The organism is Rhizobium sp. ARZ01 (assembly GCF_014851675.1).
In the GTDB taxonomy this organism is placed as follows: Bacteria; Pseudomonadota; Alphaproteobacteria; order Rhizobiales; family Rhizobiaceae; genus Mycoplana.
This window is the reverse complement of sequence record NZ_JACVAE010000003.1, coordinates 1-57,671: the sequence shown is the minus strand read 5'-3', so window position 1 is coordinate 57,671 and position 57,671 is coordinate 1. Positions and strand designations below refer to the sequence as shown.

Sequence of the window (57,671 nt, the reverse complement as noted above, 5' to 3'; positions counted from 1 at the left end):
CGGCGCTCGGGCGGCAGGCAAGGATCTCGGTGTGAACGTGCCGGAACTGGGCGCGCAGTCGGAAGCCGACATCAACGGCCAGATCAGCATTCTCGAAAACGCCGTCGCCGGCAAGCCGGCTGCGGTCGTGATCGCACCGACCGAGTTCAAGGCGCTCGGCAAGCCGATCGACGAAGCGGCAAAGGCCGTGCCAATCATCGGCATCGACTCGGCCGCAGATTCCAAGGCATTCACGTCGTTCCTGACGACCGACAACGTTCAGGGCGGCCGCATCGCTGCCGATGGCCTGGCAGCGGCAATCAAGGAAATGACCGGCAAGGAAGAGGGCGAGGTCGTGATCCTGACCAATCTTCCGGGCGTCGGCTCGCTCGAGCAGCGCCGCGAGGGCTTCCTGGACCAGGTCAAGACGAAGTACCCCGGCCTCAAGGTCATTGCCGACAAGTACGGGGATGGCCAGGCGACGACCGGGCTTAACATGATGACGGACCTGATCACCGCCAATCCGAATCTCGTCGGTGTCTTCGCCTCGAACCTGATCCTGGGGCAGGGCGTTGGTCAGGCGATTGCGGAAAACAAGCTCGGCGACAAGATCAAGGTCATTGCCTTTGACAGCGACGACAAGACGGTCGGCTTCCTGAAGGAAGGCTCGCTGGCAGGCCTCGTCGTGCAGGACCCCTACCGTATGGGCTATGACGGCGTGAAGACCGCCCTTGCCGTTTCCAAGGGCGAGAAGGTGGAGGCCAATGTCGACACGGGTGCAAATCTCGTAACGAAGGCCAACATGAGCGAGCCGAAGATCGAAGCGCTCATCAATCCGAAGGTCAACTAAGCATCTTGCGATCGCGCCGGCCTCTAAGCAGGCGCGATCGTTTCTTTGGAAGCAGCGCGGTCGGTGCGAGCGCGAGATCGCATCGGTTCGCAAAAGGGAGGAGTGGTCCATGAGTGGGCTGGAAGAGATCGCGCATCGCCACGATGACGCGCTGTTGACCGAAGGAAACCGCGTTCCCGCGGGCACTCCGATCCTCGAATTGAAGGGCTTGCAAAAGAACTACGGCTACGTGCAGGCGCTGAAGCCGGCGACGATGACGTTTCTGGCGGGCGAAATCCACGCAATCGTCGGCGAGAACGGTGCGGGTAAATCGACCCTCATCAAGCTCCTGACTGGGGTCATCACCCGCACCGCCGGCGAGGTGCTCTGGTGTGGTCACCCGGTTGCCCTCGCCACGCCCAACGAGGCAATCGCTCGCGGCATCAATGCGGTGCATCAGGAAGTCGTCCTCTGCCCGCACCTGACCGTGGCGGCAAATCTCTTTCTCGGCGACGAGGTAAACCGGAACGGGCTGATGCGGAAGAAGCAGATGGAGAAGATGGCCCAGGCCGTCCTCGACGATCTCGGCTTCGGCCTGCCGGCTGCCGTGCCGCTCGGTTCGTTGACCATCGGCCAGCAGCAACTCGTCGCCACGGCACGTGCGGCCATGCGCGGCACGCAGTTCCTCATCTTTGACGAGCCGACCGCCTATCTGACGCGCCAGGAGTCCGCCCAACTCTTCAAGTTGATCCGCCGCCTCCAGAGCGAGGGTGTGACGATCGTCTACATCAGCCATCGCATGGAAGAAGTTTTCGAATTGGCCGACCGGGTCTCGGTTCTGCGGGATGGCACGCACGTCGGCACGCGGAATATCGGTGAAACCAATGAGAACGAGCTGATTGCGCTGATGATCAACCGCACGATCGAGCAGATCTACCACAAGGAGGAGATCCCGTTCGGCGAAACGATCCTCGAAACGCGTAGTCTCTCCGGTCCGGGTTTCGAGGACATTTCGCTGTCGGTGCGGGCGGGCGAGATCGTCGGCCTATATGGCCTGATTGGCGCCGGCCGCAGCGAGTTTGCACTCGGCCTCTACGGGCGCCATCCGATTTCCACCGGCGAGATTCACTGGATGGGCAGGAAGGTGGACATCAAGAACGAGCGGACGGCGATGGAGCTGGGCATCGCACTTGCCCCGGAAAGCCGGCGCGATCAGGGGCTTTGCCTCAACCTGCCGATCGGTCTCAACATCAATCTTCCCGTATTCAGAAAACTGAGCCACGGCCCGGTGATCGGCCGCGCCGAGGAGGCCGCAAATGCTGACAAGCAGATCCGCGACCTCAGCGTCAAGACCCCGAGCCGACGCGTGCTCGTCTCGTCGATGTCGGGCGGCAACCAGCAGAAAATTGTTATCGGCAAGTGGCTGAGCCACGGCGCTCGGCTCTTCATCTTCGATGAGCCGACCGTCGGGGTGGACGTCGGTACGAAAGCGGAGATCTACCGGCTCTTTGCCAAGCTCCTGAAGGAGGGGGCCGGCATCATCCTGATCTCCTCCTATCTGCCGGAGGTCTACGAACTCGCGGATCGGCTGCATGTGTTCCGTGGCGGCAGGCTCGTCGGCAGCCACGAATTCCATGGTGCGACCCACGAAGACGTGCTCGGCGAAGCGATTGGCGTCTGAGCAAAGACAAGAATGAAGAGGGAGAAGCAAGAATGACCATCACTTCAACGGAAGCCGCGGCCGCCGCCCCGCGGCGCGGGATGAACGTCCTCTTCAGCCTGACGCTAATCGGTCTGTTGCTCCTCCTCTGGATCGCGCTCGGGTTCGTCACCGCAAGCTTCTGGACGCCTCTGAACATCTCGAACCTGTTGCGCCAGGGAGCGATGACGGCGATCCTGGCCGTTGGCCAGACCTTCGTCATCATCACCGCCGGCATCGACCTGTCGGTCGGTGCGATCGTCGGCTTTTCCAGCGTCATCCTCGCCTGGCTGCTGCAGGCAGGCGTGCCGCTCTGGATGGCGATCGTGGCCACGCTGCTGCTGGGCGTCGCCATCGGCGCCTTCCATGGCTTCGGCATCGTGCGCATGGGCCTTCCACCGTTCATCATCACGCTCGCGACGCTGACCTCCCTGCGCGGCATCGGCCTTCTGATCACCAACGGCTCGACGATCTCGATCACCAACGAGACGTTCACCAATTTTGCCCGCGCCGATTTTCTCGGCATCCCGAGCCTGTTCTGGATGGTGATCCTGATTGCCGTGCCGGCCTATGTTTTCCTGCACCTGAGCCGCTGGGGCCGCTATCTGTTCGCCGTCGGCTCCAACAGCGAGGCTGCTCGCCTTTCCGGCGTCAACGTCAACCGCACGATCTATATGGCTTACATCCTGTCCGCGACCTGCGCGGCCTTCGTCGGCGTTTTGCTCGCCTCGCGTATCGGCATCGGCAATGCGACGCAGGCGGAAGGATGGGAACTGCAAGCGATCGCGTCCTCGGTGATCGGCGGCACCAGTCTTTTCGGCGCGGTCGGCTCGGTTCATGGGCCGCTGATCGGCGCTTTCATTCTGGCCACGATCAACAACGGCGCGAATCTCCTGAACGTCAATTCGTTCTGGCAGCGCATCATCACCGGCCTGCTGATCATCGTCATCGTCTATTTCGACCAGCTTCGCCGCCGCGGAAGCCGCTGAAGCTGAAGCGAAGACACCCGCTCGAGAACCACCTGACCGGCGCCCATCACGCGTCGGCCCGCCGGGAGATTTTGCCATGCGCGCCATCGTGTGCCAGGAGCCGGGCCGGCTCGAAATCATCGAGCGACCGAAACCGTCGGCCATGCCGGAGGGGTGGGCGCGGATTGCCGTCAGCCACGTTGGAATCTGTGGCACCGACTACCACATCTTCGAGGGCAAGCACCCCTTCCTCGAATACCCCCGCATCATGGGACACGAGATATCTGCGACCGTGCTTGAAGCGCCGGCGGAGAGCGGGTTGGTGAGGGGCCAGCCGGTGATCGTCAACCCTTACATTTCCTGCGGAACCTGCATTGCCTGCCGCAAAGGCAAGCCGAATTGCTGCGTGGCGATCAAGGTGCTCGGCGTCCACACGGACGGTGCCTTCTGCGAGGAGATCGTGGTGGCGGCGGGGAACCTGTACCCGGCCGGCGGGCTGTCGCTGGAGGCGGCCGCGACGGTCGAGTTTTTGGCGATCGGTGCGCATGCGGTCCGTCGCGCGCAGGCGCCAATGGCGTCGCGTTCCCTCGTGATCGGTGCCGGCCCGATCGGACTCGGCACGGCACTTTTTTCCCGCATCGCCGGTCATGATGTGACCCTGCTCGACACGTCTGCCGAACGCCTGGCGATGGCCAGCGAACGCCTCGGCTTACGTGGCGTGGTGGCGGATGCGAATGCGCCCGAGGTTCTCGTAGACCTTACGCAAGGCGAGGGATTTGATGTCGTCTTCGACGCGACTGGATACGTTCAGTCGATGGAGACCGCCTTTTCCTATGTCGCACATGGCGGTGCGCTGGTGTTTGTCAGTGTCGTGAAGGACGAGATCCGTTTTGCCGATCCAGAGTTCCACAAGCGGGAAATGACGCTGGTCGGCAGCCGCAACGCGACGGCCGAGGACTTCAGGCATGTCGTGGCCTCGATCGAAACGGGCCATGTGCCGGTCGAAGCTCTGGTGACGCACCGGACGACTCTCGACGCGGTCCCCCACGATCTTGCGCGCTGGGCGACCCGAAAGGACGGCTTGATCAAGGCAGTGGTGAACGTCGCTGGCTGACCATCAGCCGTGCTACTAGCAGTCAACGAACGAATTTCAAATGCGAGGATGGGAACATGAGCGATAGCCTGGCGGGAAAAACAGCGCTGGTAACGGCTGCAGGGCAGGGGATCGGCCGCGCCTCGGCGCTGGCTTACAAGCGTGCCGGCGCAAGCGTGATCGCAACGGACATCAATGCCGCGGCGATCCAGACGCTTGGGGCGGAAGGTATTTCGACGCGCCTTCTCGACGTTCGTGACGAGTCTGCGGTGAAGACAGCCGTTGCCGAGATTGGCGCGATCGACATCCTGTTCAACTGTGCCGGCGTCGTCCATGGCGGAACCATCCTCGACGCCAAGGATGAGGAACTGGAGTTTGCCTGGGATCTGAATGTCCGTTCGATGGTACGTACGCTCCGGGCCGTTCTGCCGGGTATGCTGGCGCGGGGCGGCGGCGCGATCGTCAACATGTCTTCGGTCGCAAGCAGTATCAAGGGTGTCTCGAACCGCTTTGCTTATTCGGTAACGAAGGCAGCGGTGATCGGCCTGACGAAGTCTGTCGCCGCCGACTATGTTGGCCAGAACATCCGTTGCAATGCCATCTGTCCGGGCACGGTCGAGAGCCCGTCCCTGCAGGAGCGCATGCGCGCCGGCGGCGACTATGAGGCGGCGCGCGCCGCCTTCATAGCGCGCCAGCCGATGGGCCGGATCGGAACGCCTGACGAGATCGCCGATCTTGCGGTCTATCTCTCCGGAGCCACCTACACCACCGGCCAGGCCTATGTGATTGATGGCGGCTGGACGGGCTGAATCCAGCCGTCTCGCCGTAATCACTACTTGCGTATGTTGGGTTGAGCGCCGCCGCGGTTCTGTTGCGCTGCAGCGAAAACCTGATAATGTGTAAACAATCGCGACCAGCGGTATGCAACGAGCGCAACGCGCCCGAAGGGAACCATGGTTTCCAAAAGTTCACGGGGTGATGCCTCCCAATGTACTACCAGCTCTACGAATTGAATCACGCCATGATGGCGCCCTGGCGCGCCGTCGCCGATCAGATGCGGCTGGCCTACAGCAACCCGCTCAACCCGCTCTCGCACACTCACTTCGGAAGGTCTATGGCTGCCGGGCTTGAGGTTCTGGAGCGCGCGACGCGACGCTACGGCAAGCCGGCGTTCGGTCTCGATGAAATCGTGATCGATGGCCAGACCGTCTCCGTCCACGAGAAAATCGTCTGGCAGCGCCCCTTCTGCAATCTCGTTCATTTCGAGCGCTGCCTGCCGGCCGGCCATCGCCGCGATCCGAAAGTCCTGATGGTGGCGCCGATGTCGGGCCACTACGCGACGCTCCTGCGCGGCACGGTCGAAACCCTGCTTCCGAACGCCGAAATCTACATCACGGACTGGGTAGATGCCAGGATGGTGCCGCTGTCGGAAGGCAGCTTCGATCTCGACGATTTTATCGACTACATCATCCAGATGCTGCACGCGCTGGGACCGGACACGCACGTGATGGCGGTCTGTCAGCCATCCGTGCCCGTACTCGCTGCTGTCGCCCGCATGGAAGAGGAGGGCGACCCGCTCTCGCCCTCGACGATGACGCTGATGGGCGGGCCGATCGATACGCGCGTCAACCCGACCGCGGTGAACCGGCTTGCCGAGGAACGCCCGATCGACTGGTTCCGCGATAACGTCATCATGCCGGTGCCGTGGCCGCAGCCCGGCTTCATGCGCATGGTCTATCCCGGCTTCCTGCAGCTTTCCGGCTTCATGTCGATGAACCTCGACAAGCACCTGATCGCTCACAAGGAGTTTTTCGCGCACCTCGTCAAGAACGACGGCGATGCTGCTGAGAAGCACCGCGATTTCTACGACGAATACCTGGCAGTGATGGATATGACCGCCGAGTTCTACCTGCAGACGGTCGAGACCGTGTTCATGAAACACGCCCTTCCGAAGGGGGAGATGCTACATCGCGGCCGGCGCGTCGACACGGCGGCGATCCGCAACGTGGCGCTGCTGACGGTAGAGGGCGAGAACGACGATATCTCCGGCGTCGGCCAGACCAAGGCCGCGCAGACGATCTGCACCAACATCCCCGAAAATATGCGCATGCACTATATGCAGCCGGATGTCGGTCATTATGGCGTGTTCAACGGGTCGCGCTTCCGTCGCGAGATCGCCCCGCGCATCCTCTCCTTCATCGCTGCCCATGGCCGCGGTGAAAAGCCGGTCCCGCGCGTCATCAAGGGCGGTAAGTCTGCCGCCGGGAAATAACCCATAGTTGATTTTGCGTGGGGCTTTCAGGCGCTTGTCCGATTCCGCCGGACGGCGTCTTGAAGCGTGATCGCGGTCTTACCACATCGAAATCACCGGGCGCCACGGTGGCGATCGGCCGAATGTGAGGAAGATTGCAAATGAACCAGTCAGCAATGCTGCGTCCCGACTGGACGCCTGCGACCATCGCGCTGATGGTGCTGGGCTTTATGGTCTTCTGGCCCCTGGGCCCGGCCATGCTTGCCTACATCATTTTTGGCGAGCGGCTGAAAAGCTTCAAGAAGGATGCCAACGAGGCTACGGATGGCTTTTTCGCCTCCTGCCGCGGGCGTCATCGCGGGTTTCGCGGCCATGGTTTCGGATCGGGTAACGTTGCCTTCGATGAATGGCGTGATGCCGAGCTGAAGCGCATCGAGGAAGAGCGCCGCAAGCTTGACGAGATGCGCGAGGAATTCGACGCCTATATGCGCGAACTGCGCATGGCCAAGGACAAAGAGGAGTTCGACCGCTTCATGCGGGAGCGCCGCTCCGGCAATGGCGGCTCGGTTCCGGCCGCCCCGAGCGCCTGACGGCCAAGTTGTTCGAAGTGATTGCCGGCGCCCTCGCGGCGCCGGCTTTGTGAGGTTTAAAGGCGGTGCGAATCGGCTAATAAGGACGCAATGTTCTCCTCTCTGCTGAAACCCCGCCGGACACTGAGGACGCCGCCACCGCCCGAGATCAGGCAGGTCGAGGTGAATGGCAGGAGTGTGCCGCTGACGATCCGCCACAATGCCCAAGCCACGAGGCTGACATTGCGCATCGAACCCGGCGGACGGGCGCTGAAAATGACAGTGCCGACTGGCCTTCCCGAACGCGAGATCCGGGATTTTCTTGACCGGCACCAGGCGTGGCTGATGACCAAGCTTGCGCGCTTTTCGACGCGCAGCGCGCTGTCGGACGGTCATCACATCTTCATTCGCGGCGTCGCCCATCGCATCGAGGAGACAGGCAAGCTGCGCGGCCTGACGGAGGCCGTCTTTGTCGATGGCGAGCCGGTCCTGCGTGTCAGTGGCCTGAGCGAGCATGTGCCGCGGCGGATCTGCGATTTCCTGAAGAAGGAGGCCCGGAGGGATCTGGAGGAGCGGGTTGCGATCCACGCGCCGAAGGTCGGCCGCAAGGTCCGTTCGCTGACGCTGCGGGACACGCGTAGCCGCTGGGGGTCGTGCTCCGCCGATGGTGCACTCAGCTTTTCCTGGCGCATCGTCATGGCGCCGCCCTTCGTGACAGATTATCTGGCGGCACACGAGGTGGCACATCTGCGCGAAATGAACCACGGCCCCGCGTTCTGGAACCTGTGCGCAAAACTGTGCCCGCGCGTCGAGGAGGCCAAGCGCTGGCTGAAGCGCAACGGCACGATGTTGCACGCCCTCGACTTCGACTGACCGAAGGCCTGCAGCGCGGCGAATGTCCTCGACTCTTCGGCGATTTCATGCGAGGTCCATGACCCATGAAAAGCAATGCCATGACAAACTTCGACATCAAGATTTGCGGGTTGCGGACGCCCGAGGCGGTGCTGCGCGCCGTAGACCTCGGTGCCAGTCATATCGGCTTCATCTTCTTCGGAAAAAGCCCGAGAAACATTGAGCCTGCCGACGCTGGCGAGCTTGCCGAACCGGTGCGCGGTCGGGCTAAGATCGTTGCTGTCACGGTGAACGCTGAAAACGACGACTTGGACGAGATCGTCGCGCTTCTGAGGCCGGACATCCTGCAATTGCACGGCGGCGAAAGTCCGGAGCGCGTGCTGACGATCAAGGCGGTCTATGGCCTGCCGGTGATGAAGGCCTTTTCCGTGCGTGAGGCGGCAGATCTTGAGAAGATCGATGCCTACGTCGGTATCGCCGACCGCTTCCTGTTCGACGCAAAACCGCCAGTGGGCTCCGATCTGCCCGGCGGCAACGGCGTTTCCTTCGACTGGACGCTCATGCATGCGCTTGACGACAATGTCGATTACATGCTTTCCGGTGGCTTGAATAAAGACAATGTCGGCGAAGCCATCGCGGTGACGCGTGCGCCAGGCATCGATGTCTCGTCCGGGGTCGAAAGCGCACCGGGCGTCAAGGATATCGGCAGGATGGAAGAGTTTTTCGCAGCGGTGCGGCGGGCGACCGGTCCGGCTGCGGCCGTAGGGAGTAGGATGTGAGTCAGTCACCCAATCTGAATTCGTTTCGCGGCGGTCCCGACGAGGACGGTCGTTTCGGCATCTACGGCGGCCGTTTCGTCGCCGAGACGCTCATGCCGTTGATCCTCGATCTGCAGGAGAAGTGGGACGAGGCGAAGACGGATCCGGAATTCCAAAGGGAACTGGCCCATCTGGGTGCCCATTACATCGGCCGGCCTTCGCCATTGTATTTCGCCGAGCGCCTCACAGAGCATCTCGGCGGCGCGAAGATCTATTTCAAGCGCGAGGAACTGAACCACACCGGTTCGCACAAGATCAACAACTGCATCGGCCAGATCCTGCTTGCCAAGCGCATGGGCAAGACGCGGATTATCGCCGAGACCGGCGCCGGCCAGCACGGCGTGGCCTCCGCCACGGTCGCCGCGCGCTTCGGTCTGCCCTGCGTCGTCTATATGGGCGCCACCGACGTAGAACGTCAGGCGCCGAATGTTTTCCGCATGAAGCTGCTCGGTGCCGAGGTGAAGCCGGTCACGGCTGGCCACGGTACGCTGAAGGACGCAATGAACGAGGCCCTGCGCGACTGGGTCACCAACGTTGATGATACGTACTACCTGATCGGCACCGCCGCAGGCCCGCATCCCTACCCGGAAATGGTCCGCGATTTCCAGGCCGTGATCGGCCGCGAGGCACGCGAACAGATTCTTGCGGCCGAAGGGCGGCTGCCGGACGTCGTCATCGCGGCCGTTGGCGGCGGATCGAACGCCATCGGCATCTTCCATCCCTTCCTCGACGACAAGGACGTGAAGATTGTCGGCGTCGAGGCCGGCGGCAAAGGGCTGGACGGCGAAGAGCACTGCGCCTCGATCACGGCCGGATCACCTGGCGTGCTCCACGGCAACCGCACCTATCTGCTCCAGGATGGGGACGGCCAGATCAAGGAAGGCCATTCGATTTCCGCGGGCCTCGACTATCCGGGCATCGGCCCGGAACATTCCTGGCTGAACGATGTCGGCCGCGCCGAATATGTGCCGATCATGGACCACGAGGCGCTCGAAGCTTTCCAGCTTCTCACCCGAGTGGAAGGTATCATCCCGGCGCTCGAGCCTAGCCACGCGCTGGCCGAGGTCGTCAAGCGCGCTCCGAAGATGGGCAAGGACGAGATCATCCTGATGAATCTCTCCGGCCGCGGAGACAAGGACATCTTCACTGTCGGCAAAATCCTCGGCATGGAGCTCTAAGATGACTGCGCGCATGGACAAACGTTTTGCCGATCTCGCAGCCGAGGGCCGCCCGGCGCTCGTGACCTATTTCATGGGCGGCGATCCGGATTACGCCTCATCGCTTGCCATCATGAAGGCGCTGCCGAAGGCCGGCGCCGACGTGATCGAACTCGGCATGCCCTTCTCCGATCCCATGGCCGATGGACCGGCGATCCAGCTTGCCGGCCAGCGTTCGCTGAAAGGCGGGCAGACACTGGCAAAAACCCTGCAGATGGCGCGCGACTTCCGCCTTGAGGATGCCGACACGCCGATCGTGCTGATGGGATACTACAATCCGATCTACATCTACGGCGTCGACCGTTTTCTGGACGATGCACTGGAAGCCGGCATTGACGGGTTGATCGTCGTCGATCTTCCGCCGGAAATGGACGACGAGCTTTGCATTCCCGCCCTCCAGCGCGGCATCAACTTCATTCGTCTCGCAACGCCGACGACGAACGCCAAGCGCCTTCCGAAGGTACTCGAGAACACGTCCGGCTTCGTCTACTACGTATCGATGAACGGCATCACCGGATCGGCGCTGCCGGATCCGTCCTTGATTGGCGGTGCTGTCCGCAAGATCAAGGAACACACCAAACTTCCCGTCTGCGTCGGCTTCGGCGTCAAGACGGCAGAGCACGCGCGCGCCATCGGCGCATCTGCGGACGGCGTCGTCGTCGGCAGCGCTATCGTCAACCAGATCGCCTCCAGCCTTACGGCCGAGGGTGCTGCCACCGAAGCAACCGTCGCCGGCGTCGAGGCGCTGGTGCGCAACCTGGCTTCGGGCGTGCGTAGCGCCCGGCTTGCGGCAGCGGAATAAATCCCCACATAGGGGCGAAAAATTCAGGAGTAACTTCAGTGAACTGGATCACAAACTACGTTCGGCCGAAAATCAATTCGATGCTGGGCCGCAGGGAAGTTCCGGAGAACCTCTGGATCAAGTGCCCGGAAACGGGCGAGATGGTGTTCCATCGCGATCTCGAAGAGAACAAGTGGGTCATTCCGGCCTCCGGCTATCACATGAAGATGCCGGCCAAGGCCAGGCTGAAGGACCTTTTCGACGACGGTGCCTTCGAGGCTCTGCAACAGCCGAAGGTGGCGCAGGATCCGCTCAAGTTCCGCGATTCCAAGAAATACGTCGACCGCATCAAGGACAGCCGGGCCAAGACCGAGCAGGAGGATACGATCCTTGCTGGCGTCGGCCGCGTTCGAGGACTGAAGCTTGTCGCCGTCGTGCACGAGTTCAACTTCATGGGCGGTTCGCTCGGCATTGCCGCGGGCGAGGCGATCATCAAGGCCTTCGAACGGGCGATTTCGGAGAAGTGCCCGCTCGTGATGTTCCCGGCCTCCGGCGGTGCTCGCATGCAGGAAGGCATCCTATCGCTGATGCAGCTCCCGCGTACGACGGTCGCGGTCGAGATGCTGAAGGAAGCCGGGCTGCCCTATATCGTCGTTATGACCAACCCGACCACCGGTGGTGTCACCGCGTCCTATGCCATGCTCGGCGACATTCACATGGCCGAACCCGGTGCGGAAATCTGCTTTGCCGGTAAGCGCGTGATCGAGCAGACGATCCGCGAGAAGCTGCCGGAAGGCTTCCAGACCTCGGAATACCTGCTGGAGCATGGCATGGTCGACATGGTCGTCAAGCGCCATGACATTCCCGACACCCTAGCCCGCGTACTGAAGATCCTGACGAAAAAGCCGGTTGCTGAGGCCACCAAGACGGCTGGCGTAGTCGCCATCGCCGCAAGCGCCTGATCGAACCGGGCCGAGGCAGCGAGATGGAAACGGCCGATATGACCGAGGCTGGCCGGGAGATAGAGAAGCTCCTGGCCCTGCATCCCAAGGGTTTCGACCTGTCGCTGGACCGCATCACGCGGCTGCTTTCGGCGCTCGGTGATCCGCACAAGCGCCTGCCGCCCGTCATCCACGTCGCTGGTACGAACGGCAAGGGGTCGGTTACGGCCTTCAGTCGTTCCATCCTGGAAGCGGCGGGCCTTTCCGTTCACGTCCACACCTCTCCCCACCTGGTCAACTGGCACGAGCGCTATCGGCTCGGCCGCAAGGGGGGGCGGGGTGCTTTCGTCTCAGACCCGGTGCTCGCCGATGCCGTCCGCCGCGTCGCCGAAGCCAATGGCGGCGAAAAGATCACAGTTTTCGAGATCCTGACGGCTGTCACGTTCCTACTCTTTGCCGAGCACCCGGCCGATGTCGCGATCATCGAGGTGGGGCTCGGTGGCCGGTTCGATGCCACCAATGTCATAGAGAAGCCGGCAGTGTCGGTGATCATGCCGATCGCGCTCGATCACCAGGCATATCTCGGTGATCGTGTAGAACTGATCGCGGCCGAGAAGGCAGGGATCATGAAGAAGGGCGCGCCCGTGGTCATTGGCCACCAGAGGGAAGATGCGGCTCGTGACGTGCTCGTCGCCACAGCCGAACGTCTCTCCTGCCCGCACGCGGTCTACGGTCAGGATTTCCTTGCCTACGAGGAATTCGGCCGGATGGTTTACCAGGACGAATTCGGCCTGTTCGACCTGCCACCGCCGAAGCTCCCGGGGCGACATCAATTCGCAAACGCCGCCGCTGCGATCCGCGCGGTGAAGGCGACGGGGTTGCCGGTGACGGAGCGGGCCATCGAACGCGGCCTCATTTCGGTCGAATGGCCTGGTCGCTTACAGCGACTGACTGTGGGCGTGCTGGCAAAGGCTGCGCCGGAGTCGTCGGAAATCTGGGTGGATGGCGGGCACAATCCCGGAGCCGGAGTGGTGATTGCCGAGACGATGGCGACCTTCGAGGAGCGTGATCCGCGGCCTCTGTTCCTCGTCATCGGCATGATCAACACCAAGGATCCGGTCGGCTACTTCGATGCTTTTCGAGGGATTGCCGAACGCGTCTTCACCGTACCGATCCGCGCATCGGACGCGGGCATCGACCCGGTCGTGTTGGCGAGCGATGCCATGGATGCGGGGCTGGAGGCAGAGCCTGTCTCGTCAGTCGCCGAAGCTTTGCACGCAATCGGTCGCATCGTTGAGGACGACGCGGTTGCACCGCGCATCCTCATCGGCGGTTCGCTTTATCTGGTCGGGGATGTGCTTGCAGACAACGGCACTCCACCGACCTGACCCAACTGCCGTGGCGGGACGGAAAAGGCCCCGCGCGACCCCACCTACCGAAAGTGGAGTCCAATGCCTAGCCCCCTTGTTGCACGGCCGTTTTGGGCGGTTCACCCTGTCGTGAAGCATTCTGCGCGCTTAACTGTTGCAGAATGTCCGTTTTTGCGACTTTGCAAACACAACCACAGCGGCCATCGCTTTGAGGCAAGGCGAGCGTTCCGCCTCATCTTAGAGGGAGGCCATCGAGTAGGAAACCGAGGCCCGTCCTGAACGCGCCATCCCAGTCGTTATCCAACAGCAGACGAGAGCGCTCGATGGTCGGGTAGCATTCGCTGAGATGGGTAAGGCGCTGTTGTGCAGCGGCTCTATCTTCGTCCGAGAGGTCGAAGCTCGCCCGGGTGATGGTGGCACCCATCACATAGTTCCAGAGCGACCATATCGCGACGTTCAACTCAGCGTCGGCGACCCCGGCTCTAGACAAGGTCTTGCTCAGCAGTTCCAGGCTGCGGAGGATGTTCGGGCCGAGCGCCCGGCGCGGCAATAGCGATGCAGACCAAGGATGGCGCAGCATGCTGGCGCGCCAGTCTTCGAGTATCAGAACGACTTCTCCGCGCCAGTCTTGAGGCTCAACCAATTGCGACGGCCCGCGATATTCGAGCACCGCGTCGAGCGCCAGATCAAAGACATCCTCTTTGTTGTTGACGTGCCAATATAGGCTCATCACGCCCGCGCCGAGGTGATCGGCCAGCCGACGCATCGTCAATCCGTCGACACCCTGGGCATCGAGAAGTTCTACCGCGGTCGCCACGATGCGTTCCCGGGAGAGAGGCGGTTCACCACGCCGCTCTTGCGCGCGCTGACGCCGCTCATCTTTCTGTTGCGGCCGTTTGCTCCGGGCATCTCCGCGTTCGTCTGCCATCCGTCTTCCTTGCTGTTCGGAAATGTCGATCTTGGCCGGCAATCTCATGATTGTCGATCCCGTAGGATTGACTCGTACGGTGTACCAGCCCTAAATGTCGTACATCGTACGATTACTATCGCGATATAGGTTTAAAGTTCGATCATGCCGGCGGCGAGGGTACGTTGCTCGAACTCCGCCGAACCGAGAGGCCATTTGAGAACATCATGTTACGCACAATCAAACATCTGCTCATCGGAGGACTATTCATCATGGCCATTGGAATTCCCGCTGTGACGACAGCGAATGAGAATGAGCTCAAGCTAACCATCGTGAATCCGAAGGATCTCCACGACCCGTCGCAGAACGGATATAGCACGGCTGTGATCGCGCCCAGCGGATGCCGGGTGGCCTACATCTCGGGGCAGGGCGGCCAAGACCGCACGGGAGCCTTATCGCCCGACTTCGCTGCCCAGGTTGAACAGGCCTACGCAAATTTGCGCACGGCACTCGATGCGCTGGGTGCGAGGCCAGATCAGGTCGCCAAGCTTACGGTCTTCGTGGTCGATCACGATATGTCCAAGCTTGAGGTGTTGACCAAGAACGTCAAGGAAATGTTTGGCGAGGCGCTGCCCGCGCAGACCCTGATACCCGTTCCCAAGCTTGCGATTGACCCCATGCTCTTCGAGGTGGAGGCCGTGGTCGTGCTTGACTAGACGGGTGGGCAAGGCTCTTGGCATGTTTGCTCGCGAGCGTCGCCTGTGCCTATCCATTGGCTCTGTTGTTTCGCAAAAATCGCCAGCGTAGAGCTTTTCGAACTCCTGTCGCAAGAACCACTCGCAATAGTCGAGGTTCTGCGACAGGAGGTAGTCTACATTTCAGTTAAGGGCTGGGGAGCAGGCTTTTGTGGAGCAGGACGAGCTCAAGCCGCAGCCGACGAAATCCAGGACGACAGCGCCGTCTTCGGGGCCGCGCCAACCTTGATATCGGCAACCTGGCCGCCCTTGAACACGGCGAGCGTCGGAATCGAGCGCACACCGAACTGCGCTGCAAGTTCCGGATTCTCGTCGATGTTGAGCTTGGCGACCTTCACCTTGCCGGCGAGTTCGGCGGAGATTTCCTCCAACGCAGGGGCGATCATCTTGCACGGGCCGCACCATTCTGCCCAGAAATCAACGACCACCGGCTCGGCGGAATTGAGGACTTCGGCCTGGAAGTTGGAATTGTCGACTTTCACTGTAGCCATGAGGGGCTGCTCCTTGGGAGATTGAGGTTGCACTTCATGTGATGCGGGGCCGGAGCCATTTCAATGCCGGTATCTCACTTTGTCGCAAGCTCGGCAAGGCTTGCGGTCATGACTTCGTCGCCAAGCCAATAGACGAGGGGCGCCTCCGTGTAGACCAGGCCGCAGCGGATCGTCCGGCCGGGATAGAGCGGCGCTAGAATCGCACGATAGATCGCAAGCTGGGCAACATGTTCGAAGGGAAGATCGCTCTTTGACATCGGCGGCTGTCGATTTGTCTTGAAATCGACGATCTCGACCGTGTCCTCCATTACGACCATCCGGTCGATGCGCCCGGAAACGGCATAGTCCGTCCGTCCGAGCCTCAGCGTGCCCATAAGGGAGACTTCGGCGCGCGCAGCTGGCGAAAAGATCGCGCCGAGGGAAGTCTCCTGCATGATTGAAATGGCTGCATCGACCAGGTGGTCTCGCTCACGACCCGGCCAGTGGCGCGTGGCACGGTCGAGGTAGCGTTGTGCCGCCACGCGGCGATCCGCGAGCGGGATATCGGGCAATATTTGCAGGAAGCGATGCAGGATCCGGCCGCGCTCGAGCGAGCGACCGGCGCCTGTTCCTGCTTTTGGTGCGAAAAGCGCGGAGCCAACGATTAGATCGGACTGCGAGGTGTCGATGACCGCTGCGGCGCCCGAGGGGCTCAAGGGGCGCGGGAGATGGCGCTGTGGCGGCAGTGGGCGGCCAAGCGCCGGCGGCAGCTGTGCGGTGCTTTCCTGTGCCGCCTGCTCGATCGTCTCGGTTTTGGCGTGCTGAGCGTCCGCTTCGCGCCATGTGTAGCCGGACCATTGGTCCGACGTCGTCGAGAATTCAACTTCGCTGCAGCGCTCGTCACCAGAAAGTGCGAGTCGCACCATTTCATGCCAGGTGCCTTGGCTTTCCTTCTTGCCGCGATAGCCGCACACGATCAGCCGGTCGGCGGCGCGGGTCATGGCGACATAGAGCAGGCGTCGGTATTCTTCTTCCGCCTGGGTGCGTAAGCGCAGCGCATCCGTCTCCGTCAAGGCATTGCCCAAGGTCGTTGCCGGCAGCCACGCCGGCAGGTCGCGACCGATGTCGCCCGCTCCGGCCAGGAAGCGCAGTTTCGGCATGTGCGTGTGGGTAAAGGGTGCACCGCCACCGTCGACGAGGAAGACGACAGGCGCCTCGAGGCCCTTGGCCGCGTGCACCGTCATGATGCGCACTTCGTCGCGACCCTTGTCCTGCTCGCGCTTGACGCTCGGCGCCTCCAGTTCCAGCGTGGAGATGAACGCCTGTAGGCCCGGGAGGCCGTTTTCTTCCTGGTCCAGGGCGAAGGAGAGAAACTCGTCGATGATTTCGCCGGCTTCCTGCCCGAGGCGGGCAAGGAAGGCCGCCCGGCCGCCGAGCGCACCGATCACGCGGGCGTAGAAATCATGGACGGGAAGACTGAGCGCCAGCGCCGAGAAGTTCTCCAGCCGGCTTACGAGGGCCGCGACAACCTCGTCTGCCTCGGACTGCCCTCGAAGGTGCAGCCACAAGCTCGACCGTTCGGGCCGGCGGGCCGCAAGTTCGAACAGTGTATCTTCAGATAGCCCGATCAAAGGGCTTTTCAGCAGTGCCGCCAGCGACAGGTCGTCCTCCGGCAGAAGTGCGAAACGGCCGAGCGCGAGAAGATCCTGCACGGCGATGTGCCCCGTCAGGACGAGCCGGTCGGCGCCGGCGACGGGGATACGGTGCGGCTGCTTCAGGGCACGGGTCAGGGCGTTGACGAAAGCGTCGCGCTTGCGCACGAGAACGATGACGTCTCCGGGCCGCATCGGCCGGGCGATGCCCTTTTCGGTCACCGTCTCCCGGCCGATCCAGTCGGCAAGCGTATCGGCAATGCGTCGGGCAAGGATGTTGACCGGCGCCTTTTCCGGCACCGCATCGAAGGGGGCGGTCCAGTCCGCCTCGTCGATTGTTTCGGCAGGCGCAATCACCTCCCAGATGTCGACGATGCCCGGCTCGCGTCCCCGGTTCGAGGCGTGGACGATGTCGGAGTTGTCGGGCGAAAGCCCCCGCGCATGATCGGGAACGGAGAAGACACGGTCGACGGCTGAGAGCACGTCTCGGGTCGATCGGAAGGAGAGCAGAAGTCGAATCGGCTGGAAGGATGCGTTCGCGTCATTGGCCCGATGCGCTGTCCTCCGCCCTTCCTCGGCGAAGCGTTCCGGGCGCGCCCCCTGGAAGGAATAGATCGACTGCTTCTCGTCGCCCACGGCAAAGACGGTGCGCGCTGTGATGCGTGCCGATGCGCCGGAAAAAAACTCACCGGTCAGCGCGCCGATGATCGCCCATTGCCGGGGGCTCGTGTCCTGCGCCTCGTCGACCAGCACGTGGTCGATGCCCTGGTCGAGTTTGTAGTGGACCCAGGCGCCGACGTCGCTGCGCGTCAGAAGCGCGGCCGCGCGGTCGATCAGGTCATCGAAGTCGAGCAGGCTGCGACCGCGCTTGAGGTCCTCGTAGTCGCCGATCAGCCGCTCGGCGATGACGAGGGCCGCGCAGGTGGCCTTGAACATGTGGAACCGGCGCAGCCGGTCCTGACAGGCAACAATGTGGCTTTGGAAGTCGGCGAAGAAGGCTTCGAAATCTGCCGACGCGTCCTTGATTTTCTTCGACAGGAGCGCGCGGTCGAGGCTGGCGGACGCCCCGCTGCCGGTGAAGAAGATCTCGCAAAGGGTCATCCGCCGCTGTTCTGCGTCCCGCAGTTCGGGAACAGATGCAAGAACGGCGACATTGCCCTTGACCGTGTCGCTGCCGACCGAGAGCGCTGTCTCGACGTACCGGCGGAACAGGTTTGCGTCGAAGTTGCCGGGTGGCCAGAAGACTTCGGTGAGGCTTGCCGCATCTTCCTGCGGCCCGAAGCCGAGCTGTTCGCGCAGGAATGCCTGCGGCCCGCCATGGGCCGCAGCCTCCTCGATGAAGTTGCGAATGGCGCTCCTGTTGGCGATGATGTCGCCGATTAACCGTTCAAGCCCGGTGTCGTCGGCAATGTCGAGGACTGTGTTGAACGCTTCCGCAAGTTCGCGGTCGTCCTCCGTCGCGGTGGCAGTCAGCAGCGATCTGCGGGCATCGGCGAGAAGCACGGTCGCGGCCCGATCGTCGAGCACCGAGAAATGGCCGGCGACATTGGCCTCGAGCGGAAACTGATGCAACAGCGCCTCGCAGAAGGCGTGAATGGTCTGGATCTTCAGGCCGCCTGGCGTTTCCAGCGCGCGGGCAAAAAGGCGGCGTGCTTCTTCAAGCTTCGGTCCGTCCGGATGCACGCCCTCGATCGCTTCCACGCGCGTGGCCAACGCCTCATCCGGCAGCACCGCCCATTCGGCGAGACGATCGAAAACGCGGTTCGACATTTCCGAGGCCGCCGCCTTGGTGTAGGTCAGGCAGAGGATGGCCGAGGGGCGGCAGCCGGCGAGCAGTAGCCGGATCACCCGTTGCGTCAGCACATGCGTCTTGCCGGAGCCGGCATTGGCCGAAACCCATGCCGACCCGGAGGGATCGGAGGCTGCGGCCTGCTTGCGGCTGGTCCAGTTCAGCCAGGCGCCGGGATCGTCGGCGTGCGGCCGATCGTCCTTAAGCATCGTCCTCTCCTTCGCCGCCCTCGGCCGTCGACCATTCCGCAACGCGGGCGAGATGGTCGTACTCGCCGCCAAAATCACGTTCCGCTTCCGGAATGACGCGCGAGGCAAAACCGTAGCGTCCGGAAAGCAATTGCGTCAGGAGTTTTTCAAGCTCGCCGAGCGCATCGTCCGCGAGATCTGCGGCCGATTTTGGCTGGCGGTCCTTAGTCGGCTTCGAATGTTCGTTATTGACATTCTCGTCACTGAAGCGATCACCGGGTTTCAGCCGGACATAGATAAGATCGGCCGGTGCCGTCGCCGGCACACCCCGGAAGCCACCCTGCTTGAGAGCGGCGGCCTCAAGCGCGAGCTGCGGATCGAGCAGCGCGCGGGCGATCTTCAGCGACGGCGAGCTGCCGGTCTTGTAGTCGATCAGGTCCGCACGGCCATCGGCGTGCAGGTCGATCCGGTCGGCGACGCCGGTCAGGCGCAACCCGGGAATGCCGAGTTCGAGCGAGGCGGGCGCTTCCGTCAGACTTTTGACGACCGACACGCGCCGCCTGGTGTCCCAGTCAAGGAAGGCGCGGGCGACCGCCTGAAAGCGGGGGCGCCATACGGCGTCGATGTGGAGGGGCAGAGCGATGCGGTCGAACTCTTCTGCCGTGATGCGGTTCATCAGCACGGTATCCGCACCGTCGCCCGACCGCTCGCGCACGTAGCGATCGACGATCCGGTGGTAGAGCGTCCCGCGCTCGGCAGCACCCGGATCGACATTGAACTGAGCGACGGGATGCAGCCGCAGGATCCGGCGCGCGTAGATCGAGTAGGGGTCACGGCGCAGCCGCCCGACCTCGCTGAAGGAATAGCTGCGCGGCTGAAGCTCGGCCGGCGGGCGTGGCTCGGGCCGTGTCGCCGGCGGTTGCGGCGGCCGCTGGTCCAGCAGGTCCACCCATTGCAGAAGGTCTCTGCCGCGCTTACGCAGATCGCGGCCGAGTGTCTCGCCGCCGACCGCGAGCAGTCGCTGCAGCCAGCGCGAGGCGACAGTCGGGGAGGTACCGCTGCGCATTGCCCGGGTAAGCACCAGGTTCTTTGCCGCACAGGCCATCTGGAAATCATGCGCCAGCTGGCCGATCCGGCGTTCGGGCGGTTCCAGCCCGATGTTCGATTTCATGACGCGCGACAGGAAGGCGTCATTGGTCGTCTGCCCCGGCCAGGTTCCTTCGTTCAGGCCGCCGATGACGATTGTGTCGACGTTCTGCAGGCGCGATTCGAGCGCCCCGAAGATAAACACCCGCGGATGGCGCATGGAGCGTGGCTTGACGGTTTCGCTTGCGCCGAGCGCTTCTAGGGCGTCACACCATTGCGGCCCATCCGCTTCGAGCTGGCCCTCTGCCTCCATCACGCCCTTGAGAAGTGATGCGAGGCCGTCGCCAGCTTCGCCCGACCAGAGGCCTGCGAGATTTCCACGCTCGTCGATCGCAACGGCTTCCAGAGCCCGTCCGGTACGTTCGGCCCAATCCGACATGGGGAGCGCGGTGGTGTAGCGCCGTCCGCTGCGGCTGTGGCGCACCAGCACCCCGGCCAATGGCTCGAGCGCGGCAGCGATCCGGCGTGCCAGGTCGCGGGCCAGCGGCACGGCATCGTCGCTGATCGCTTCGCGCCAGACCGGCGGCTTGCGGTCGGCGGCGTGGCGGGCGAGGGCTTCGTCCAAGAGGGGTTCGAGCGCGGAAATGTCGACCTCCGCCGTTCCACCGCGAAGCGCATAGAGCTCCAATGCAGTTGCCGCCGCGCGCATCGTCTCGGCGGGCAGGCCGAAGCGCGCGAGCGGATGCTTTAGGAGGGCGACAAGGGCGACCGGATCGCCGGGCCGCAGTGTCGCTTCCAGCAGCAGCCGGACGAGTTCGCCCTGCGGCGTCGAAAGCAGCGGCGTGCCGGCGGAATCATCGGCCTCGATACCGAAACGAGCAAGTTCGATCGCGACGCGTCTCGCCAGCTTGCGGTCCGGTGTGATCAAAGCGGCCTGGCTTTCTTCGCCGGCTTCGAGCGCCAAGCGAAGGGCGATGGCGATGGCGGTCGCCTCGGCGCGCTCGTTGGCCGCCTCGACCAGCGCGACATCGGCGAACGCATCCCGCAGCTCGCTTTCCGTTGTCTTTCGGCGCTGCTCTTCCCAGCCCGCGGTGGCGTGAACCGGCAAGAGCGCGCGCGACAGCACGCCGGCGCGTGTTTCGAGGTCGGATTGCGCTTGTCCAAGAGGAACGACCATTGCGCGGTCGAGGCCAAGGCGCTCGAGCAGGCGGCTGAGACCGTATTGCGGGTGGCTGCGGTTCGATGCCTCGCGCGAAGGTTCGCCCGACAGGGGATCGTGCGCGATGAGGCGCCACTCCTCAAAGGACATCGAAAAGTCGAGGCCGGGCAGCACGACGGCGCCGTTCGGCATCGCGGCAACCGCGTCGATCAGGCGTGCGGTGGCGGGAATGGAACCGGTGGAACCGGCGATGATCACGGGACCCGCGGGCGGCAAGGATCGATAGTGCTCGGCTTCCGCATGCAGCGTCGCATTTCGGCGGACCGAGGGAGAGGAGCGGTTAAGCTCTTCGAGCCGTTGCGGCCAGAACACACTGGCGATCTGCAAGAATGCCAGGGTCAGCTGCCACCACTGCGCATGCTCATTGGCATCGATCGTCTCAAGCGCCTGCCAATCGCGCTCTTCCGTCTCCATCGCGTCTATGAGTTCGGCTAGCTCGCGGGCAAGCCAGATCGCGTCGGCCGGGCTTGCCGGGGCAACGAGCGGGCTTTCGGCATGGACGGCGGTGATCGCCGCCGGCAGGCTGTTGCGCCAGGCGAGGACGAGCCGGGCGAGTTCGAGAAGGCGCGCGGGGCCAGACAGCGGCTCGGCCATGTCGAGCGCTGCCGGGGCGGTTTCGTCGAAGAATCCGCTGTCGTCGTCGGTTTCGCCGAGCGGGCGGATGACGGGCAGGATCGCCGAACGGCCGCCAAGCAGGTCGACGAACTCGGATCGCAAGGTTCGCGCCGATCGCCGAGTCGGCACGTAGATCGTCAGGTCGGCGAGCGAAAGCGGGTCTTCCGGATCGTAGCGAAAGCCGGAAATGATCGCGCCGTCGCAGATCTTTTGCGCGAGCGTTCGCAGAAACGGCAGGCCGGGATGGATCGAATAGACATTGCCCGCCTGCTGCGCCCGCCCGCTCATGCCGCGCCAGCCTTCTTGCCGACAGCCGCCTCGGCCTCGGTGATCGCCTCCGGGGTGCCGACGGTGATCCAGTGCCCATCGAGCATCAGACCATGGAGGCGGCCGGCGGCAATGGCGCGATCGAAGTAGATGTTGAGATTGAAGGGTTCCTCCGGCGCATCGGCGAGAAGCGCTGGCATCATCGCGATAGCACCGGCATAAACCACCGGTTCGCCATGATCCGCGCAGTAACGTGACAGCCGACGCTCCGCATCCATCGAAAAGTCGTTCTTGCCATTGTGCCCGGTGGTGTTTTCCAGGCGGACGCAGAGCATTGCCATGTCCATCCGGGCCGGATCGAAGAAGGAGGCGAGCCGGCGCAGGTTGGTCTCCTCGCCCTGGCGCTCACCGACCCAGAAGAGGTCCGCATTCAAGACGAAGACTGGCTCCGGTCCGAGCAGCCGCAGCCCCTTGGCAAGTCCGCCGCCGGAATTCATCAGCGCATCCGTTTCGTCGGAGATCAGGATTTCAGGGCGCTGACGGTGCGAGAGGTGATCGATCATCTGGCCGGCGAAGTGATGCATGTTGACGACGGCGCGGCGCACGCCAGCTGCTGCAAGCGCGTCCAGGCCATAGTCGATCATTGGCTTTCCCGCGATCGGCACGAGCGGCTTCGGCATCGTATCCGTCACGGGGCGCAGGCGGGTACCGAGGCCCGCCGCCAGCACCATGGCATTTTCGATTTTCATCGCCGGCATCCGTCCTTATGATTCGTCGGACAGGATTCCAGCCTTTCTGCACCAGTCGCGCAAGGGGGAGAGGCATGGATGACCGAGCGCAATACGCAGGTTTTCCAGGGTTCGTGGCATATGTCTCATATAGGCCGGCTTGCCGTCGCGCTGCATGAGCCGGACCCAGATGCCGACGAGCTTGCAGTTTCGTTGCGCGGCCATGATGTGCCAGGCCTCGAGAAAGGCGTCGCGGTCGAAGTTTTCCGACAGCGCCCGGAGCTTCAGATACCGCTCCATCAGCCGTTGGGCAAGCTCGGCAGGCACATCGACGCGCGCGTCCTGTACCAGCGAGGCGACGTCATAGGCGGTCGGCCCGATCATCGCGTCCTGGAAGTCGATGATCCCGACGCGGTCGATACCCTGCGCCTGCGGCCGCCAGATGATGTTGGGCGAATGAAAGTCGCGCAGGAGCAGTTTTTTTTCCGCCGAGGCCAACCGGTTGACCAGGCCGGTCCAGATCGCCCGGTATTCCGCCCGCAGGGTATCACTGGCGTTGTGTCCCGTCCGCCAGGGCAAATACCAGTCGGTCAGAAGGCTGACCTCGATCTGCATCGCATCGTGATCGAAATCGGGGACGCGGTAGTCCGTTCCATCGCCGATCGGGATCGTTGCTGTCGCCGGTTGTCGGTGCAGTTCGGCGAGCAACGCCACGCTTTCCAGGTAGCGTTCGGCGATCGGCCGACCCTCCTCATCGAGGACGCCGTCGGTTCCGAGATCCTCGAGCAACAGAATGCCGCGGTCCAGGTCCCGGTGGAACACCGCAGGCGCGGCGAGGCCGCGATTGCCGAGATAGGCGGCGATCGCCACGAAGGGGCGCACATCCTCGGCGATATGGGCGATCTGCTGGTAGTATTTGCCGTTCTCGAGGATCGGGCCCGGTATGTGGCGCGGCGAGTCCATAAGGACGAAGCGCTGGCCATCCACGTAGGCGTGCTCATAGGCTCGGACGGATGCATCGCCCGTCAGGTGCCGCCGGCGCGCATCCGGGTAACCGGCGTCGGTAAGGAATGCGCGGAGGTCCAGCGTGCGGCGCACGCGGGCCGCAATGGCGTCCGGGGCCTCGATCTCCACGCGCCGGCCGCTTCCTTCGTGCAGGAACCGCAGGGTGAGGCGCTCGGCGGGCAGGGCGTCCTCCGCACGTTCCGGCCATTCCACGAGGCAGACGCCATCCTCAAGCGCCTCCTCCAGCCCGAGTTCATCCAGTTCCGCTGCCTCGGCGATGCGGTAGAGGTCGAAATGAGCAATCGGAATGCGCAGCGCATAGCTCTGTACCAGCGTGAATGTCGGGCTTGGTACTTCGAGAAATTCGTCGTCGGCCACGGCGCGGATCAGTGCGCGGGCAAAAGTCGACTTCCCGGCCCCTAGATCGCCGGAAAGGGCAATCAGGTCGCCGGGCCGCAGCGCGCGGGCAATGTCCTCGCCGAAGCGGATCGTTTCCGCTTCGTCCGCGAGGTGGATGATATCGACGCGCATGGTCCTATTCCGCCGCCACGACCGTTGGCAGCGTGGCGGGGGGGATGCGGCAGGTGACGCGCGTGCCTTCACCCTCACGGCTGTCGATCGTTACAGTACCATGGTGCAGACTGACAAAGCTCTCCACGATGGAAAGGCCCAGACCCGCGCCGCCGCGACGGCCATGGCTCTCGAAGCGGCTGAAGACGGTGCGGAGTACGTCCTGCGGGATACCTGGACCGCTATCGGAGACAGTGAAGGCAAGGTCCTCGCCCTCACGCCGGCATTTCAGTTCGATCGCCGTCCCCTCGGGCGCAAAGTTTGCGGCGTTCGCCAGCAGCTTGATGAGGATCTGCTTCAATCGCTGATGGTCGGCGACGATTGTGCCGAGTGTGTCCGAGACGCTGATATCCAGCGTGACCTGACTTTCCTGCAGCCGATCGGCGAATACCGCCGCGACATCGTCGATCAGGCTCGACAGGTTGATCTCGGAGAGGTCGAGCTCCATGATTCCAGCATCGACGGTCGCCAGGTCGAGAATGTCGTTTACGATCGTCAGCAGAACGGCAGACGATGTGGCGATATGGTCGACATACTCGGCCTGCCGTTCGCTGAGCGTGCCGATCGACGGCGTCTTCAAGAGATCGGCGAAGCCGATGATGTTCGTCAGAGGTGAGCGCAGTTCGTAGGAGACGTGCTGGACGAAATCGTTCTTCAGCGCGTCGGCCTTGCGCAAGGCCTCGTTCTTCTCCGTAAGCGCGCGCTCCACGCGGACGCTGTCGGTGATGTTGACGAACGTCAGCATCGTCTGGGCGTTGGAAAGTGGGGTTACGGCAAAGTCGAGCACCAAGCCCGTGGAAAGCTCGAGTACGCCCCGGTCGGAGGGGCGCTCGTCGTCGAAGCTGGTGATGATCTGGCCGAACCGCCTCCACCCGTCGGTACCGTCATACGACGGCGCGCAGACCTGCTCAATGGCACGAATGTGCGTTCCCGGCTGCGCCTGTGCCTCGGTGATGCCCCAGAGCGCGCGGAATGCCGGGTTGGACAGCCGAATGCGCCCGTCCGGCCCGAACACTGCGACACCTTCCGAAAGGTGGTCGATCGTCTCGTCCTGAACCTGCACCAGCGTGTTGTAGCGTGTTTCGAGGTCGACCTTCTCCGTCAGGTTCTCGAAAACCCAGGTTGCCCCGCCCTGCGGGCGCGCGGTAGCAAAAACCCGCAACGTCTGACCGTTGGGCAGGTGCCAAAGGTCGCTCTGGGTGTCGATGGCCCGATAGACGGCCAAGGCGCTTTCCTTCCACTGCCGCCAGTTGAGTTGCTCGGGCAGCTTCGCCGCCGCACGAAGCCGGTCCAGCATCTCACCGTGGTCGGGGTGGCTCTCGAGGAAGGCCGTGTCCAGATCCCAGAGGCGCTGGAAGGCCTGATTGTAGAATTGTAGCCGCTGTGCACCATCAAAAATCGCCACCGGCGTTGCCAAATGGTCGAGCGTTTCGGCATGGCTCTTGAGGGTACGTTGCAACTCTTCGCGTACGGCTTCAGTCTCCGACACGTTTAGAGCGATGCCAGCAGATCCGCCAATGCAGGAAGCGTCGACCACGTCGAAGAAACCACGCGTCCCATGCACGACAGTGGAAATCTTGTCGCGGAAGGGTGCGTCGAACGTGCTTGTGGCGCGAATTTTTTCGCGTGCAATCGCCGGCAGAAGCTCGCGGCCTTGGCGCACGGCTTCCTGCGCATCGCGAGCCTCCACGGCCTCGCCGTAGGCCGCGTTCGCCCAGACCAGTGTCCCTTCCTTCGAACGCTGCCAGACCGGCAGGTCGAGCGAATCCAGCAGGTTCTGGAACACGGTCAGTGATTGCTCCAGCCGATCGCGCTCGAGCTGCAATTCCGCCGCCTCCCGGCGAAGATTGTTGAGCGCGACGAAGCGGACGAACGCTTGCCCACCCGAAACGCGTCCCTGGACTTCGATGATTTCGTTGCGATTGGTCTCGACAACCAGGTCAAAGCTTTGCGCTTGCGATCGCAGCGTTTCGATCGCCCGTTCCGCTTCCGCCGCTGAACTTGGCTTCAACCAGCGGCCAAGCGCGAGGAATTCGCCATCGGCGGCAGGTGCGCCAGTTTCCGGAGGCAGATGCCCGAGCAGTTCCGGCTTCTGTGAAAGGCCGTCCCAGACAATGATGCGCCTATTCTTGTCGCTGATCAGCGCCTGAAGACGGGCATTGCGATGTTTGGCGTCGGAAACCGAAGCGCGAAGGGATCGGTTATCTTCTTCCAGCCTGCTGCGCTGGCGGATCATCCAGATCGCGGAGAAAAGTGCTGCGGATACGACGCCCAGAAGAACGGCAAAGGTAATTACTTCAGAGGATCCGAGGAGACGGGTGCTCGCCTCGCCCTCCGCCGCAGCGTATGCCGGGCTGGTCAAGCTGGAAAGTGCCGATCCGAACGCAAGAAGCCGCAGCCTGCCGGCATGGCGGCGTGCGCCCGAAAGCGCAGCGAGGCATAGCGCGCCAAATTGGCTGGCATGTTTCCTGCCCGCAAGGTCGCCCGGCCGAAAACGGCCTCGTTTCAATTCCGACTTCATCCCCGGTATGTCTCCGTCCATTTGCCGCCTGATCGACAAGACATCCCAGACCCGACGCCCACGCATGACCACCTCATCAGATCGAACGAGGCGATTTACGGGGATGCGTGACCCTGGAGCGACCCTTGTACGTCCCTGATGGACGTGCGGCGCTCCAGGTCCGCATCTCGGCGTCGAATCAACGACATAACCATACTTGCTTAACGAATCGTCGGGAAGCCGGCCGGGCAAAAAAGAAGCCGCAGCCCTGTCAAGGCTGCGGCCAACCACATGTTGTGGATAAGTCGGGTAAGGATCAGTACCGGTAGTGTTCGGCCTTGAATGGACCCTGTGGCGTGACGCCGATGTAGGCGGCCTGCTCCTGGGAAAGCTCGGTCAGCTTCGCCCCGAGCTTGGCGAGGTGCAGCCGGGCGACCTTCTCGTCGAGGTGCTTCGGCAGGATATAGACCTCATTCTTGTACTTGCCGGTATTCGCGAAGAGCTCGATCTGGGCCAGCACCTGGTTCGAGAACGAGGCGGACATGACGAAGGACGGATGGCCGGTGGCATTGCCGAGGTTCAGGAGGCGACCCTCCGACAGGAGGATCATCCGGTTGCCCTTCGGGAACTCGATCATGTCGACCTGCGGCTTGATGTTCGTCCACTTGAGGTTGCGCAGACCGGCGACCTGAATCTCGTTGTCGAAATGGCCGATGTTGCCGACGATCGCCATGTCCTTCATCGCGCGCATGTGTTCGACGCGGATGACGTCCTTGTTGCCGGTCGTGGTGATGAAGATGTCGGCCGAACTGACGACGTCTTCGAGCTGGACAACCTCGAAGCCGTCCATGGCGGCCTGAAGGGCGCAGATCGGGTCGATCTCGGTAACCTTTACGCGGGCGCCGGCGCCTTGAAGGGAGGCGGCCGAACCCTTGCCGACGTCGCCATAGCCGCAGACGACGGCGACCTTGCCGGCCATCATCACGTCGGTACCGCGGCGGATACCGTCGACCAGCGATTCCTTGCAGCCGTACTTGTTGTCGAACTTCGACTTGGTGACGGAGTCGTTGACGTTGATCGCCGGGAAGGGCAGCAGGCCCTTCTGCTGAAGCTGGTACAGACGGTTTACGCCGGTCGTGGTTTCCTCGGTGACGCCCTTGATCGCATCACGCTGCTTGGTGAACCAGCCGGGCGAAGCCTTCAGCCGCTTCTTGATCTGGGCGAACAGGATCTCTTCCTCTTCCGAGCCCGGAAGGGAGAGCACGTCCTCGCCGGCTTCGGCGCGGGCGCCAAGCAGGATATACATCGTGGCGTCGCCGCCATCGTCGAGGATCATGTTGGAGAGGCCGCCATCGGCCCACTGGAAGATCTGGTCGGTGTAGGTCCAGTATTCCTCCAGCGTCTCGCCCTTGACGGCGAAGACCGGAATGCCCGCAGCGGCGATTGCGGCTGCCGCATGATCCTGGGTGGAGAAGATGTTGCACGAGGCCCAGCGCACTTCGGCGCCGAGCGCAACCAGCGTTTCGATCAGCACGGCCGTCTGGATGGTCATGTGCAGCGAGCCGGTGATGCGGGCGCCCTTGAGTGGCTTGGCCGCGCCGAATTCCTCGCGGCAAGCCATCAGGCCCGGCATTTCCGTTTCGGCGATCGCGATTTCCTTGCGGCCGAAGTCGGCAAGACCGATGTCGGCGACGTGATAGTCCTTGGTATTGCTCATGCGTTTCTCCAGACTGAATTGGTCATGCTGCGGTGTATGATGGCACCGAAGTCGCGGCCGACCGGCCGCCGATGGAAGCGGACGTTGGGCCGCTCACAGGTGGGCGCATGCTTATCAGGAAATATTGGGGGTAGCAATCAAGATATAAAGACGTCTTTATGTCTTTATATAGTGCCGAGCTACATTTCTTCGCCGAAGCGGTTTGCGACCAGTGTCTCAAGGGCGGCGAGCACTTCCATCGCCTGCGCACCGATGGCGGTGACATGAACCGAGCAGCCCGGGCTCGCTGCAAGCATCATCAAACCCATGATGGAAGTTCCGCCGACGGTCATTCCGTCCTTGGAAACGGTCACCTCGGCGTCAAAGCCGTCGACCGTCTGCACGAACTTGGCCGAGGCGCGTGCGTGCAGACCGCGCTTGTTGATGATCAGAAGATCCTTGGAGTGAGACATTGTCGAACCGTGCATGGGATTGGGCGCATCCATCTATTTGCCGCTAAGAACACGGCTGGCGACGTTGATATATTTTCGGCCCGCTTCCGATGCCTCGACCAGCGATCGCTCCATGTCGCCGTCGTTACGTACACCCGCAAGCTTGATCAACATCGGCAGGTTCACGCCGGCGATGACCTCGATCGTGCCGCTGCTCATGACCGAAATGGCAAGATTGGAGGGCGTGCCGCCGAACATATCGGTGAGGATGATGACCCCTTGGCCGCGATCAGCCCGGTGGGCAGCTTCCAGCACGTCCTGCCGCCGCTGATCCATGTCGTCTTCAGGGCCGATGCAAACGGTTTCGATCGCCTCTTGCGGCCCCACGACGTGCTCAAGCGCGAGGCGAAACTCTTCCGCCAGCTTGCCGTGGGTGACAAGCACCAGTCCGATCATATGCACCGCTCCAATTGCCCAAAAAGCCGGTAACCGGTCATATCGCACTGCAAAATGGACGTCCACCGTTGGGGAGGCCATCTTGTCGATGAAAAGGCCGAGTGCAAGTTAAAAATGCCGCGCAGGAGCCAATTCGCCCGGTATCCGGGTCACTTCCAGACCAGAAACGGCAAGATGAGTGTCAATCGATCGAAGAAATCGAAGCCATCTCCGATCGGCAGGCGTGTTACCGGGAGCCGTTGGCCCGGCAGGATTTCGCAGTCCTCCGCCTCTGGCGCGATCCTTTCGGCGAAGGGGGGGGGGATTGGCCGGATGACTCGCGCGAGGATAGCGCATGGCACGGTCTCTACGGAAACGATGCCGGACCCGCGCACTTCCGCCAACCCCGCGATCGCTGCCGGGGCGCGCGCCACGATGGCGGCCCCGGCCACCCTGAGCAGGACCTGGTCGTCGGCGACGAGAGCCGAAAAGAGACCGCGTTCCCGGGCGCGCCCCATGCAATGAAGCGCAGCCGCGGTCTTGCCCGAGCCGGAAGGGCCCATGAAGATCAGCCCAGTCGTGCCGATGACGATCGCGGTGCCATGCACGTTGACGTCGTGGCTCATTGCGCGCGTCCCGCCGGCAACGAGAGGATGAAGCGCGCGCCTTTGATTTCGCCGGTGCTGCGATCGATGATGTTTTCGGCCTTCAGCGTGCCGCCATGTGCCTCGGCGATCTGCCGCGAGATCGACAGGCCGAGACCCGAATTCTGACCGAAGTCTTCGCTCGCCGGCCGATCAGTGTAGAAACGCTCGAAGATGCGATCGATGTCTTCCGCCTGAATGCCGGGGCCGTTGTCCTCGACCTTGACGATTCGTCGGCCGTTGCGGCTGTTCGAGAGGCGCACGACGATCCGGCCACCCTGTTCCGGCACGAAGGAACGGGCGTTCTCGATCAGATTGGTGATGATCTGACCGATACGAAGCTCGTAACCGCTGATGTTGAAGCGCGCCTTCGGGTTGTCGCTGCGGTCGACGACAAAATCCAGAGTGACCGGCTTCTTGTTGCTGCGGACCTGACGCGAGATGTCGACGAGATCACCGAGGACCCTCTCCAGATCCACCGTCTTGGCATCGCTACGGGCCAGTTCCGCATCGAGGCGGGAGGCGTCCGAGATGTCACTGATGAGCCGGTCGAGGCGGCGCACATCGTGCTGGATGATGTCCATCAGGCGCTTCTTCGACTCGTCCGTGCGCGCCAGTGGCAGCGTCTCGACGGCGCTGCGCAGCGATGTGAGTGGGTTCTTCAATTCATGGCTGACGTCCGCGGCGAAGCTCTCGATCGCGTCGATGCGGTCGTAGAGCGCCGTCGTCATTTCGCGCAAGGCGACCGAGAGGTTGCCGATCTCGTCCTGGCGGGCCGAGAAATCGGGGATCTCTTCACGCTCCTTCGCGCCGCCCCGTCGCACACGGATTGCGGCGGCCGACAAGCGACGCAGCGGGTTGGCGATCGTGCTCGAAAGGAGTAGCGACAGAAACACGTTGCCCAGCGCTGCGACGCCGAACACGCGCATGATGGCGAGACGCTCCGCGTGGACGATCTTGTCGATGTCGCCGGCCTGGGTGGAAAGCAACAGCACGCCGAGCACAGCGCGGAAGCGCTGCACCGGGACGGCGACCGATACGATCAGCTCGCCCTTGTCGGTGACGCGCACGACCGCGCCGCGGACGCCCGTCAGCGCATTCATCACTTCCGGATAGATCGATCCGTCGCCGCCGGGTGCTTCCTTGTAGTGCGGCAGGTTGCTCGGCTGCAGAATGCGATTGAACCAGACGAGCAGTCGATCGATCATGGAGGATTCCTCCGGCTCAACCGGGGGAAGGTCAAAGCGGAGAACCTGGCCCTGCGTGTAGAGGTGCCGCGAGTCGAGCAGCAGGTTGGCGTCGGTGTCGTAGATGCGCGCGCGGACCCGGGTCGGCGAGATCAGGCGCCGAAGGACCGGTGCGACACGCTCCGGGTTGATCGGAAATTCGAGATCCTCGTCATTGGGCAGCGGGGTGATGCTCTGGCCGGCCTGAAGTTCCAGCAGCTTTTCCGGATCGATCGTAATGGAGTTTGTGTCGACGGAGGCGGACGCCGAGATCGCGCCGGCGATGATCTCGCCTTGCGTCAACAGGCTTTCGACGCGCGCGTCAATCAGGCCCTCTCGAAACTGGTTGAGATACAAGATCCCGGCGACCAGAACGACCAGCGCGACGAGATTGAAGAACAGGATACGGCGCGTCAGGCTGGAGAAGACGGCATTGCCGAAAATGCGCCGGATCAGCTTGAAGGGATAGGTCCAGTACCAGCGTGCCGTGCGGGTGGCCGGGCGACCCTCCTGATCGTCCAGTTCCCTGTCCAGTGCGTTCTGTGGCAAAGCGGTCAAATGTCTTGAACGGCTCGCTCGCCGCCTCCGTTCCGGCCGAAATGCCATCGTCGCCCATGGTGATGCAAGCAAAATCGCATGGAATCGGCCGCTAGCAGGCGTTCAGGTCCCGTCAGGCCACGATTCAGGCCGATTCGCGGAACCGGTAGCCGACGCCGTAGAGCGTTTCGATCATGTCGAAGTCGGTGTCGACCATCTTGAATTTCTTGCGCAGCCGCTTGATGTGGCTGTCGATCGTGCGGTCGTCCACATAGACCTGCTCGTCATACGCCGCATCCATCAGCGAGTCGCGGCTTTTGACGACGCCCGGACGTTGCGCCAGCGCGTGCAGGATGAGGAACTCGGTCACGGTCAGCGTGACGGGCTCGCCCTTCCAAGTGCAGGTGTGGCGTTCCTGGTCCATGGCAAGCTGGCCGCGCTCCAGCGAACGGGACTGGACATCGCCGGTCTTTACGGTCGCAGCTGCTCCAGCAGCTGCCGCCTCGCGGCTGGAGGCGCGGCGCAGGACCGCCTTGACGCGCTCCACGAGGAGGCGCTGGGAGAAGGGCTTGGTGATGAAGTCGTCGGCGCCCATCTTCAGACCGAACAGTTCGTCGATCTCCTCGTCCTTGGAGGTCAGGAAGATCACCGGAATGTCTGACTTCTGCCGCAGCCGGCGCAGAAGCTCCATACCGTCCATGCGCGGCATCTTGATGTCGAAGATCGCAAGTTGTGGCGGCCGAGCGAGAAGGCCATCGAGGGCGGACGCCCCGTCAGTGTAGGTCTCGACACGGTAGCCTTCGGCTTCGAGCGCGATTGACACCGACGTCAGAATATTCCTGTCGTCGTCCACCAGCGCGATCGTCTGCATCCTGCTTGTCTCCGTCGTCATGTGCGCCTCACTGATTTCCTAGGACGTGTTTCCGGCTGGATATTTGGTGCGCTTCCTTTGAGTATAAAGGTGGAACAAATTGTGGCAAAGCGAAAGCCGCGACAATCAGCGCGCAATTTGCGATCGGTCAAGATACCCTTTAAATCGATTTTCGAACCGATTTAAAAAATAAAAAGAAATGCTAAATCGATTAATATACTGATATCATTGACATATTTTGAGTGCCCCCATTGTCATTTTTTCGCGCTGATATTAGTTTCCAGAGAGATTCACTTTCTCCCTACAACGCGAAGGAAAACTGGGCCATGAAGGAACTGGGCATTCGCAACCCATCGAACGGGCTCGAAGCGATCGGCTTCAAGGACACTGGAACGGTCCGCTACAATCTGACGGAAGTCGATCTCTACGAGGAAGCCCTCGGTCGAGGCGAAGCCGTCAAGACGGCGCACGGCGCGCTGCGTGCCCTGACCGGTCAGCATACGGGGCGCTCGCCCAAGGACAAGTTCGTCGTCCGCGACGAAAACACCACGGATCAGATCTGGTGGGACAACAACAAGGAACTGTCGCCGGCGCATTTCGAAGCATTGCGTCAGGACATGCTGGCGCATGCTGCCGGCAAGGACCTCTTCGTTCAGGACCTGGTCGGAGGTGCGGACGCGGAGAACGCATTGCCGACCCGCGTTGTGACCGAGCTTGCGTGGCACTCCCTTTTCATCCGCAACCTTCTGATCCGTCCGGCGCGTGAAGCACTCGAAGGCTTCCTGCCGAAGCTGACGATCATCGACCTTCCGACCTTCAAGGCTGATCCGGTCCGCCACGGTGCCCGCACCGAGACGATGATCGCCTGCGACCTGACCAACGGCCTCATCCTGATCGCCGGCACTTACTATGCTGGTGAGATGAAGAAGTCCGTGTTCACCGCGCTGAACTACATCCTTCCGGCCAAGAACGTCATGCCGATGCACTGCTCGGCCAATGTCGGCCCGGATGGGGACGCAGCAGTCTTCTTCGGCCTGTCGGGCACGGGCAAGACGACGCTTTCGGCCGATCCGAAGCGTACGCTGATCGGCGACGACGAGCACGGCTGGGGCGAGAACGGCATCTTCAATTTCGAAGGCGGCTGCTACGCCAAGACGATCCGCCTCTCCGCCGAGGCCGAGCCGGAAATCTACGCCACCACGCAGCGTTTCGGGACCGTCCTGGAGAACGTGATCCTCGACGCCAATGGCGTACCGGACTTCAACGATGGTTCGCTCACGGAAAACACCCGCTGCGCCTATCCGCTGCACTTCATTCCGAACGCGAGCGAGACCGGCGTTGCCGGGCACCCGAAGACGATCATCATGCTGACGGCCGATGCCTTCGGCGTCATGCCGCCGATCGCGCGCCTGACCCCTGATCAGGCGATGTACCACTTCCTCTCCGGCTACACCGCCAAGGTTGCCGGCACGGAGCGTGGCGTCACCGAGCCTGAAGCGACCTTCTCCACCTGCTTCGGCGCGCCGTTCATGCCGCGGCATCCGGCGGAATACGGCAACCTGCTGAAGAAGCTGATCGCCGAGCATGGCGTTACTTGCTGGCTGGTCAACACCGGCTGGACGGGCGGCGCCTATGGCGAAGGCAAGCGCATGCCGATCAAGGCGACGCGCGCCCTGCTGACGGCTGCACTCGACGGCTCGCTGAACGGTGCGTTGTTCCGCCGCGACGACAATTTCGGCTTCGAGGTCCCGGTTTCCGTACCGGACGTCGACACCAAGATTCTCGACCCGCGCTCGACCTGGTCTGATGGCGCCGCCTACGACAAGCAGGCGCGCAAGCTGGTCGAGATGTTCGTGACCAACTTTACGAAGTTCGAGGACCATGTGGACGGAGGTGTACGCGACGCGGCGCCTGGCTTTCGGGCCGCGGCCGAGTAGCGCTCCTGAAACCACACGATGATTCACGTGAAACCCGGCTTCGGCCGGGTTTTTCGTGTCGTGATGATGCTGCGCGTGGCGATGGCGGATGCGGCAAACCGAAAACGGTTTCCGCTTTCGTGTTCCTGGGCTATGCAGGAAACCCACCTTAGGAAAAATCCATGGCCAGCGATCCACTCCCCATCAAGAGCTCCATCGTCATTGCCGGTTGGGAGCTGACAGAACAGTTCGTGCTGGCGGGAGGGCCTGGCGGTCAGAACGTCAACAAGGTGTCGTCGGCCGTGCAGCTCTTCTTCAACCTGAAGAACTCCCCCTCCTTAGGCGATCGCATCAAGACCAATGCAGCCAAAATTGCTGGCCGCCGCCTCTCCAAGGACGGCGTTCTGATGATCGAGGCCAATCGCTTCCGCAGCCAGGAGCGCAATCGCGAAGACGCACGGGAACGACTCAAGGAACTGTTGATAGAGGCGGCCGAACCGCCACCGCCACTGCGCAAGAAGACACGGCCGTCGAAAGGCGCGATCGAGCGGCGATTGAAGGAGAAGGCAGGCCGGTCCGACGTCAAGAGAATGCGCGGCAAGCCCTCGGGTGATTGAAGCGCAGCCCTGCTGACTGGCTTGAACATCACTGGCACAATCCTAGTTCTTCTTTCCATTGCCGCTGGTTGTGGCTAACTAGGTCGTGCAAATTGTGGAGGCGATGATGGGTCTGTTCAGTTTTATCAAGAACGCGGGTAAGAAGCTCGGCATTGGCGGCGACGACGAGGCGCCGCAGGCCGAGGTGATCAAGAAGGAACTCGATTCCTTCGACCTGGGGACGGGCAAGGTCGAGGTGTCCGTCGACGGCGACAAGTGCGTGCTCAAGGGCGTCGTTGCCGACCAGAACGCCTTCGAAAAGGCGGTTGTGGCCGTCGGCAATACGCTCGGCATCTCGAAGGTAGAGGCGGCCGATCTGAAGATCGTCGCACCGGAATCCGGCTTGAAGCTCGCCGAAGCCGACATGACGGCGCTGGTCCAGGCCGCAACGCGGGCAAAGGAACCGGTGTTCCATACCGTCAAGAAGGGCGAAAACCTCTGGAAGATTGCGGAGGCTGCCTATGGCAAGGGGAAGGGTGCGAAACATACGCTGATCTTCGACGCCAACCGGCCGATGCTGTCCCATCCGGACAAGATCTACCCGGGTCAGGTCCTCCGCATTCCCGACCTCGGCGAAGCCTGAGCCGCGCTCACGCAGCCAGCGAGTGGATGCATGGCCGAACACGAACTTCCTACGGGCTTCCGCTATCTGCCGGCCTATCTCGATAGGCCGGCGCAGGAGGCGCTGGTCGAGGAGGTTCGCGCCGTCGTCGCGGCAGCGCCGCTCTATGTTCCGCAAATGCCGAAGACCGGCAGACCGATGTCGGTTCGCATGACAAATTGCGGATCGCTCGGCTGGGTTACCGACCGCGAGGGCGGATACCGCTATCAGGAAACGCACCCGCTGACGGGCCAACCTTGGCCGGCGATCCCGGCGGCATTGCTGCGGATCTGGGAGGAGGTTTACGGCTATCCCAAGCCGCCACAGGCCTGCCTTGTCAATTTCTATGACGGCGAAGCGAAGATGGGCCTTCACCAGGATCGCGACGAACGTGATTTCGAGGCCCCGGTCGTCTCGGTATCGCTCGGCGACCAGTGCCTGTTTCGTATCGGGGGAACGGTGCGTGGAGCACAGACTCGTTCGTTCCGTCTCTCAAGCGGCGACGTGGTGGTGCTTGGCGGGGAAAGCCGGCTAAGCTTTCACGGTGTCGACCGCATTTTCCCCGGAACGTCGACATTGCTCAGGAATGGCGGCCGGATCAATCTGACGCTTCGCCGCGTGGACCCGTGAGTTTGCGGTCGACTGGAAGCACCTAGGATTTGCGAGGTCAGATTTTCCGGAGCGCGACCGTTTCGATCAGATGGTTCTCACCTTTCTGCAGAATGAGATCGGCACGCGGCCGGGTCGGCAGAATGTTTTGACGCAGGTTCTTCAGGTTGATGTTTCGCCAGAGCCCCTCGGCGATCGACAGCGCTTCCTCCTCGCTGACGGCGGCGTAGCGATTGAAGTAGGATTCCGGGCTCTTGAAGGCGGTGTCGCGCAGGCGCATGAAACGCTCGACGTACCACTTGTGGATCAGGTCTTCGTCGGCATCGATGTAGATCGAGAAGTCGAAGAAGTCCGACACCATCGGCACGATCTTGCCGTCTGCCGGCAGGCTGCGCGATTGCAGCACATTGATCCCTTCGAAGATCAGGATGTCCGGCCGGTCGACGACCTGGAAATTGCTTGGCAGGACATCGTAGGTGAGGTGCGAGTAGGTCGGCGCCTTGACGTTCGGCTGGCCGGCCTTGATGGCGGAAAGGAAGCGCAGCAGCGCGCCCGTATCGTAGCTCTCCGGAAAACCCTTGCGGTCCATCAGCTTTTCGCGGGTCAGGACGGCGTTCGGGTAGAGGAAACCGTCCGTGGTGACGAGATCGACCTTCGGGCTCGACGGCCAACGCGCCAGCAGTTCGGCGAGGATACGGGCGGTCGTCGACTTGCCGACTGCGACCGAGCCGGCGATGCCGATGACAAACGGGGTCTTTGCCTCGTCCGACAGGCTGAGGAAGTGCTTGCGTTGCTCGAACAGCAGCTGGGACGATTCGACATGTGCTGAAAGCAGCCGCGACAAGGACAGGTAGATGCGCCGCACCTCGTCGAGGTCGACGGGGTCGTTGAGCGAACGCAGACGCCGCACCTCGTCCGCCGTCAGAGTCAGCGGCGTATCGGCCCGAAACTGGGCCCATTCCTCGGCCGAGAAGAAGCGGTACGGCGAATAGCGCGTGTTTCCGTACCCGTCCGGAATATCCGCTTGCTCCTTATCGCGCATGAGCTGTGTCGTCATTGCTTCCGGCTCGCCTTCTCGGAGATGCCGGATTGCCCGGTCCGCCGCTCGAGTTCGCCCATGACTTCGGCGAGTTCGACGCCGCCGATCTTCAGCACGACCACGAGATGATAAAGCAGATCGGCGCTTTCGCTGACGAGGGCCGCCCGCTCCCCTTCGATTGCCGCGATGACCGTCTCAACCGCCTCTTCGCCAAGCTTCTTGGCGGCTTTCGGTTGGCCGGCTGCGACGAGCTTGGCGGTCCATGATTCGTCCGGCGATGCCTCGGCCCGTTTGGCGACAATCCGCTCCAGGTCGGCAAGGGTGAATTCGCTCATCGAGTGTGTCCCGTCGTTCCGCTCAGTCGAGCCGCATGGCGATGCCGTGGTCGGCCATATAGCGCTTCGCTTCACCGACCGTGTAGGTACCGAAGTGAAAGATCGATGCGGCGAGCACAGCGGTCGCGTGGCCGTCACGAATACCCTCCACCAGATGATCCAGATTGCCCACCCCGCCCGAAGCGATCACCGGAACGGAGACCCGATCGGCGATTGTGCGCGTCAGGGCGATATCGTAGCCACTCTTCTGCCCGTCGCGATCCATGGAGGTGAGCAAGAGTTCGCCCGCGCCGCGCTCCACCATCTTTTCGGCAAAGGCGACAGCGTCAATGCCGGTCGCCTGACGACCGCCGTGGGTGAAAATCTCCCAGCGGTCTTCCTCGCCTTCCCTCGAAACCTTTTTCGAATCGATCGACACGACGATGCACTGGTTGCCGAACTTGTCTGCTGCTTCCGCCACGAAATCCGGGTTCTTCACGGCGGCCGAATTGATCGAAACCTTGTCGGCGCCGGCCAGCAAGAGCTTGCGGATGTCGGCCAGGGTACGCACGCCGCCGCCGACGGTCAGCGGCATAAAGCAGTGGTCAGCCGTGCGGGCGACGACGTCGAAGATCGTGCCGCGATTGTCGGAGGAGGCGGTGATGTCGAGAAAGCAGAGTTCGTCGGCGCCTGCGGCATCATAGGCTTTGGCCGATTCCACCGGATCGCCGGCGTCCACCAGGTTGACGAAGCTGACGCCCTTGACGACGCGGCCGTCTTTGACATCCAAACATGGGATCACACGGGCCTTGAGGGTCATGCGGTTTGTCCTTTCGCGGCGCGGATCAGGGCCAGCGCCTCCTTCGGATCGATCCGTCCATCATAAAGCGCGCGGCCGGAGATCGCACCTTCGAGTTTTGCGGCACTCGGCTCCAGCATTCGGCGGATATCGTCGATCGAGGCCAGCCCGCCGGAAGCAATGACGGGGATGGAGACGGCATCGGCAAGTTTCAGCGTCGAGGCCCAGTTGATACCTGTCAGGATGCCGTCGCGGTCGATGTCGGTGTAGATGATCGCTGCGACGCCGGCGCCCTCGAATTTCTTGGCAAGCTCAATCACGCCGAGCTCGGAAGCTTCCGCCCAGCCTTCGACGGCGACCTTGCCGCCCTTGGCGTCGATGCCGACGGCAACCTTGCCCGGGAATTTCTTGCAGGCCTCGATCACCAGCGCCGGGTCACGCACGGCGACGGTGCCGAGGATGACGCGGGCGAGACCGCGCGACAACCAGTTCTCGATATGGTCGAGTGTGCGGATGCCGCCGCCGAGCTGCACCGGGTTCTTCGTTGCCTTCAGGATCGCGTCGACGGCAGCGCCATTGACAGTCTCGCCGGCAAACGCGCCGTTGAGGTCGACCACATGCAGCCATTCGAACCCCTGCTCCTCGAAGGCGCGTGCCTGGGCGGCCGGATCGGGATTGTAGACCGTGGCCTGGTCCATGTCGCCGAGCTTCAGGCGGACGCACTGGCCGTCCTTGAGGTCGATAGCGGGAAAGAGGATCATTCTTGTCGTCCGTTCAGTCGGCGCGGCAGCCTTAGGGCTTCCAGCGCAGGAAATTGGTAATCAGGGCGAGGCCAAGCGTCTGGCTCTTCTCCGGATGGAACTGTGCGCCTGCCTTGTTGTCGCGGGCGACGAAGGCCGTCAGCGGCCCGCCATAGTTTGTCGTCGCGATCACGTCGTCGGTATTTTCGGCGGCGAGGTGGTAGGAATGGACGAAATAGGCGTGCAGGCCATCATCGCCCGTTCGGATCCCTGCAAAGAGCGGGTGTTCGCGCTTCTGCTCGAGCGTGTTCCAGCCGATCTGTGGAATCTTCAGCTCCGGATTGTCCGGTTTGATCAGGACGACGTCGCCGCGGATCCAATCAAGACCCGGCGTCACGGTCTTTTCCAGGCCGCGCGAAGACATCAGCTGCATGCCGACGCAGATGCCGAGGAACGGGCGGCCCGCCACTTCGACCGTCTCGCGTAGCGCATCCACCATGCCGGGCACCGCATCGAGGCCGCGGCGGCAGTCGGCATAGGCGCCGACGCCTGGGAGGACGACGCGATCGGCTGACGCGACCCGTTCGGGCTTGTCCGTCAGGTCGATCTCGGCTGCGATGCCGGCCTCGCGTGCGGCGCGTTCAAAGGCCTTGGTGGCGGAGCGCAGATTGCCCGAACCGTAGTCGATGATTGCAACGCGCATTGTCATTCTCCGTCATAGCCGAGGAGGCCGAGCGCGGGAGGGGAGCCGGCCTTGGTGTTGGTGCCCGCTATGGGCAGTGTGGGGGCGGAAGCCGGCTTTTCCGGCGTCGCGTGCGCGCTGTAGTAGATCTGCTCTGCCGTCTGCAGGTCGCGGGCCGATACGATCGAGCGGAGCGTCCAGTTGCGCGCCTCGCGGGACCGTGCGAGTACCTGCGGCCCTTCGAGCGCGGTCAAAAGCGACACGGCAAGCGCCAGTGTGAAGCCAGCTGCGGCGAGCTCGGATGAATCGGTAAGAATCGATGCCGCAACCTGGAGCACCAGCGCGATGATGCCCCAGAACCAGAGCCGATGGACGAGCAGCCACGGCACGGGAAAGAAGAATGCGGTCCAGCGGAAGCCGTCGCGGATGAAGGTTGCGTTTTCAGCCGCGGCCGGTGCGCCGGGCGGGGTCAGGATCAGGTAAGACGCGGTCAACTCAGATTGTCCTGCCGGTCTGCCGGTCAGGCCAGCGACCCCTTCGTCGAGGGGATGCGGCCTTGCTGGCGGGGATCGATTTCGGTTGCCGTGCGAAGCACCCGGGCGACGGATTTGAAGCAGGTCTCGGCGATATGATGGTTATTTGCGCCGTAGATGTTCTGGATGTGCAGTGTGATCCCTGCATTCTGCGCCAGCGCCTGGAAGAACTCCCGCACCAGTTCCGTATCGAAGGTGCCGATCTTCGGGGCCGAGAAGGCGACGTTCCAGACGAGGAAGGGGCGACCGGAAACGTCGACTGCCGCACGCGTCATCGTCTCGTCCATGGCCAGATCGAGCGAAGCATAGCGGGTGATACCGCGCCGATCGCCAAGCGCCTTGGCGATCGCCTGGCCGATCGCGATACCGGTGTCTTCCACGGTGTGGTGATCATCGATGTGCAGGTCGCCCTTCGTCTCGATCTCCATGTCGATCAGCGAATGGCGTGCAAGCTGGTCCAGCATATGGTCGAAGAAGCCCACGCCCGTCGAAATCTTCGACGTGCCGGTGCCGTCGATGTCGACCGTCACCGAAACAGCCGTCTCGTTCGTCTTGCGGGAAATGCTGGCTTTGCGGCTCATCGGACTTGCGCACCCTGAATGATCGAAGAAAACTTCGTCGTCCCCATATCAGGGCAACGCACAAAAAACCAGTATTCCTGCACGGCAATCGCCCGTCGATTGCATTTGCCGTTTTGCCTCCTACATAGGACACGAGAAGGCCGGCCCATCATGGGCGGCGCGGACCCGGCTTCGGCGGGTTCGAAGATTTTCAGGTGTATCCATGAGTGAACACGATCCCTATGGAACGATGCATGCCACGACCATCATAACGGTTCGCAAGGACGGTAAGGTGGTGATGGCTGGTGACGGCCAGGTGAGCCTCGGCCAGACGGTGATGAAGGGCAATGCGCGCAAGGTGCGTCGGCTCGGCAAAGGCGACGTGATCGCCGGTTTCGCAGGCGCGACGGCCGATGCCTTTACGTTGCTTGAGCGCCTCGAAGAAAAGCTGGAGCAGTATCCGGACCAGTTGATGCGCGCCGCCGTCGAGCTTGCCAAGGACTGGCGGACGAACAAGTACCTGCGCAATCTGGAAGCGATGATGCTGGTCGCCGACAAGACGATCACGTTGGCGATCACCGGCAACGGCGACGTGCTCGAGCCGGAACATGGCACGCTGGCGATCGGTTCCGGTGGAAACTATGCCTATGCCGCGGCCCGCGCGTTGATGGATTCTGACAAGTCGGCGGAAGAGATCGCTCGCCGCGCCATGCAGATCGCTGGCGACATCTGCGTCTATACGAACCACAATATCGTGGTCGAGACGCTGGATGCCGAGCGCTGAAATGTTCAGTTTTCGGCCGGTGACCGAGGCGGACCTTCCGCTTCTCGGAGACTGGCTGGCTGAACCGCATGTGCGTCGTTGGTGGGGTGAGCCGGAGGCCGAAATGGCCGAGATCCGCGGCCATTTCGACAATCCGCTCGTGCGGCCCTATCTGGTTCTCCTTGATGGCCAGCCGATCGGCTATATCCAGAGCTATGTGGTCGATGGACCGGAGCATCCAAACACAGATCAGCCGGCCGGCACCGTCGGCATCGATCAGTTCATCGGCGTGGCTTCGCTCATCGGCAAGGGCCTTGGTCCGAGAATGATAGAAGCCTTCGTCGCAGGGCTTTTCGAACAGGGGATTGAGCGGGTCATCATTGATCCGCACCCCGACAATACACCGGCGATCCGGGCCTATGGGAAGGCGGGTTTCCGCGTTTTTGATCAACGACAGACAGAGGACGGCCCGACGCTGATGATGGCCCGGGATCGTGCCCAAGAGCGAGAGTGAGATGAGCAATTTTTCCCCCCGCGAAATCGTCTCCGAACTGGACCGCTACATTATCGGCCAGAAGGACGCCAAGCGCGCCGTGGCGATCGCGCTGCGCAACCGTTGGCGCCGTCACCAGCTGGATGCCGACCTTCGCGACGAGGTCATGCCGAAGAACATCCTGATGATCGGCCCGACGGGCGTCGGCAAGACAGAGATCTCCCGGCGCCTAGCCAAGTTGGCGGGTGCACCTTTCGTCAAGGTCGAGGCGACCAAGTTCACCGAAGTGGGTTATGTCGGCCGCGACGTTGAGCAGATTGTGCGCGACCTCGTGGAGGTCGGCATCGGTCTGGTGCGCGAGAAGAAGCGCGCCGAAGTGGTTGCCAAGGCGCACGCGAATGCCGAAGAGCGGGTGCTCGATGCACTGGTCGGGGCGACCGCGTCGCCCGCCACCCGCGATTCTTTTCGCAAGAAGTTACGCAACAACGAACTGGACGACAAGGAAATCGAAATCGACGTCGCCGACACCGGGTCAGGCATGCCCGGCTTCGAGATCCCCGGCATGCCGGGCGCCAATGTGGGTGTGCTCAACCTGTCCGAAATGTTCGGCAAGGCGCTCGGTGGTCGTACAAAGAAGGTCAAGACAACGGTCAAGGACTCCTACAAGGTGCTGATTGCCGATGAATCGGACAAATTGATCGACAACGAGCTGATCCAGCGTGAAGCGGTGCAGGCGGTCGAGAACGACGGCATCGTCTTTCTCGACGAGATCGACAAGATTGCTGCCCGCGAGGGCGGCATCGGTGCCGGCGTGTCGCGCGAAGGCGTGCAGCGCGACTTGCTGCCGCTCGTCGAAGGCACGACGGTTGCGACGAAATACGGGCCGGTGAAAACCGACCACATCCTTTTCATCGCCTCCGGCGCCTTCCATGTTTCCAAACCGTCCGATCTCCTACCGGAATTGCAGGGTCGCCTGCCGATCCGCGTTGAATTGAGGGCGCTGACCAAGGAGGACTTCCGTCGCATCCTGACGGAGACGGAGGCGAGTCTCATCCGCCAGTACAAGGCGCTGATGGAGACTGAGCAGGTAACGCTCGACTTCACCGAGGATGCGATCGATGCGCTGGCCGAGGTCGCGGTCCAACTCAATACCAGTGTCGAGAACATCGGTGCGCGGCGGTTGCAAACCGTAATGGAGCGGGTGCTCGATGAAATCTCGTTCGAGGCCCCGGACAAGGCGGGCAACAGCATCGTGATTGATGCCGAGTACGTGCGCAAACACGTCGGGACGCTCGCGTCGAACACCGACCTGTCCCGTTACATCCTCTAGGCGATATTGTGTGGGGCGTCCGCGCCCATGCCGCGAAATTGATTGCCATAGCCTCGACACGCGCTGCGCTTCATCCTAGAAACGCGGCGCGTTTTTTATGGGTTTGCGGCATCTTTCCGACATGATTTCGCGGCATGGGGCCTGCAAAAAATTGCATCAAAGCTAGGCTGGACACCAATCCGATATCGGAGAGACCTTAACGTGCGACATCTGCTGACTGTGTTCGTCATGGCCACTGCCATGCTTGGCGGCATGTCCGCCGCCAAGGGCATGGATGTCGTCCCTCCCGGCAATCGTCATGTTGAACAGCCTGCGGTGCCTGGGGCTTCCGTCCGACGCACCAAGGCGGGAAAGACGAGCTTCGACACCAAGTACGATAAGGTGCGTGATCTGCTCGCGAGCGACCGGGAGTTGACTGGCAAGATCAAATCGATCGCGTCGCAATACGGTATCGCACCGATTCACATGGTCGGTGCCATCGTCGGCGAGCACACCTACAACGTCGATGCCTACGACAGGCTGCAGAGCTACTACATCAAGGCCGCCTCCTATGCCGGGGACAGTTTCCGCTTCGCCCATGACGGCGTGCGCGTCGACGAGTTTGTCGATCGTCCGGAATTTTCCGCCTGTGCAGGAAGGAAGGGCTCCTATGCGCTCTGGTCCTGCCGGGAGTCGGTCTGGAACCAGGAATTCAAGGGCAAGACTGTCGGCGGCATTGCCTATCCGAACAACCGCTTCAGCGCGGTTTTCTTTCAGCCCTTCTATGCTGGCCAGACCTTCGGGCTCGGCCAGATCAATCCGCTGACCGCGTTGATGCTGACGGATACGGTTGCCCGCGTCTCGGGCTATGAGCGCCTCGACGAGAAAGATGCGGCGGGCGTCTACAAGGCGATCATGGATCCGGATATCTCGTTGGCGTACATGGCCGCCTCGCTACGGCACTCGATCGACGCCTACAAGAAGATTGCCAGCGTCGATATCTCCGAGAACCCGGGCATCACCGCGACACTCTACAACGTCGGCAATCCCGACGCACGCGCCGCTGACTTCGCCCGCCGCCGGGCAGAGGGTTCGGCGAACTGGCCGGAGGAGAACTATTACGGCTGGCTCGTGAACGACAAGCTGGCCGAACTGCGGGGCCTGCTCTAAACTTCAGTGCCTTGTGTGGCTGCATTGGTCGCGTCGCGACCTGCGGTGAACGCAAGATATGCGAGGTTTGGCGATGGACATGCGCCCCGAGCCCTTCGAGCCGCCGGCACCGGAGCCGCGAACGGTGCCGCCGTCGCGGCTTGAGATCATTCGCACGATCCTGCGCAATCCGCTCGAATTGTGGGGCGTGCCGTCCTATACGCTCCCGTGGATCGAAACGCGCTTCTTTCGCGAGCACACGCTGATCGTCAACGATCCTGGCTTGATCAAGCATATCCTGGTGGACAACGCCCAGAACTACCGCATGGCCGATGTGCGCCAACTGGTCCTTCGGCCGATCCTGCGTGACGGCCTGCTGACGGCCGAAGGAGCGATCTGGAAGCGCTCACGTAAGGCTGTCGCTCCGATCTTCACGCCCCGCCATGCGAAGGGCTTCGCCGGTCAGATGCTGCGGCAATCCGAACTCTACGCGGCGAAATATGATACGGCGGAAGGCAAGGGGGCAGTATTCGACATTGCGGTCGACATGACCGAGCTTACCTTTGCCATCCTCTCAGACACACTCTTTTCCGGCGACATCGCGTCTTCGACAGGCAACTTCGCCGACGACGTCAACGCACTCCTGCACCGCATGGGCCGGGTCGATCCGATGGATCTTCTCAAGGCGCCCTGCTGGGTGCCGAGGCTGACGCGGATCGGTGGAAAGAAGGTGCTCGAGAAGTTTCGCGCCATCGTTCACCGGACGATGGACAAGCGCTTGGAGCGCATGAAGACCGACCCTGATGCGGTGCCAGCCGATTTCTTGACCCTGTTGCTGCAGCAGGCCGGCCCGGATGGGCTGACCGACGGGGAAATCGAGGACAATATCCTGACCTTCATCGGCGCCGGTCATGAGACGACGGCGCGCGCCCTGGCCTGGACGCTCTATTGCGTAGCGAACGTGCCACATATCCGGCAGGCGATGGAGAGCGAAATCGACCGAGTTATCGGTTCCGGTGCCGATCCTGTCGAATGGCTGGACCTTTTGCCTTACACGCGCGCAGCCTTCGAGGAGGGGATGCGGCTTTACCCGCCCGCACCTTCGATCAACCGCGCGGCGATTGCGACCGATCGATGGACCAGCCCGACAGGGGAGGTGGTCGATATTCCTGCCGGGATCACCGTGCTCATCATGCCCTGGACGCTGCACAGGCACGAACTCTATTGGGAAAAGCCGCGGGCCTTCATGCCCGAGCGCTTCCTTCCGGAGAATCGAGAGCGCATTGACCGCTTCCAGTACCTGCCGTTCGGCGCAGGTCCGCGGGTCTGCATCGGCGCGACATTTGCCTTGCAGGAGGCGGTGATCGCGCTGGCCGTCATGATGCACCAGTACCGTTTTGACGTGACCGGCGATACGCGCCCGTGGCCGGTGCAACGACTGACGACACAGCCGGCGAACGGGTTGCCCATGCGCGTGATGGTCCGTTCGCGCGCTTCTTCGATCTCCTGATCACCCTGCGATTTACCAGTTTGAAGTCTTATACTCGGTCGCTTCTCTCGGCGCTTCATGTCGTGTGTGAGGCTGTGGCAATCCCCCATAAGATGCAATATCACCGTGGACCACCTCGTTGGCCCCAATCGAGGCGCAGCATTTCTGGGAAGACCTGACGTGAAAGACCATTTGCTACTCGGCATCGACACCGGCGGAACCTACACGGACGCCGTTCTCTTCAGTGAGGAAAGCGGTGTCGTGGCGAAGGCGAAGGCGTTGACCACCCGCCACGACCTCGCCGTCGGCATTTCCGGCGCGGTCGAGGCCGTGCTGGAGCAGGCGCAAGCGCCGGTTTCGGTGATCAGCCTCGTGTCGCTGTCGACGACACTCGCCACCAATGCGCTCGTGGAAGGGCAGGGTGGACGAGCTGGGCTGGTGATGATTGGCTTCTCGCCAGACGACCTGAAGCGCGACGGGTTGGCCGAGGCGCTCGGCAACGACCCGGTGATCTTCCTGCCGGGTGGCCATAACGTCCACGGCAACGAGAACCCGCTCGACATGTCCGCACTTGACGCGGCGCTGCCGGAACTCGCGGCCTCCGTTTCCTCCTTTGCGGTTGCCGGCTATTTCGCGGTGCGCAATCCGGCACACGAGCAGCGCGTGCGCGACCGTATCAGGGAAATCTCGCATCTTCCCGTCACCTGCAGCCATGAACTCTCCTCCAAACTCGGCGGGCCACGCCGGGCACTGACCACGCTTCTCAATGCCCGGCTTGTCTCTATGATCGATCGGCTGATCGGCGCCTGCGAGGGGTATCTGGAGCAGCGCGGCATCGATGTTCCGATGATGGTGGTGCGTGGCGATGGTGCGCTGATATCCGCCGCCGAGGCGCGGCTCAGGCCGATCGAGACGATCCTGTCAGGACCGGCCGCAAGCCTTGTCGGCGCGCGGCATCTGAGCGGGCTGGACGACGCCGTCGTCTCCGACATTGGCGGTACGACAACCGACGTGGCGGTCCTTGACCAGGGACGCCCGCGGCTCGACGCCGATGGCGCGGTCGTCGGCGGTTACAGGACGATGGTCGAGGCGGTCGCCATGCGCACCTTCGGGCTCGGCGGCGATTCGGAGGTTCGCATCAACGATCGCGGCCTTGTCGCACGGCTCGAACTCGGGCCGCGTCGTTTCCTGCCATTGAGCCTTGCGGCCAAAGTCCATGGCGATGTTGTGCATGCGACACTCGAACGCCAATTGCGCGCTCAACACATGGGGCGCCACGATGGACGCTTTGCCATGCGCACGGGCGTGCCGGATCATTTCGCAAGCGGTCTCCAGGCGCAGGAACAGGCACTCTACGATCGGATCGGTGCCGTGCCGGTGCCGCTGGATGGGTTGCTGACGAACACCTTGCAGAAGGCAACGCTCGATCGGCTTGTCGGGCGCGGACTTGTGCATATCTGCGCCATTACACCCTCCGATGCGATGCATGTGCTCGGCCGGCAGGACCAGTGGGATCTTGAGGCCGCGCGTCTCGGCCTCGAACTTGCGGCGCGCGCCAAGGACGGTTCGGGCCGCGCCATCGCCGGTTCGGCGGAGGAACTGGCAGGCAAGATTGTCGATCGGCTGACGCGTCAGTCCTCCGACGTCATCATGGGCGCCTGCCTGGCGGAGGACGGCGCCGGTGCGATCGATCCAGCAGAGTCGCTGCCGGTCGATCGGGCGCTGCGGCGCACGGATGGGATCGTCCAGTTCCGCGTCCATCTCGATCGTCCGCTGATCGGTCTCGGCGCCTCCGCGCCGGTTTACTATCCTGCGATCGCCGACATGCTGGGGGCGCAATCGGTCATCCCGCCCGATGCGGACGTGGCAAACGCCATCGGCGCCGTGGTTGGCCAGGTGCGTGCAAGTGTTACCGTTTTCGTCACGACGCCGGAGGAGGGCGTGTTCATCGTTGGCGGCGCTGGTGAAAGCGTACGGCTGGTCGACGAGGAGGCGGCTTTTTCGCTCGCTCGCGAGCGCGCGATCAGTGCAGCGCTCCACACCGCGCGCCTCAATGGTGCCGACGAACCCGCCGTCACGGTGTCCGAAGCAATCGATGCACCCGAGATCGAGGGCAGGCGCAGGCTCGTCGAAGCGCGTTTCACGGCCACAGCCAGTGGGCGGCCGCGGATTGCCTCGGATCAACAGCGTGTAATTTATTCCCTGGCGGAACAAATTCTTTGAACTATCGCTGAATTGACTATGAATGAAAGCTCTGGAAAGTGGCAGCATCCACGGGACCGAGTGTGTCCCGCAATCCGGAGTGCATGAAATGGGTTACACCGAGAAAAACGGACTGTCGTTCGATCGCGAATTGCTTGATTTCCTCGTCAATGAGGCCCTTCCGGGGACCGGCGTCGACGCGGACCGCTATTTCTCGGAGTTTGCGGCGATCGTCGAGGTGCTCGCGCCGGAGAACAGGGCACTGCTCGAAAAGCGCGATTGGCTTCAGGAGAAGCTGGATGCCTGGTACAAGACGAACGGTGCACCGACCAATATCGCCGCCTACGAAGCCTATCTGAAGGAAATCGGCTATATCCTGCCGGAAGGCTCCGATTTTGTTGTGACAACGACGAACGTCGATCCTGAGATTTCTACGGTCGCCGGGCCGCAGCTCGTCGTCCCCGTCATGAACGCCCGCTATGCGCTGAATGCCGCCAATGCACGGTGGGGCTCGCTCTACGATGCGCTCTATGGCACGGATGCGATTCCCGAAACGGACGGTGCGGAAAAGGGCAAGGGCTACAATCCGACGCGCGGCGCAAGCGTCATCGCCTGGGTCCGCGCATTCCTTGATGACAGCGTCCCACTTGCCGGCGCTGGCTGGGGCGAAGCGCGCTCCTTCGCCGTCAGAGACGGTGCACTGAAGGTCAGCCTTTCCGACGGCGAAATCGTGGGGCTCAAGTCGTCCGAGAAGTTTGCCGGCTGTGTGGGAGAGGCATCGGCGCCCCGCACCGTCCTGTTGCGAAACAATGGCCTTCACATCGAGATCGTCATCGATGCGACCACCGAGATCGGCCGTAGCGACTTGGCGCACATATCGGACGTCCGGATCGAAGCCGCGCTGACGACGATCATGGATGCCGAGGATTCCGTCGCCGCCGTCGATGCGGCCGACAAGGTCGTCGTCTACCGCAATTGGCTTGGCCTGATGAAGGGCGACCTGGAGGAAGAGGTCGCCAAGGGCAGCAAGACGTTCACGCGCAGGCTGAACCCGGATCCGGCCTATACGGCCCCGAACGGTTCGTCGTTCGCATTGCCTGGCCGCTCGCTGATGCTCGTGCGCAATGTCGGTCACCTGATGACGAATCCCGCCATCCTCGACAAGGATGGCCGCGAGGTACCGGAAGGCATCATGGATGCCATGGTGACGGTTTTGATCGCGCTGCACGACGTCGGTGCGAACGGTCGGCGGATGAACTCCCGTGCGGGCTCGATCTATGTCGTGAAGCCGAAGGTGCATGGGCCCGAGGAGGTGGCATTCGCCAGCAAGATCTTCGCCCGCGTGGAAGAGGCGCTCGGCCTTCCGCAGAACACGGTCAAGATGGGCATCATGGACGAGGAGCGGCGCACCACCGTCAACCTCAAGGAATCGATCCGTGCGGCGAAGGAGCGCGTGTTCTTCATCAACACCGGCTTCCTCGATCGTACCGGCGACGAGATGCACACCTCGATGGAAGCCGGCCCGATGATCCGCAAGGGCGACATGAAGCAGGCCGCCTGGATTGGTGCCTACGAGAACTGGAACGTCGACATCGGCCTCGAATGCGGGCTTTCCGGCCATGCGCAGATCGGCAAGGGCATGTGGGCCATGCCCGACCTGATGGCGGCGATGCTCGAGCAGAAGATCGCCCATCCGAAGGCGGGTGCCAATACGGCCTGGGTGCCGTCGCCGACGGCAGCGATCCTGCATGCCACGCACTACCACAAGGTCAATGTCGCTTCGATCCAGGCGGGACTGAAAAGCCGCCCGCGCGCAAAACTCTCCGACATCCTGTCGGTGCCGGTCGCAACGCGGCCGAACTGGACGCCGGAAGAAATCCAACGCGAACTCGACAACAACGCGCAGGGCATTCTCGGCTATGTCGTTCGCTGGATCGATCAGGGCGTGGGATGCTCGAAGGTTCCGGACATCAACAATGTCGGCCTGATGGAAGACCGCGCGACGCTGCGCATCTCCGCCCAGCACATGGCCAACTGGCTGCATCATGGCGTTGTCACCGAAGCACAAGTCATCGAAACCATGAAGCGCATGGCAGCCGTGGTCGATCGCCAGAACGCGGACGATCCGCTCTATGCGCCGATGGCGGCCGACTTCGATGCCTCCATCGCCTTCCAGGCCGCTTGCGAGCTTGTGCTGAAGGGGCGTGAGCAGCCGAACGGCTACACCGAACCAGTTCTGCACCGCCGTCGCCGCGAACTGAAGGCCGCGCGCGCTGTTTGATGACAAACGGCTGCTGGTGTGTTCAAGGCTCCAGCAGTTGTGAGGGATAAACGAAAAAAGCCGCCGGAACGCTCCGGCGGCTTTTTTGTCTCTCTGCAGTCGGCAGCCTTACTGCTGGACGACCACGCGCGAGCCCTTGCCCGGGCGGACGCGACCGTACAGGTCGATGATGTCCTGGTTGATCATGCGGATGCAGCCCGAGGAGGCCGCAGTCCCGATCGAGGCCCATTCCGGCGTTCCGTGCACGCGGAACAGCGTGTCCTGACCCTTGTCGTTGAAGAGGTAGAGTGCGCGTGCGCCGAGCGGATTCGTCAGGCCCGGCTTCATGCCTTCCTTGACGTATTTCGCCACTTCCGGCTTGCGCTGCGCCATTTCTTCCGGCGGATGCCACATTGGCCATTCCTGCTTCCAGGCAATGTACGCTTCGCCTTCCCAGGCAAAGCCCTGCTTGCCGACGCCGATGCCGTAACGAACGGCCTTGCCACCCGGAAGCACGAAATAGAGGAAGCGCGTCGGGGTGTTGACGACGATCGTGCCCGGCTTTTCGCTGGTCTTGTAGTCGACGATCTGGCGGTGGTATTTCTCGTTGACGCGCTGGATCGGGATCGCCGGCAACGCATAGCCGTGATCCTCGACCGGGCCGTAGCCGGCGGTGAAAATCTGGTTCGTTGCGACCTTCTCGCCGATGATCGGAGCGGAGGAGGGGACGGACGAGCATGCGGCAAGCATCGTGGTCGCTGCAAGGCCACATAGGAGCAGGGCAGTGCGGAGGCGCATCTAAATCTCTTCAACTAGGGGGTGAGACGTTCCAGGATATCTGGACGTTCGTCGAAACGGTTTTATTTTCGATATGGAGCGTTTTGCAAGGGCGCGGGCCGGTGCCAGCGGTTGTGCAACAGTAAAAAGTGGCCGGATTGCTTTTTTGCAACAATCCCGCAATGGGCCGTCGGTTGAGACGCAATCCGATGCGTTCTGCTAAGGTGCCGAAATCGCATTCCGCCGGAGGACCATCATGACGATCGTATCGCTTCACAATGACAACCCGCTCATCGATGGCCGCCAATCCGAGCGCGCGATGATGGTCCGGCGCGGCGTCCAACGCCTCTTCGCCGAGTTGAACCATGCGGTGTTGGCAGAGATGTCGCTTGCGAGCGGAAGGCGTGCCGATCTCATCAGCCTGTCGCCGAGAAACGAGATCTGGATCGTCGAGATCAAGACGTCGATCGAGGATTTTCGCGTAGACAGGAAATGGCCGGAATACCGCGCGCAGTGCGACCGGCTGTTCTTCGCCACCCATCGCGGCGTGCCGCTCGACATCTTCCCGGAGGATTGCGGCCTGATCGTTTCCGACGGCTATGGGGCGCACATTATCCGCGACGCGCCGGAGCACAAGCTCGCACCGCCGACCCGCAAGTCCGTCACTTTTGCCTTTGCACGAATCGCAGCCGGCCGGCTGCTGCAGGCCGAACTTCTGTCCGATCGGATCGGTCAGGATTCCGAGATGTCGGCGATCGTTTCCGGCGATCGCGACTGATTGGCGGCTTACTTTGGCGCGCGTTTGGCGAGGATGCGCTGCAGCGTCCGGCGGTGCATGTTGAGGCGGCGCGCCGTCTCGGACACGTTGCGCTCGCACATTTCGTAGACGCGCTGGATATGTTCCCAGCGCACCCGGTCTGCCGACATCGGGTTTTCCGGGAGTTCCGCTTTTTCGCCCGGCTTCTGCGTCAAGGCGGCAAAGATGTCGTCGGCGTCGGCTGGCTTGGCCAGGTAGTCGACAGCACCGAGCTTTACGGCATTCACTGCCGTGGCGATGTTGCCATAGCCGGTCAGCATGATGATACGCGTGTCGTCGCGGCGCTGGCGGATTGCGGCGATGACATCGAGCCCGCTGCCGTCGCCGAGCCGAAGATCGACGACCGCATATTTCGGCGGCGCACCCTTGGCCTTGGCGATGCCTTCGGCGACCGATTCGGCGACCTCGACGAGGAAACCGCGGGTTTCCATCGCGCGTGCCAATCGTCTGAGGAAAGGACCGTCGTCATCTACGATCAACAGTGATCGGTCTGCGCCGATGTAATCGGCGTCACTTGCATCCGGTCCGAGTGCGGGCGTATCGATTTTCTCTGCCATCTTCGCAATTCCGCGCTGTTTTTTCTTGTTTTCCGTCCATTTTCTTATGACCGGTTCGGCGCGGCGGGTAAAGTCATTTTGCCAGCTTCACGTCCATGCGTGCTCGCGGCCATTCGACCTCCACCCGCGCCCCCGGCGCACCGCCCTGCCTATTGCCGAAGGTCAGTCTTGCGCCGGAACGTTCGAGCAGTGTCTTGGCGATGAACAGGCCGAGACCGAGGCCGCCGGCCCGCTCATCGCGCTGCCGTTTGGTGACGTAGGGCTCGCCGATCCGGAGCAGGATGTCGGGCGCGTATCCCTCGCCGTCATCCTCGATGACGAGTTTCACCTGGTCCGCCGTATGTCGGACGGTGACGGTCACCTCTTCCCGCGCATGATCAACCGCGTTCTCGAGCAGATTGCCGAGTCCGTAGAGGATGCCGGCGTTGCGCTGGCCGATCGGCTCGCCAGCGCGGTCGCTTTCCTCGATGAGCGTCAGCCTGATGCCGAACTCACGGTGCGGTGCCATAACTTCCTCCAGCAACGAGGAGAGGGGCAAGTGTCGCATGTGCTCCTCGTCTTCGGCCGAAAGAGTGGTCAGCCGCCGCAGGATGTCTCGGCATCGCTCGCTTTGGCTGCGCAGCAGCTGTACGTCTTCGCCAAAGCGGGGATCTTCGCCCAGTTCGCGCTGCATCTCCTTGGCGACCACGCTGATGGTCGCGAGCGGCGTCCCAAGCTCGTGCGCTGCGGCGGCGGCAAGTCCATCCAGCTGCGACAGGTGTTTTTCGCGCTGCAGGACAAGCTCGGTGGCAGTCAGTGCGTCCGAAAGCTCCGATGCCTCAAGCGACACACGATAGGAGTAAAACGCGGCAAACGCCGTGGTGGAGACGATCGCAATCCAGAATCCCGCTGTCAGGATGGGGGGCACGACGAGAAGGGTGCCGGGGAACCAGGGCAGAGGAAACGGTGTGAAGGCGAGCGCCGTAATGCCGGCAACCGCCAGAACGCCGAGAAACAGGCTGTAACGGATCGGCTGTGCCGACGACGAGATGATCACCGGCACGCAGACAAGCGGCGCAAATGGATTGGCAAGTCCGCCGGTGATGAACAGCAATGCCATCAACTGGCCAAGGTCGAACGCAAGCAGCGCCAGCGCCGCCAATGGCGTCAGCCGATGCGCCGGCGAATAGCGCACGGCGAGATAGAAGTTGACGGCGGCAAGCAGCGCGATCAGCACCGAAGACGCCACCACGTGAAGCGGGAAGGCAAGCCAGAAGGTGACCACGATCACGGTGATCGATTGTCCTGCAACGGCGAGCCACCGTAAGCGGATCAGCGTTTCCAGCCTTAGGCGCCGGCTGGGGCTGATGTCGGCGAAGTCGGGATGGGTCATTGTCTCTTTGAACTCGTGTTGGTGCGGCGCCCTGCCGGGTCTGTTCTGCCTCATGTACCACGCGGCTTCGCCCGTGTCGTCGGCGCTGCATCGGCGGGGTTTTCCGGCCAGGAGTGGCGCGGATAGCGCCCCCGCATGTCTGCGCGCACGTCCTTCCAGGAGCCCGCCCAGAAGCCGGGAAGATCGCGTGTCGTCTGGATCGGGCGGTGCGCCGGTGAAAGCAGCTCGAGAAGCAGTGGTAACCGCCCGCCCGCGATCGTTGGGTGCTGGCGCAGCCCGAACAGTTCCTGCACGCGGATTGGAAGCGTGGGCTCTGTGCCGTCGTAACGGATCGGGTGTCGCTGACCCGTCGGCGCCTCGAAATGCGTGGGGACCAGCCGATCGAGATCGCGCTGCACCGCATGGGACACAAGCGTCATCAGACCATCCGACAGGCTCCCCGGAGCGATATCGTCCAGGCTGCGTGTCTGTTCCTGAAACGGGGTGAACCATTCGTCCAGCCGGGCCAGCAGGGCCTCGTCGCTCGTGTCCGGCCAGGGTTCGCCGACGCTACGATGGAGAAAGCCAAGCCGCTCGCGCAACTGCCCGGCGGCCTTGGAGAAGGGCAGGCACTGTAAGCCGAGTTGACGAACACCCTCGGCAAGCGCCCGGGCGGCCTCGGGTCCGGTTGGCCTTTGAAGTGGGACCTCGTCGAAGACGATCGCGCCAAGCCTTGCAACCTTGCGCGCCCGCACCTGCCGGCTTGCGGAATCGAAAAGGCATTGGTCCTCGCGAATGATGGCGTCGCCCATTTCGGCCTCGACGTCGGCGCGGCTGATCTCCGCCGCGGCCAGCACGCGCTGCCGCCCGGCCTGGCCGGTAAGGTCCGCGATCACCAGCATCGAGCTGCCGGCGAGACGTTCGGTTTCCGGCAACTCGGCGCCCCGCCCGTTTGCCATGACAAATCGCCCGCGCCCGCCCCGCTGCAGGGCGATCCGGTCTGGAAAAGCCTGCATCAGCAAGGCGCCGGGATGCGAAGCAATCGTCGCGCCGGTTGCGCTACCCGCCGCCGCTGCCATTCGTGCTGCAAGTCGACGTGAGGATTCCGCCCGTTCACCGCGCTCGTTCTTGAACCGTCGCAGCCGTTCCTCCAGATCGAGCGACGTGCCGCCGAGGCCCTGTTCGGTCAGAAGCACGGCCAGCAGTGCCGCATCGCCCGCCGCGCCCTCGCTTACGGCATGAATGACCATGGCCGCAAGACGCGGCGGCAATGCCAGTGCGCGCATCTTCCGCCCCATGGATGTAAGCCCGCCGGAAGCGTCAATGGCGCCCAGGAGCCGCAGCAGCGCCCGCGCCTCCTCGAAGCTTGCCGTCGGCGGCTGATCGATGAACTTCAGGCCGGCCGGATCCGTGACACCCCACTGGGCCAGATCGAGCACGAAGCCGGAAAGGTCGCTGGCGAGAATCTGCGGCGGCGTGAAGGCGGGCAATGCCGCGGTCTGGCCGGCGTGCCAGAGCCGGACGGCGATGCCGGGCTCCGTCCGGCCGGCGCGGCCGGCCCGTTGGTCCGCGGAAGCGCGCGAGACGCGTACCGTCTCGAGCCGGGTGATCCCGGTCGAGGCCTCGAACACCGGCAGACGCTGAAGGCCACCGTCGATGACGATGCGCACGCCGTCGATGGTGATCGAGGTTTCGGCGATCGAGGTGGCGAGCACGATCTTGCGCTTGCCCTCTGGCACTGGGCGGATCGCCTCGTCCTGTTCCTTCTGGGTGAGGTTGCCATAGAGTGGCACGAGCATCGTGTCGTCGCCAAAGCGTGCTTCCAGCCTTTCCATCGTCCGGCGAATCTCTGCCTGGCCCGGCAGGAAGGCGAGGATGGAGCCCGCCTCGCTTGCATAGGCCTCACGGATGGCGCGCGCCATGCTGTCCTCGATGCGCTCGCCGGCCGGCCGTTCCGCATGGCGCACGTCGACCGGAAAGCTCCTGCCGGCGCTCTCGATTACCGCGGCATCATCCATGAGTCGCGCAATCCGGGCGGTGTCGAGGGTTGCCGACATGACAAGGATCCGCAGGTCTTCCCGCAGTGCCGACTGGGCGTCGAGCGCGAGTGCCAGGCCGAGATCCGCATCGAGCGACCGCTCGTGGAATTCGTCGAACAGCACGGCCGCGATATCGGTCAGCTCCGGATCGTCGATGATCATGCGGGCGAACACGCCTTCGGTCACAACCTCGATGCGGGTATTCAACGAAATGCGGCTTTCCAGCCGCATCCGATATCCGACCGTATCGCCGACCTTTTCGCCCAACAGCTCCGCCATGCGTCCGGCCGCTGCCCGCGCGGCAAGTCGCCTCGGTTCCAGCAGGATGATCCGACCATCTCCGCGCCATGGGGCGCAAAGGAGGTGAATCGGCACGAGCGTTGTCTTGCCGGCACCCGGTGGTGCGGCAAGGACCGCCCGCGTCGTCCCGGCCAGCACCGACGACAAGGCCGGCAGAACGTCTGTGATGGGGAGAGGCGGCAGGTTGACAGCCGATGCCGCTGCGATCCGACCGGAAGTGGTGCTGCTCGACACGGTCCTGCTCAACCTTGGTGAATACTTTTGTTGGAATTTGCGCCGACAAGGTGCGCGTGCCTGACGCAGCCGCGGAACGACATTTCCCTCAGCGTAGCGATGAGCCCGGCAAAGGGCCCGATAACGCGGGGCTTCTGCTCGATACGGACAAGCATGGTTGGTCTCCAGCTTTCTTGTGGTGCGCTTCCGTTTTCATAGCCCGCCGGCCAAATGGGCGGAAGCGGCAACGATATTGTGAGTGATGGCTATACGGAATGACGCCATTCCATGCACGTCAAAAGGGAGGTTTCTCAAGGGCAGCGAGATATTGCCCGGATCGATTGCAAAAATAATGTCTGGAGACGTTTTTGAGGTTAATACGCACGCAATTTCAATTACTTACAAGAAAGATCATTTTTCCGAAAAATGTCTGTTGACTTGGTTTGGTGTTGGGCCTAGAAACCGCCTCACCAACGAGGGCGGCGGCGCTGCTAGCGACTGACGAACTCGCTCTGAAGTTTCCG

50 protein-coding genes (1 of these 50 running past the window's edge) are annotated in these 57,671 nt (G+C 62.7%); 26 read left to right on the top strand and 24 right to left on the bottom strand.

The annotated features are described in order from the left end of the window. From IB238_RS17735 to IB238_RS17675, 13 genes are all read left to right on the top strand, one after another. Nucleotides 1–829, top strand: the 3' portion of a protein-coding gene (locus tag IB238_RS17735) for an ABC transporter substrate-binding protein (protein WP_192249932.1). The gene continues 161 nt to the left of window position 1, outside the view; 829 of the gene's 990 nt are visible here — the last part of the coding sequence; the start codon falls outside the window, past its left edge; it ends in the stop codon at nucleotides 827–829. Between the two features lie 109 nt (nucleotides 830–938). Next, on the top strand, nucleotides 939–2,489 hold the full coding sequence (locus IB238_RS17730; protein ID WP_192249928.1) for a sugar ABC transporter ATP-binding protein: 1,551 nt from the start codon (nucleotides 939–941) through the stop codon (nucleotides 2,487–2,489). A 32-nt stretch (nucleotides 2,490–2,521) separates the two neighbouring features. Beyond that, nucleotides 2,522–3,496 (top strand): ABC transporter permease, encoded by a 975-nt coding sequence (locus IB238_RS17725; protein WP_192249925.1) that lies wholly within the window; start codon nucleotides 2,522–2,524, stop codon nucleotides 3,494–3,496. A gap of 76 nt (nucleotides 3,497–3,572) precedes the next feature. Continuing rightward, on the top strand, nucleotides 3,573–4,589 hold the full coding sequence (locus IB238_RS17720) for a zinc-binding alcohol dehydrogenase family protein (RefSeq protein ID WP_192249922.1): 1,017 nt from the start codon (nucleotides 3,573–3,575) through the stop codon (nucleotides 4,587–4,589). 56 nt (nucleotides 4,590–4,645) lie between these two features. Then, entirely contained in the window at nucleotides 4,646–5,377 is a 732-nt protein-coding gene (locus IB238_RS17715; RefSeq protein WP_192249919.1) for an SDR family oxidoreductase, read from the top strand. Nucleotides 5,378–5,556: 179 nt separating this feature from the next. Further along, nucleotides 5,557–6,840, top strand: coding sequence for a polyhydroxyalkanoate depolymerase (gene phaZ / locus IB238_RS17710; RefSeq protein ID WP_192249916.1), 1,284 nt, complete (start codon nucleotides 5,557–5,559; stop codon nucleotides 6,838–6,840). Nucleotides 6,841–6,980: 140 nt separating this feature from the next. Next, complete coding sequence (locus IB238_RS17705; protein WP_192249913.1) at nucleotides 6,981–7,409, top strand: DUF2852 domain-containing protein; 429 nt, start codon at nucleotides 6,981–6,983, stop codon at nucleotides 7,407–7,409. Between the two features lie 90 nt (nucleotides 7,410–7,499). Beyond that, a complete protein-coding gene (locus IB238_RS17700) occupies nucleotides 7,500–8,261 on the top strand; it encodes a M48 family metallopeptidase (RefSeq protein ID WP_192249910.1) in 762 nt (253 codons plus the stop codon). 80 nt (nucleotides 8,262–8,341) lie between these two features. Next, the gene (locus IB238_RS17695; RefSeq protein ID WP_192251267.1) at nucleotides 8,342–9,019 is read left to right on the top strand and encodes a phosphoribosylanthranilate isomerase; all 678 of its coding nucleotides are present in this window, start codon (nucleotides 8,342–8,344) and stop codon (nucleotides 9,017–9,019) included. Then, nucleotides 9,016–10,236: a tryptophan synthase subunit beta gene (trpB, locus tag IB238_RS17690; protein WP_192249907.1), complete on the top strand. Its 1,221-nt coding sequence runs from the start codon at nucleotides 9,016–9,018 to the stop codon at nucleotides 10,234–10,236. Before IB238_RS17695 ends, trpB begins: the two co-directional genes overlap by 4 nt. Nucleotide 10,237: 1 nt before the next feature. Then, the gene (gene trpA, locus IB238_RS17685; RefSeq protein ID WP_192249904.1) at nucleotides 10,238–11,077 is read left to right on the top strand and encodes a tryptophan synthase subunit alpha; all 840 of its coding nucleotides are present in this window, start codon (nucleotides 10,238–10,240) and stop codon (nucleotides 11,075–11,077) included. A gap of 38 nt (nucleotides 11,078–11,115) precedes the next feature. Continuing rightward, on the top strand, nucleotides 11,116–12,018 hold the full coding sequence (accD, locus tag IB238_RS17680; RefSeq protein ID WP_192249901.1) for an acetyl-CoA carboxylase, carboxyltransferase subunit beta: 903 nt from the start codon (nucleotides 11,116–11,118) through the stop codon (nucleotides 12,016–12,018). A gap of 23 nt (nucleotides 12,019–12,041) precedes the next feature. Beyond that, on the top strand, nucleotides 12,042–13,385 hold the full coding sequence (locus IB238_RS17675) for a folylpolyglutamate synthase/dihydrofolate synthase family protein (RefSeq protein ID WP_192249898.1): 1,344 nt from the start codon (nucleotides 12,042–12,044) through the stop codon (nucleotides 13,383–13,385). 214 nt (nucleotides 13,386–13,599) lie between these two features. Here the strand turns inward: IB238_RS17675 and IB238_RS17670 are convergent, their stop codons facing one another. After that, nucleotides 13,600–14,295 (bottom strand): TetR/AcrR family transcriptional regulator C-terminal domain-containing protein, encoded by a 696-nt coding sequence (locus IB238_RS17670; RefSeq protein ID WP_192251265.1) that lies wholly within the window; start codon nucleotides 14,293–14,295, stop codon nucleotides 13,600–13,602. Nucleotides 14,296–14,501: 206 nt separating this feature from the next. Between IB238_RS17670 and IB238_RS17665 the strand changes: the two genes are divergently transcribed. Beyond that, entirely contained in the window at nucleotides 14,502–14,990 is a 489-nt protein-coding gene (locus IB238_RS17665; protein WP_192249896.1) for a RidA family protein, read from the top strand. 206 nt (nucleotides 14,991–15,196) lie between these two features. On the opposite strand, the gene trxA is transcribed toward IB238_RS17665, so the two are convergent. From trxA to IB238_RS17605, 12 genes are all read right to left on the bottom strand, one after another. Further along, on the bottom strand, nucleotides 15,197–15,520 hold the full coding sequence (gene trxA / locus IB238_RS17660) for a thioredoxin (RefSeq protein ID WP_192249893.1): 324 nt from the start codon (nucleotides 15,518–15,520) through the stop codon (nucleotides 15,197–15,199). A gap of 74 nt (nucleotides 15,521–15,594) precedes the next feature. Further along, nucleotides 15,595–19,149: a double-strand break repair helicase AddA gene (gene addA, locus IB238_RS17655; RefSeq protein ID WP_192249890.1), complete on the bottom strand. Its 3,555-nt coding sequence runs from the start codon at nucleotides 19,147–19,149 to the stop codon at nucleotides 15,595–15,597. Further along, complete coding sequence (gene addB / locus IB238_RS17650; RefSeq protein WP_192249887.1) at nucleotides 19,142–22,336, bottom strand: double-strand break repair protein AddB; 3,195 nt, start codon at nucleotides 22,334–22,336, stop codon at nucleotides 19,142–19,144. Before addB ends, addA begins: the two co-directional genes overlap by 8 nt. Beyond that, the gene (locus IB238_RS17645; protein ID WP_192249884.1) at nucleotides 22,333–23,064 is read right to left on the bottom strand and encodes a nucleotidyltransferase family protein; all 732 of its coding nucleotides are present in this window, start codon (nucleotides 23,062–23,064) and stop codon (nucleotides 22,333–22,335) included. Before IB238_RS17645 ends, addB begins: the two co-directional genes overlap by 4 nt. A gap of 15 nt (nucleotides 23,065–23,079) precedes the next feature. Continuing rightward, nucleotides 23,080–24,579, bottom strand: coding sequence for a tRNA (adenosine(37)-N6)-threonylcarbamoyltransferase complex ATPase subunit type 1 TsaE (tsaE, locus tag IB238_RS17640; protein ID WP_192249881.1), 1,500 nt, complete (start codon nucleotides 24,577–24,579; stop codon nucleotides 23,080–23,082). Nucleotides 24,580–24,583: 4 nt separating this feature from the next. Continuing rightward, a complete protein-coding gene (locus IB238_RS17635; RefSeq protein ID WP_246723735.1) occupies nucleotides 24,584–27,160 on the bottom strand; it encodes an ATP-binding protein in 2,577 nt (858 codons plus the stop codon). A 274-nt stretch (nucleotides 27,161–27,434) separates the two neighbouring features. After that, entirely contained in the window at nucleotides 27,435–28,835 is a 1,401-nt protein-coding gene (ahcY, locus tag IB238_RS17630; RefSeq protein ID WP_192249875.1) for an adenosylhomocysteinase, read from the bottom strand. A 179-nt stretch (nucleotides 28,836–29,014) separates the two neighbouring features. Further along, nucleotides 29,015–29,287: an HPr family phosphocarrier protein gene (locus IB238_RS17625; protein WP_192251262.1), complete on the bottom strand. Its 273-nt coding sequence runs from the start codon at nucleotides 29,285–29,287 to the stop codon at nucleotides 29,015–29,017. Between the two features lie 33 nt (nucleotides 29,288–29,320). Further along, complete coding sequence (locus IB238_RS17620) at nucleotides 29,321–29,722, bottom strand: PTS sugar transporter subunit IIA (RefSeq protein WP_192249872.1); 402 nt, start codon at nucleotides 29,720–29,722, stop codon at nucleotides 29,321–29,323. A 149-nt stretch (nucleotides 29,723–29,871) separates the two neighbouring features. Beyond that, nucleotides 29,872–30,327 carry an HPr kinase/phosphorylase gene (locus IB238_RS17615; protein WP_192249869.1) on the bottom strand — a complete coding sequence of 152 codons (456 nt, stop codon included), beginning with the start codon at nucleotides 30,325–30,327 and terminating at the stop codon, nucleotides 29,872–29,874. Next, entirely contained in the window at nucleotides 30,324–32,093 is a 1,770-nt protein-coding gene (locus IB238_RS17610) for a sensor histidine kinase (protein WP_281414480.1), read from the bottom strand. Before IB238_RS17610 ends, IB238_RS17615 begins: the two co-directional genes overlap by 4 nt. Before the next feature lie 160 nt (nucleotides 32,094–32,253). After that, on the bottom strand, nucleotides 32,254–32,979 hold the full coding sequence (locus tag IB238_RS17605; RefSeq protein WP_192251259.1) for a response regulator transcription factor: 726 nt from the start codon (nucleotides 32,977–32,979) through the stop codon (nucleotides 32,254–32,256). Between the two features lie 326 nt (nucleotides 32,980–33,305). Between IB238_RS17605 and IB238_RS17600 the strand changes: the two genes are divergently transcribed. The 4 genes from IB238_RS17600 (at nucleotide 33,306) to IB238_RS17585 (ending at nucleotide 36,782) form a co-directional block, all read left to right on the top strand. Next, entirely contained in the window at nucleotides 33,306–34,916 is a 1,611-nt protein-coding gene (locus tag IB238_RS17600) for a phosphoenolpyruvate carboxykinase (protein WP_192249863.1), read from the top strand. A 161-nt stretch (nucleotides 34,917–35,077) separates the two neighbouring features. Then, a complete protein-coding gene (gene arfB / locus IB238_RS17595; protein WP_192249860.1) occupies nucleotides 35,078–35,512 on the top strand; it encodes an alternative ribosome rescue aminoacyl-tRNA hydrolase ArfB in 435 nt (144 codons plus the stop codon). A 106-nt stretch (nucleotides 35,513–35,618) separates the two neighbouring features. Beyond that, nucleotides 35,619–36,134 (top strand): peptidoglycan-binding protein LysM, encoded by a 516-nt coding sequence (gene lysM, locus IB238_RS17590; protein WP_192249857.1) that lies wholly within the window; start codon nucleotides 35,619–35,621, stop codon nucleotides 36,132–36,134. A 30-nt stretch (nucleotides 36,135–36,164) separates the two neighbouring features. After that, nucleotides 36,165–36,782 (top strand): alpha-ketoglutarate-dependent dioxygenase AlkB, encoded by a 618-nt coding sequence (locus tag IB238_RS17585; protein ID WP_192249855.1) that lies wholly within the window; start codon nucleotides 36,165–36,167, stop codon nucleotides 36,780–36,782. A 37-nt stretch (nucleotides 36,783–36,819) separates the two neighbouring features. Here IB238_RS17585 and coaA read toward each other — a convergent pair whose 3' ends face one another. The 7 genes from coaA to hisB are packed head-to-tail and all read right to left on the bottom strand — an operon-like array spanning nucleotide 36,820 to nucleotide 41,449. Then, nucleotides 36,820–37,803, bottom strand: a complete 984-nt coding sequence (gene coaA, locus IB238_RS17580) for a type I pantothenate kinase (RefSeq protein ID WP_192251256.1) — start codon at nucleotides 37,801–37,803, stop codon at nucleotides 36,820–36,822. 11 nt (nucleotides 37,804–37,814) lie between these two features. Continuing rightward, nucleotides 37,815–38,135, bottom strand: coding sequence for a phosphoribosyl-ATP diphosphatase (locus IB238_RS17575; RefSeq protein ID WP_192249852.1), 321 nt, complete (start codon nucleotides 38,133–38,135; stop codon nucleotides 37,815–37,817). Between the two features lie 22 nt (nucleotides 38,136–38,157). Then, on the bottom strand, nucleotides 38,158–38,934 hold the full coding sequence (hisF, locus tag IB238_RS17570; protein WP_192249849.1) for an imidazole glycerol phosphate synthase subunit HisF: 777 nt from the start codon (nucleotides 38,932–38,934) through the stop codon (nucleotides 38,158–38,160). Further along, the gene (gene hisA, locus IB238_RS17565; RefSeq protein WP_192249846.1) at nucleotides 38,931–39,674 is read right to left on the bottom strand and encodes a 1-(5-phosphoribosyl)-5-[(5-phosphoribosylamino)methylideneamino]imidazole-4-carboxamide isomerase; all 744 of its coding nucleotides are present in this window, start codon (nucleotides 39,672–39,674) and stop codon (nucleotides 38,931–38,933) included. Before hisA ends, hisF begins: the two co-directional genes overlap by 4 nt. Nucleotides 39,675–39,705: 31 nt before the next feature. Beyond that, nucleotides 39,706–40,356 (bottom strand): imidazole glycerol phosphate synthase subunit HisH, encoded by a 651-nt coding sequence (hisH, locus tag IB238_RS17560; RefSeq protein WP_192249843.1) that lies wholly within the window; start codon nucleotides 40,354–40,356, stop codon nucleotides 39,706–39,708. A 2-nt stretch (nucleotides 40,357–40,358) separates the two neighbouring features. Further along, the gene (locus tag IB238_RS17555) at nucleotides 40,359–40,829 is read right to left on the bottom strand and encodes a DUF2628 domain-containing protein (RefSeq protein WP_192249840.1); all 471 of its coding nucleotides are present in this window, start codon (nucleotides 40,827–40,829) and stop codon (nucleotides 40,359–40,361) included. 26 nt (nucleotides 40,830–40,855) lie between these two features. Further along, a complete protein-coding gene (hisB, locus tag IB238_RS17550) occupies nucleotides 40,856–41,449 on the bottom strand; it encodes an imidazoleglycerol-phosphate dehydratase HisB (RefSeq protein ID WP_192249837.1) in 594 nt (197 codons plus the stop codon). 202 nt (nucleotides 41,450–41,651) lie between these two features. Between hisB and hslV the strand changes: the two genes are divergently transcribed. The 7 genes from hslV (at nucleotide 41,652) to IB238_RS17515 (ending at nucleotide 51,114) form a co-directional block, all read left to right on the top strand. After that, nucleotides 41,652–42,212 (top strand): ATP-dependent protease subunit HslV, encoded by a 561-nt coding sequence (gene hslV, locus IB238_RS17545; protein WP_192249835.1) that lies wholly within the window; start codon nucleotides 41,652–41,654, stop codon nucleotides 42,210–42,212. Then, nucleotides 42,199–42,705, top strand: a complete 507-nt coding sequence (locus tag IB238_RS17540; protein ID WP_192249832.1) for a GNAT family N-acetyltransferase — start codon at nucleotides 42,199–42,201, stop codon at nucleotides 42,703–42,705. The genes hslV and IB238_RS17540 overlap by 14 nt, the downstream gene beginning before the upstream one ends. A 1-nt stretch (nucleotide 42,706) precedes the next feature. Next, nucleotides 42,707–44,014, top strand: coding sequence for an ATP-dependent protease ATPase subunit HslU (gene hslU, locus IB238_RS17535; protein WP_192249829.1), 1,308 nt, complete (start codon nucleotides 42,707–42,709; stop codon nucleotides 44,012–44,014). Between the two features lie 201 nt (nucleotides 44,015–44,215). Continuing rightward, a complete protein-coding gene (locus IB238_RS17530) occupies nucleotides 44,216–45,163 on the top strand; it encodes a DUF1402 family protein (protein ID WP_348648266.1) in 948 nt (315 codons plus the stop codon). Between the two features lie 73 nt (nucleotides 45,164–45,236). Beyond that, the gene (locus tag IB238_RS17525) at nucleotides 45,237–46,652 is read left to right on the top strand and encodes a cytochrome P450 (RefSeq protein WP_192249826.1); all 1,416 of its coding nucleotides are present in this window, start codon (nucleotides 45,237–45,239) and stop codon (nucleotides 46,650–46,652) included. Between the two features lie 159 nt (nucleotides 46,653–46,811). Then, a complete protein-coding gene (locus tag IB238_RS17520) occupies nucleotides 46,812–48,854 on the top strand; it encodes a hydantoinase/oxoprolinase family protein (protein WP_192249824.1) in 2,043 nt (680 codons plus the stop codon). An 88-nt stretch (nucleotides 48,855–48,942) separates the two neighbouring features. Beyond that, entirely contained in the window at nucleotides 48,943–51,114 is a 2,172-nt protein-coding gene (locus tag IB238_RS17515) for a malate synthase G (protein ID WP_192249822.1), read from the top strand. Nucleotides 51,115–51,222: 108 nt separating this feature from the next. Here IB238_RS17515 and IB238_RS17510 read toward each other — a convergent pair whose 3' ends face one another. Then, a complete protein-coding gene (locus IB238_RS17510) occupies nucleotides 51,223–51,891 on the bottom strand; it encodes a L,D-transpeptidase (RefSeq protein ID WP_192249820.1) in 669 nt (222 codons plus the stop codon). A 235-nt stretch (nucleotides 51,892–52,126) separates the two neighbouring features. Here IB238_RS17510 and IB238_RS17505 point away from each other — a divergent pair, with 235 nt between their 5' ends. Then, a complete protein-coding gene (locus tag IB238_RS17505; RefSeq protein WP_192249818.1) occupies nucleotides 52,127–52,648 on the top strand; it encodes an MmcB family DNA repair protein in 522 nt (173 codons plus the stop codon). 8 nt (nucleotides 52,649–52,656) lie between these two features. On the opposite strand, the gene IB238_RS17500 is transcribed toward IB238_RS17505, so the two are convergent. The 3 genes from IB238_RS17500 to hrpB all read right to left on the bottom strand — a co-directional run bounded on the left by IB238_RS17500 (nucleotide 52,657) and on the right by hrpB (nucleotide 57,168). Next, nucleotides 52,657–53,244, bottom strand: coding sequence for an ActR/PrrA/RegA family redox response regulator transcription factor (locus IB238_RS17500; protein WP_192249816.1), 588 nt, complete (start codon nucleotides 53,242–53,244; stop codon nucleotides 52,657–52,659). Nucleotides 53,245–53,317: 73 nt separating this feature from the next. Then, nucleotides 53,318–54,616, bottom strand: a complete 1,299-nt coding sequence (locus IB238_RS17495; RefSeq protein ID WP_192249802.1) for an ActS/PrrB/RegB family redox-sensitive histidine kinase — start codon at nucleotides 54,614–54,616, stop codon at nucleotides 53,318–53,320. Between the two features lie 50 nt (nucleotides 54,617–54,666). Further along, nucleotides 54,667–57,168: an ATP-dependent helicase HrpB gene (gene hrpB, locus IB238_RS17490; protein ID WP_348648265.1), complete on the bottom strand. Its 2,502-nt coding sequence runs from the start codon at nucleotides 57,166–57,168 to the stop codon at nucleotides 54,667–54,669. Nucleotides 57,169–57,671 lie beyond the last annotated feature (503 nt).

What these genes read in the sequence shown, in the direction of transcription:
- phaZ (WP_192249916.1), top strand. Translation starts at nt 5,557, where the DNA reads ATGTACTACCAGCTCTACGAATTGAATCACGCCATGATGGCGCCCTGG.
- IB238_RS17540 (WP_192249832.1), top strand. Translation starts at nt 42,199, where the DNA reads ATGCCGAGCGCTGAAATGTTCAGTTTTCGGCCGGTGACCGAGGCGGAC.
- IB238_RS17645 (WP_192249884.1), bottom strand. Translation starts at nt 23,064, where the DNA reads ATGAAAATCGAAAATGCCATGGTGCTGGCGGCGGGCCTCGGTACCCGC.
- IB238_RS17505 (WP_192249818.1), top strand. Translation starts at nt 52,127, where the DNA reads ATGACGATCGTATCGCTTCACAATGACAACCCGCTCATCGATGGCCGC.
- IB238_RS17620 (WP_192249872.1), bottom strand. Translation starts at nt 29,722, where the DNA reads ATGATCGGACTGGTGCTTGTCACCCACGGCAAGCTGGCGGAAGAGTTT.
- IB238_RS17665 (WP_192249896.1), top strand. Translation starts at nt 14,502, where the DNA reads ATGTTACGCACAATCAAACATCTGCTCATCGGAGGACTATTCATCATG.
- addB (WP_192249887.1), bottom strand. Translation starts at nt 22,336, where the DNA reads ATGAGCGGGCGGGCGCAGCAGGCGGGCAATGTCTATTCGATCCATCCC.
- IB238_RS17705 (WP_192249913.1), top strand. Translation starts at nt 6,981, where the DNA reads ATGAACCAGTCAGCAATGCTGCGTCCCGACTGGACGCCTGCGACCATC.
- IB238_RS17575 (WP_192249852.1), bottom strand. Translation starts at nt 38,135, where the DNA reads ATGAGCGAATTCACCCTTGCCGACCTGGAGCGGATTGTCGCCAAACGG.
- IB238_RS17600 (WP_192249863.1), top strand. Translation starts at nt 33,306, where the DNA reads ATGAAGGAACTGGGCATTCGCAACCCATCGAACGGGCTCGAAGCGATC.
- hslV (WP_192249835.1), top strand. Translation starts at nt 41,652, where the DNA reads ATGAGTGAACACGATCCCTATGGAACGATGCATGCCACGACCATCATA.
- IB238_RS17500 (WP_192249816.1), bottom strand. Translation starts at nt 53,244, where the DNA reads ATGGCAGAGAAAATCGATACGCCCGCACTCGGACCGGATGCAAGTGAC.
- IB238_RS17635 (WP_246723735.1), bottom strand. Translation starts at nt 27,160, where the DNA reads ATGGACGGAGACATACCGGGGATGAAGTCGGAATTGAAACGAGGCCGT.
- IB238_RS17715 (WP_192249919.1), top strand. Translation starts at nt 4,646, where the DNA reads ATGAGCGATAGCCTGGCGGGAAAAACAGCGCTGGTAACGGCTGCAGGG.
- addA (WP_192249890.1), bottom strand. Translation starts at nt 19,149, where the DNA reads ATGCTTAAGGACGATCGGCCGCACGCCGACGATCCCGGCGCCTGGCTG.
- lysM (WP_192249857.1), top strand. Translation starts at nt 35,619, where the DNA reads ATGGGTCTGTTCAGTTTTATCAAGAACGCGGGTAAGAAGCTCGGCATT.
- hisF (WP_192249849.1), bottom strand. Translation starts at nt 38,934, where the DNA reads ATGACCCTCAAGGCCCGTGTGATCCCATGTTTGGATGTCAAAGACGGC.
- IB238_RS17525 (WP_192249826.1), top strand. Translation starts at nt 45,237, where the DNA reads ATGGACATGCGCCCCGAGCCCTTCGAGCCGCCGGCACCGGAGCCGCGA.
- IB238_RS17695 (WP_192251267.1), top strand. Translation starts at nt 8,342, where the DNA reads ATGACAAACTTCGACATCAAGATTTGCGGGTTGCGGACGCCCGAGGCG.
- IB238_RS17700 (WP_192249910.1), top strand. Translation starts at nt 7,500, where the DNA reads ATGTTCTCCTCTCTGCTGAAACCCCGCCGGACACTGAGGACGCCGCCA.
- IB238_RS17585 (WP_192249855.1), top strand. Translation starts at nt 36,165, where the DNA reads ATGGCCGAACACGAACTTCCTACGGGCTTCCGCTATCTGCCGGCCTAT.
- IB238_RS17675 (WP_192249898.1), top strand. Translation starts at nt 12,042, where the DNA reads ATGGAAACGGCCGATATGACCGAGGCTGGCCGGGAGATAGAGAAGCTC.
- arfB (WP_192249860.1), top strand. Translation starts at nt 35,078, where the DNA reads ATGGCCAGCGATCCACTCCCCATCAAGAGCTCCATCGTCATTGCCGGT.
- IB238_RS17730 (WP_192249928.1), top strand. Translation starts at nt 939, where the DNA reads ATGAGTGGGCTGGAAGAGATCGCGCATCGCCACGATGACGCGCTGTTG.
- hisB (WP_192249837.1), bottom strand. Translation starts at nt 41,449, where the DNA reads ATGAGCCGCAAAGCCAGCATTTCCCGCAAGACGAACGAGACGGCTGTT.
- trpA (WP_192249904.1), top strand. Translation starts at nt 10,238, where the DNA reads ATGACTGCGCGCATGGACAAACGTTTTGCCGATCTCGCAGCCGAGGGC.
- trxA (WP_192249893.1), bottom strand. Translation starts at nt 15,520, where the DNA reads ATGGCTACAGTGAAAGTCGACAATTCCAACTTCCAGGCCGAAGTCCTC.
- IB238_RS17510 (WP_192249820.1), bottom strand. Translation starts at nt 51,891, where the DNA reads ATGCGCCTCCGCACTGCCCTGCTCCTATGTGGCCTTGCAGCGACCACG.
- coaA (WP_192251256.1), bottom strand. Translation starts at nt 37,803, where the DNA reads ATGCGCGATAAGGAGCAAGCGGATATTCCGGACGGGTACGGAAACACG.
- ahcY (WP_192249875.1), bottom strand. Translation starts at nt 28,835, where the DNA reads ATGAGCAATACCAAGGACTATCACGTCGCCGACATCGGTCTTGCCGAC.
- hisA (WP_192249846.1), bottom strand. Translation starts at nt 39,674, where the DNA reads ATGATCCTCTTTCCCGCTATCGACCTCAAGGACGGCCAGTGCGTCCGC.
- IB238_RS17720 (WP_192249922.1), top strand. Translation starts at nt 3,573, where the DNA reads ATGCGCGCCATCGTGTGCCAGGAGCCGGGCCGGCTCGAAATCATCGAG.
- IB238_RS17495 (WP_192249802.1), bottom strand. Translation starts at nt 54,616, where the DNA reads ATGACCCATCCCGACTTCGCCGACATCAGCCCCAGCCGGCGCCTAAGG.
- IB238_RS17670 (WP_192251265.1), bottom strand. Translation starts at nt 14,295, where the DNA reads ATGGCAGACGAACGCGGAGATGCCCGGAGCAAACGGCCGCAACAGAAA.
- IB238_RS17725 (WP_192249925.1), top strand. Translation starts at nt 2,522, where the DNA reads ATGACCATCACTTCAACGGAAGCCGCGGCCGCCGCCCCGCGGCGCGGG.
- IB238_RS17625 (WP_192251262.1), bottom strand. Translation starts at nt 29,287, where the DNA reads ATGTCTCACTCCAAGGATCTTCTGATCATCAACAAGCGCGGTCTGCAC.
- hslU (WP_192249829.1), top strand. Translation starts at nt 42,707, where the DNA reads ATGAGCAATTTTTCCCCCCGCGAAATCGTCTCCGAACTGGACCGCTAC.
- IB238_RS17605 (WP_192251259.1), bottom strand. Translation starts at nt 32,979, where the DNA reads ATGCAGACGATCGCGCTGGTGGACGACGACAGGAATATTCTGACGTCG.
- tsaE (WP_192249881.1), bottom strand. Translation starts at nt 24,579, where the DNA reads ATGCGCGTCGATATCATCCACCTCGCGGACGAAGCGGAAACGATCCGC.
- hisH (WP_192249843.1), bottom strand. Translation starts at nt 40,356, where the DNA reads ATGCGCGTTGCAATCATCGACTACGGTTCGGGCAATCTGCGCTCCGCC.
- IB238_RS17515 (WP_192249822.1), top strand. Translation starts at nt 48,943, where the DNA reads ATGGGTTACACCGAGAAAAACGGACTGTCGTTCGATCGCGAATTGCTT.
- IB238_RS17615 (WP_192249869.1), bottom strand. Translation starts at nt 30,327, where the DNA reads ATGAGCCACGACGTCAACGTGCATGGCACCGCGATCGTCATCGGCACG.